A 57,671-nucleotide genomic window follows, 5' to 3' on the forward strand; every position below is an offset into this window, starting at 1 on the left:
GCGTAGGTGCAACAAAAATAGCATTATGCGTTGCGCCAAACGCTTTCATCAGCGCAGCGTCATCAAACTCACCGAGAATTTCGACATTCAATCCTTGTGAGTTGATCCAGTTCAGCAGCTTACGTCCGAGCATCGAACGGCGCCCTGGGATCAGCAACCGACGCTCTTCAAGACAGGCCGGGAATGGTTTCTCAGGCAGCGGTTTGGTGCACCAAAAACTCACGCTGCATTCGCCTATCCGCACTGAGAACAACCCTTCCTGCTGCGTAGAATCAATCGGACAGTCGGAGATAATCATATCCAGCTTATGCTGGCTGAGTTGATCCAACAGCATCTCGTGCGTTGACTCAAAACAACGCAGATGGATTTGTTCATCTTCAACCACAGCGGCATCCAGTACGCTGCTGACCAACTGCTTCGATAGCGCATCCGCCACGCCGACATCGAACAGCAAATTAGACTCTTTGCGGTAGTTCACGATATCCAGCATTTCCTGGCTTAACGTGAACATTTTGTCCGCATAGCGAAAAACTAATTCACCTAACTCACTTGGCTCCAGTCCACGCCCCTTGCGCTTGAACAGCTTTCCCTGCAAGCGTTCCTCAAGCGCTTTAATCTGCCCGGTAATGGTCTGCGGTGTCAGATAAAGCGCTTCTGCTGCACCAACCACCGAACCTTCTTTATAGACATGCCAAAAGTAGTACAGATGGTTGTAATTTATATGAGACATACTCTCTCCCTGAAAATTGTCACGAAAGGGTTATCCCGTCAGGCTGACGCGTTCAACCGGGTGCGTAACCAGCTGTAACCAATAACCGCCGACAGTAAGGAGCCAATCAGGATCCCCAGTTTCGCCCAGTTAATCAGCTCAGGATCGACGTTGCCAAACGCCAGGCTGGCAATAAAAATCGACATCGTAAAGCCAATACCGCAAAGAATACCGACCGCCATAATCTGCTGGAAATTCGTTCCTTCCGGCAATTGCGCCACCTTGAGGCGTAACGCCAACCAGCAAAATAGACTGATACCCAACGGCTTACCGATCAACAAACCCGCAATGATCCCCAGCGGTAATATCGAGGTCAGTCCATCAATAGTGACGCCCTGCAGCGAAACGCCCGCATTGGCGAAGGCAAACAGCGGCAGGATAAGATATGCCACCCATGGATGCAGAACATGCTCCAGTCGCTTCGCCGGTGAACGTCCGTGTTTTTCCTTCAACGGAATGAAGAAGCCCACGATCACGCCCGCCAGAGTTGCATGCACGCCAGACTTCAGTACGGCAGTCCACAGCACTACGCCGACCAGAATATAAATACCGGTGCGTCTCACTCCGCACAGATTCAATCCTGCCAAAACAAGGATTGCGCACGCGGCAACGCCCAGCGACAGCAGCGAGAGGTCGCTGGTATAGAACAGTGCGATGATGACGATAGCGCCGAGGTCATCAATAATCGCCAGCGCCATCAGGAAGATTTTCAACGCCAGTGGTACACGACTGCCCAACAACGCCAGCACACCTAACGCAAAAGCGATATCCGTTGCCGCCGGGATCGCCCACCCTTCACGGGTGATGGGATCGGCATAGTTGAATGCCAGGTACAGCAGCGCCGGGACAATCATGCCCCCGATAGCAGCAATGATCGGGAACGCCGCCTGACGCAGACTGGCCAGCGAACCTTGCATTAACTCGCGCTTTACTTCCAGACCAATCAACAGGAAGAACACCGCCATCAACGCGTCGTTGATCCACAGCAGCATATTTTTGTTGATCTCAAGCGCGCCAACCCGCAGTTGAACGGGCGTTTCCAAAAAGGCGTGGTACCATCCACTGGTAACCCCGATATTTGCCATCAGCATAGCGACCACGGCTGCGATGATCAGAATGATGCCCCCCGAGGCGTCACTACTAAAAAAACGATGCAGATGTTTCACTTTTATTCTCTCTATTGGGTGAATACTTCGTAAATACTATCTTACACCCTCAAAAAGCTCGTTAAAATTAGATTATTTGTGATTGATAGATCGGTTTTTACGATCTATACAGAGAAAGCCGATGAAGATTTTCCGAGCGGAAAACAGAAATAAAAAAGCCTGAGACTTTTCAGTCCCAGGCTTTTTATTCGAGATAAAACTGCGAATTAGCGCGTCAGATCGTCAAAAAACTTCTTCACACCGTCGAAGAAACTTTTGGAGCGCGGACTGTTTTGTTCGCCGGTCGGGCCGCCAAAGCTGTCCTGCAAATCTTTCAGCAGTTGCTTCTGTTTGTCGTTCAGGCCAACTGGGGTTTCAACCACCACGCGGCACAGCAGGTCGCCCTGAGCGCCACCGCGTACAGACTTGACGCCCTTTCCACGCATGCGGAAAAGTTTGCCAGTTTGCGTTTCGCCCGGAATTTTTAGCTTCACGCGACCATCCAGCGTCGGGACTTCAATCTCGCCGCCCAGCGCAGCCATCGCAAAGTTAATCGGTACTTCGCAGTACAGGTTATTGCCTTCACGTTCGAAAATTGGGTGCTGTTTTACCTGCACCTGAACGTACAAATCACCTGCTGGCGCACCATGTTCACCGGCTTCACCTTCGCCCGCTAAACGAATGCGGTCGCCGGTATCAACCCCTGCAGGGATCTTAACGGACAGCGTTTTGCTTTTCTCAACGCGACCATGACCGTGGCATTTGTTGCACGGATCTTTGATCAGCGTACCGCGGCCCTGACAGTGTGGACAGGTCTGCTGTACGGCAAAAAAGCCCTGACGCATCTGTACCTGACCAGAACCGTGACAGGTTGGACAGGTCTGTGGCTGAGTACCTGCCTTCGCACCGCTACCGTGGCAGACGTCACACTCTTCCAGAGTCGGAATACGGATCTCTTTGGTGACGCCACGCACGGCTTCTTCCAGAGTGAGATCCATGTTGTAACGTAAATCAGCACCACGTGAGGCGCGCTGACGACCACGACCGCCGCCAAAGATATCGCCAAACACGTCACCAAAGATATCGCTGAAGTCAGCCCCGCCGCCAAAACCGCCGCCGCCGCCCATGCCGCCTTGCTCAAACGCAGCATGACCGTACTGATCGTAAGCCGCACGTTTTTGCGCATCGGTCAGGATTTCGTACGCTTCTTTGATCTCTTTAAACTTGGCTTCGGCCTCTTTATCACCCTGGTTGCGGTCCGGGTGATATTTCATGGCCAGGCGCTTGTAGGCCTTTTTGATTTCACGCTCTTCCGCTGATTTGGAAACGCCTAAAATCTCGTAATAGTCTTGCTTAGCCATCTCTTTTTATCTGCCCCTAACATGCGTGCACGGGCGGAGAGGAAACCTCTTCGCCCGTGCCAGTAATTACCCGTTCAAAGGGCGATTATTTTTTGTCTTTCACTTCTTCAAACTCGGCGTCGACAACGTCGTCATCTTTCGCGTTGTTTGCAGAAGCATCAGCGCCTGCTGCACCAGCCTGCTGCTGTGCGTGCTGCTGCTGAGCGATTTCCATCAGTTTCTGGGAAACCTGTGCCAGCGCCTGCATTTTCGCTTCGATATCCGCTTTGTCTTCGCCTTTCAGAGAAGTTTCCAGCGCGGTCAGTGCAGACTCGATGGCAGTTTTGTCGTCAGCCGGCAGTTTGTCGCCTGCTTCTTCAACCTGCTTACGAGTGCTGTGCAACAGATGGTCACCCTGGTTACGAGTCTGAACCAGCTCTTCAAACTTACGGTCAGATTCTGCGTTCGCTTCTGCTTCGCGAACCATTTTCTGAATTTCTTCTTCGTTCAGACCAGAAGAAGCCTTGATGGTGATCTTCTGCTCTTTACCGCTGTTTTTGTCTTTCGCGGAAACGTGCAGGATACCGTCGGCATCGATGTCAAAAGTAACTTCGATCTGCGGCATACCGCGCGGAGCCGGGCTGATACCATCCAGGTTAAATTGACCCAGATCTTTGTTATCAGCGGCGCGTTTACGTTCACCCTGCAGCACGTGGATGGTTACCGCAGACTGGTTGTCTTCAGCGGTAGAGAACACCTGGCTGTGCTTGGTCGGGATAGTGGTGTTTTTCGCGATCAGTGGAGTCATCACGCCACCCATGGTTTCGATACCCAGAGACAGCGGGGTAACGTCCAGCAGCAGCACGTCTTTCACATCACCGGTCAATACACCACCCTGAACGGCAGCACCGATTGCCACTGCTTCGTCCGGGTTAACGTCTTTACGCGGCTCTTTACCGAAGAACTCAGCAACTTTCTTCTGTACCATCGGCATACGAGTCTGACCACCGACCAGGATAACGTCCTGAACGTCGGAAACAGACAGACCAGCATCCTGCAGAGCAACTTTCAGCGGCTCGATAGAACGGTTAACCAGGTCTTCAACCAGGCTTTCCAGTTTCGCACGGGTCACTTTGATGTTCATGTGTTTCGGACCAGTCGCGTCTGCAGTAATGTACGGCAGGTTCACGTCGGTCTGCTGAGCGGAAGACAGTTCGATCTTCGCTTTCTCAGCGGCTTCTTTCAGACGCTGCATCGCCAGCGGGTCATTACGCAGATCGATACCCTGATCTTTCTTAAATTCGTCAACCAGGTAGTTGATCATACGGCTGTCGAAGTCTTCACCACCCAGGTGGGTATCACCGTTGGTTGCCAGAACTTCGAAAGTTTTTTCGCCGTCAACTTCGTCGATTTCGATAATAGAGATATCGAAAGTACCACCACCGAGGTCATAAACCGCGATAGTACGGTTGCCGACTTCTTTATCCAGACCGTAAGCCAGTGCCGCTGCGGTCGGTTCGTTGATGATACGTTTTACTTCCAGACCTGCGATACGGCCAGCATCTTTGGTTGCCTGACGCTGAGCATCGTTGAAGTATGCAGGTACGGTGATAACCGCTTCAGTTACCGGTTCGCCCAGGTAATCTTCAGCCGTTTTCTTCATTTTTTTCAGCACTTCAGCAGAAATCTGCGGCGGTGCCATTTTCTGACCTTTTACGTCAATCCATGCATCACCGTTGTCAGCACCGATGATTTTGTACGGCATGATGGCTTCATCACGCTGTACTTCTTCGTCCTGGAAGCGGCGGCCAATCAGGCGTTTAATCGCAAACAGGGTGTTTTGCGGGTTTGTCACTGCCTGACGTTTAGCCGGCTGACCAACCAGAGTTTCACCATCCTGGGTATAAGCAATGATAGAAGGCGTGGTGCGATCGCCCTCGGCGTTCTCCAGCACACGTGCAGTAGTGCCATCCATAATCGCTACACAAGAGTTGGTAGTACCCAGGTCGATACCAATAATTTTACCCATCTAAACGTCTCCACTAAAAATTCGGTCATCATGTGGTTGTGAATCTGTAATAAGGGCGAAACGTGCGGTTTCAACTACCCTGAATCGTTTTTTTTCAGACTCACCACTGCGGTTGTCTACAAGATGGGGTCGTAACCCACGTCATCAAGGGGGGCATGAAAATTTTTTTTAGCACAGTGGCGATAAAATTAAGGTAACAAGGCAGAAAGGCAAAAAAACGAATAGTTTCCAATCAAAATCAATTCACAAAACAAATCAAAACAAGCACGGCCATTCATGTGAAAATTGTAATAAAAAGAAAAGATTACGACCATGAAACGGTTTCCCGTCGGCGGTAAGATGGTCTGATGTCACACACTTTTACAGCCGTCAAAGAGAAATTCCATGAAATCCGTGTTAACCCTTTCCACCAGCCTGCTTATGGGCCTGCTGCTGAGCAGCGCCGCGCACGCTAACGATCATAAAGTTCTGGGTATGATTGCGATGCCCCGCAATGCAACCAACGACCTTACGCTGAGAATTCCCGTTTGCCGGGTGGTGAAGCGCATTCAGCTCACCGCCGATCGCGGTGATATTAAACTTAACGGCGCATCCGTCTACTTCAAAGCAGTACGCACTTCCAGCCAAAGCCTGAACGTCCCGTCATCCATTAAAGAGGGACAAACGACCAACTGGATCTCTATTAATAGCGACAACGACAATAAACGCTGCGTGTCTAAAATCACCTTCTCAGGCCAGTCAGTAAACTCCTCTGACATGGCAACGCTGAAAGTTATTGGCGACGATTAATTCTGCACATTTTGATTCAGAAGCCATAGAAAACATGCGGGGCAGACACGCGGTTGATGTGAAAGCCATTGAACTGGAATAACCACTGCCGCGCCCATGACGCAGCGCCATCTGGCGATGGGTATTTCTCACCAGATCGTCCACCAAATCCCTCAGTTCCCGGTGGTACTTCAAATCGTCTGTCTTAGCAAAATGCTCAACCATGCGTAAGCGTGATGCCCATCACAGGGAAAATAATTCATTTTCCCTTCGTTAGATCATAGACAGTGCCCTCTCCCCTGATTATCATGCCGCGCCCCGAAGACAGTGATCGTTATTTGGGGAAACTATTTCACCATTCAATCAATGATGATTTTGAGGAATTATGGGCAACACTAAGTTGGCTAATCCGGCACCGCTGGGCCTGATGGGCTTTGGCATGACCACCATTCTGCTTAACCTGCACAACGCGGGTTTCTTCGCCTTTGACGTTATTATTCTGGCGATGGGCATTTTCTACGGCGGTATCGCGCAAATATTTGCCGGTCTGCTGGAGTATAAAAAGGGCAATACCTTCGGTTTAACCGCCTTTACCTCCTACGGTTCGTTCTGGCTGACGCTGGTTGCAATCCTAATCATGCCGAAAATGGGCCTGGCGGATGCAACCAATGGTCAGTTCCTGGGCGTATACCTGGGTCTGTGGGGCGTGTTCACACTGTTCATGTTCTTCGGCACGCTGAAAGCTAACCGCGCGTTGCAGTTTGTCTTCCTGAGCCTGACAGTGCTGTTCGCACTGCTGGCGGTCGGCAACATTGCAGGTAACGAAGCGATCATTCACGTTGCTGGCTGGATTGGCTTAGTGTGTGGCGCAAGCGCCATTTACCTGGCGATGGGTGAAGTGCTGAACGAACAGTTTGGCCGTACCATCCTGCCGATCGGTGAAGCGCACTAATCTGACGCTATCCCCCCGGACGGGGGGATATTCCTTACAAGCGCTGTAACTCGCCCTGCACGCTCGTATCGCGATGATAAATATCCTGTCGCAGCCAAATCCCCAGACCTAACCCCACCAGCGATAACGCCAGCACATACCAGGCCGGAGCCATTGGCGACACGCTCATTAACATCGTCACGGCGATTGGCGTCAGACCACCAAAAATGGCATACGACACGTTGTAAGAAAAGGAGATTCCGGTAAAGCGGACCTCCGCCGGAAACGCCCGCACCATCACATAAGGCACAGCCCCCACCACGCCAACGCACAACCCTACCAGCCCGTATAACAAGAACAAGTGCTGAGGATGGCTACCGGTCAGATGATAGAAAAACCAGCTTGAACAGGCCAGCAGCAGGCTGCCGACAATAAAGGTTTTGCTGGCGCCGACCCGATCGACAATAAACCCTGCCAGCAGACAGCCGACGCACAGCATAATGGTCGCGACACTGTTGGCTTGTAACGTCAACGCCGGTGCAAAACCATACTGCTTCTGCAACCAGACTGGCGACATCAGGATCACCACCACAATCCCGGCCGATAACAGCCAGGTCAGCAGCATGGAAATGACCACCGCTTTTTTATGTTTGCTCACCACCGACTTCACCGGTAGCTCTTGCGCCAGCGCTTTACGCTGCTGCATTTCGAGGAAGATGGGCGTTTCCTGCAACCAGCGACGCAGGTACATCGCCACCAGCCCAAACACGCCACCCAGCAGGAACGGGATACGCCAGCCGTAGTCATGCACCGCCTGCTGCGTCAGGCTGGTATTCACCAGCGTCGCAACCACCGATCCCAGCAGAATCCCCACCGTCAGCCCGGCGGTCAGCGTGCCACAGGCAATGCCGATGCGGCGCTCCGGTACGTGCTCCGCAACGAACACCCACGCGCCGGGCACTTCTCCGCCGATGGCAGCGCCTTGCAAAATACGCATCAGCAGTAACAGCAGCGGCGCGAGGATCCCCATTGAGGCGTAGGTAGGCAAAAGACCAATCGCCAGCGTCGGTATCGCCATCAGCAAAATGCTCAGGGTGAACATTTTCTTACGCCCGACCAGATCGCCAAAGTGCGCCATGATGATGCCACCCAGTGGACGCGCCAGATATCCGGCGGCAAAAATGCCGAAGGTTTGCACCTGACGTAGCCATTCAGGAATGTCTGCCGGGAAGAAGAGTTCGCCAACAACAGCGGCAAAGAAGACGAAGATAATGAAATCATAAAACTCAAGCGCACCGCCGAGGGCAGCAAGCGTAAGAGTTTTATAATCCTGGCGATTCAGCGGTCGAGTGTGTTGTGACATAGCAAACCATGAGTCAGTGGAGTTATTGAATCTGTCTGTCGATATATGTAAAGCAAAAATTACTATATCGTAAACAATTCAATACTCCACTGTCATTGGCACTTATGTCACGATCGGGCTACTTTCAGGCGTTTGTATCGCGGATTGCGCTTTTAGGACGAAAAGATGCTACAACAGCCGGTGCAGTTTCCACATACGGCCCATCCAGCAACTGTATACAATACGGTACACTTGCAAATATACCCGGCACGATAACCTTACCGTCGGCATCTTTCACGCCTTCCAGCGTTTCTTTGATCGACTTCGGCTGTCCAGGCAGATTCAGGATCAGCGCCTGCTTGCGAATCACGCCAACCTGGCGGGAGAGAATAGCCGTTGGCACAAAGTGCAGGCTTATCTGGCGCATCTGCTCGCCAAAGCCCGGCATCTGGCGGTCGGCTACGGCCAGCGTGGCATCAGGCGTTACATCGCGGCGGGCCGGCCCCGTTCCGCCGGTAGTCAGCACCAGATGACAGCTCATTTCATCCACCAGCTCGCATAAGGTCTGTTCGATGATCGCCTGTTCATCCGGGATCAGTCGCGTTTGCAGCTCAAAAGGGGTGGTAAGGGCTGATGCCAACCACTCTTCAAGGGCCGGGATACCTTTATCCTGGTAAACACCGCTGGAAGCACGGTCAGAAATGGAAACCAGGCCAATGCGTAAAGTATTCATGATTATTCCGTTTAAACAGTCTCGTTAAACAGAATGATACACTGCGAAGGGAAGGACAGACAGGTTTCAGAAGAGGTAGCGTGACCCATATCAGGGCCACGCGTTAATGATTACAGCAGATCGCCGATCATTTTTTCCAGTTTACCCTGGTCTACAGCAAACTTACGGATACCGTCCGCCAGTTTGTCTACAGCCATCGGATCCTGGTTGTGCTGCCACAGGAACTCAGCTTCAGTGATGCGTGCAGGGCGCGCTTTCACTTCGCCGGAGAAGGACAGTTTACGTTCGATAGCGCCTTCGCTTTCCGCCAGTTCTTTCAGCAGTGCCGGTGCAATCGTCAGACGATCGCAGCCTGCCAGCTCAATGATTTCGCCAATGTTACGGAAGCTCGCACCCATCACCACAGTTTCGTAACCGTGTTGTTTGTAGTACTCGTAGATTTCCGTTACGGAAACCACACCCGGATCTTCTGCCGGTGCATACTCTTTCTTGTCAGTGTTGGCTTTGTACCAGTCCAGAATACGGCCAACAAACGGAGAAATCAGATATACGCCAGCTTCTGCACATGCGCGCGCCTGCGCGAAGGAGAACAGCAGAGTCAGGTTACAGTTGATACCTTCTTTTTCCAGCTGCTCAGCGGCACGGATGCCCTGCCAGGTTGAAGCCAGTTTGATCAGAATGCGATCGTTGCTGATGCCAGCATCGTTGTACATTTTGATCAGACGTTTTGCTTTCGCAATGGACGCGTCGGTGTCGTAGGACAGACGAGCGTCAACTTCAGTGGAGATACGACCCGGGACCAGTTTCAGGATCTCCAGACCGATATTTACTGCCAGTTTGTCGGTCGCGTCAACGATCTGCTGTGCGCGGTCGTTGCTCTGCTGCTTAGCCCAGGCTACAGCGTCATCAATCAGCTTGCGGTATTCTGGGATCTGCGCTGCGTTAAGAATGAGAGAAGGGTTAGTTGTGGCATCCTGAGGCTGATACAGCTTCATTGCCGCGATGTCTCCGGTGTCGGCCACTACTGTGGTGAACTGACGAAGGGAGGTCAATTTGTCCGTCATGATAGCGATTCTCTTTAAACAGCTTGTTAGGGGGATGTAACCGATCTTCCCTGATGATAGCACGACGCACTCTCAGCGCAACCGCCTGGATTGTCCGACCCGCTGCTCAGCCCTGATTACGCATCTCACAGCCCGTGATGCGCAATTAAAGATATACCCATTGTTATGGTAAACTCCCGCAATCAATCACCTTATAAGGTATATACTGGTCGATAATTGGTAGCGCTTACACGGGATTATTCGCGCTTACCGGCATCAACAAGAGGGATGTTAATGCCTGATTTTTTCTCATTTATTAATGAAATACTCTGGGGATCGGTGATGATCTACCTCCTGCTTGGCGCAGGATGTTGGTTCACCTGGCGTACAGGGTTCGTGCAGTTCCGCTATATTCGCCAGTTTGGCAAAAGTCTTAAAAACAGCATCAGCCCGCAGCCGGGCGGTTTAACTTCTTTTCAGGCTCTGTGTACCAGTCTTGCCGCGCGCGTCGGTAGCGGAAATCTGGCGGGTGTGGCGTTGGCGATCGCCGCCGGCGGCGCGGGAGCCATTTTCTGGATGTGGGTCTCGGCGGTCATTGGTATGGCAACCTCATTCGCCGAATGTTCCCTTGCCCAGCTGTATAAAGAGCGCGACAGCAAGGGACAGTTACGCGGCGGTCCTGCATGGTATATGGCCCGTGGACTGGGCATGCGCTGGATGGGCGTGCTGTTTGCCATCTTTTTACTCATTGCCTATGGCCTGATTTTTAACAGCGTGCAGGCAAACTCAGTCTCTCGTGCGTTGACCTTTGCTTTTGACATCCCTCCCCTCTTCTCCGGTATCGCACTGGCAATAGTGTCATTACTGGTCATCGTCGGCGGCATTAAAGGCGTTGCCCGCCTGATGCAATGGTTTGTTCCGATGATGGCGCTGCTGTGGATCGGTTGTAGCCTCGTCATCTGCCTTTGGCATTTCGGACAGCTCCCCGGCATTATCATGACCATCATAAAAAGCGCCTTTGGCTGGCAGGAAGCCGCGGCCGGTGCCGCCGGGTATACGCTAAGCCAGGCCATTGCCAGCGGTTTTCAGCGCGGTATGTTCTCTAATGAAGCCGGAATGGGCTCAACCCCGAACGCAGCTGCCTCGGCAGCATCCTGGCCGCCACACCCTGCCGCACAAGGCATTGTGCAAATGATTGGTGTATTGGGCGATACGCTAATTCTTTGTACGGCCAGCGCAATGATCATTTTACTGGCGGGTAATGGCATCAATTATGTGCCAATGGAAGGCATCCAGTTGCTGCAACGAGCCATGGTCTCGCTGACGGGTGAATGGGGGGCCGGATTCGTTGCCTTAATAGTGATTCTGTTTGCCTTTAGCTCTATCGTCGCCAACTACATTTATGCGGAAAACAACCTCATTTTCCTGAAACTGGACAACATTCGGGTTATCTGGTTATTACGTATTGCCACCGTTTGCACCGTTATTGGCGGTACGTTAATCAGTTTTCCGCTGGTCTGGCAACTTGCGGACATCATCATGGCCTGTATGGCCATTACTAACCTGACGGCGATTCTGCTGCTTTCTCCGGTTGTACATACCATCGCCAGCGACTATCTGCGCCAGCGAAAACTCGGGGTGCGCCCGGAATTCGATCCGCGCCGTTATCCTGATATCAGACAACAGCTTGCACCCGATAGCTGGGATGAAACGCCGCGCGAATAGCGCGGCAATCGCAACCATCGATCAATTCAGTCGTTTTTTTTGCTAAAGTCGCAGTAAATTTCCTGCAAGGACTGGATATGCTGATTCTGATTTCACCTGCAAAAACGCTCGACTACCAAAGCCCGCTGGCAACGACACGTCATACGCTGCCCGAGTTGCTGGATCACTCTCAGCAGCTTATTCACGTGGCACGCCAGCTCTCTGCACCGCAGATTGGCAAGCTGATGGGGATTAGCGACAAGCTGGCGGATCTGAACGCCACCCGTTTCCATGACTGGCAGCCTGACTTCACGCCGGACAATGCACGTCAGGCCATTCTGGCGTTTAAAGGCGACGTCTATACAGGGTTGCAGGCTGAAACCTTCAGCGAGGCGGATTTCGACTTCGCTCAACAGCATTTACGGATGCTGTCCGGGTTGTACGGCGTTTTGCGTCCGCTGGATTTGATGCAGCCTTACCGTCTGGAGATGGGCATTCGTCTGGCCAATGCGAAGGGTAAAGATCTCTACCAGTTCTGGGGAGATACCATCACCGATAAACTCAACGAAGCGCTGGAAGCGCAAGGCGACAGAGTGGTGATCAACCTCGCCTCGGATGAGTATTTTAAATCCGTGAAGCCGAAAAAACTCAACGCTGAGCTTATCAAACCGGTCTTCCTCGACGAGAAGAACGGCAAGTTTAAAGTCATCAGCTTCTATGCCAAAAAAGCGCGCGGACTGATGAGTCGCTACATTATTGAGAACCGCTTAACGCAACCGGAACAGCTGACCGCATTTAACAGCGAAGGCTACTTCTTTGATGAAGAAGCATCAGGAAACGGCGAACTGGTGTTTAAACGCCACGAGCAATAGTAAAAAGGCCGGATGACGGCAAACGCCTTATCCGGCCTACAGGTTTTGTCGTCCCGCTATGCAAAGCGCCAGCGGGCACAACCGTTAACCGCGGGTCATCATTAGCTTACGCAGCGCAGCAAAATCAGCAGGCAGGTGATGAGAAAGCAGCGGCAGGTCCGCGCGTTCCGCCAGTTCTTTTGGCAACGCCAGCGTCAGGTCAAGAATCTCTTCAACGCTTTCTTTAAACTTCGCCGGATGCGCTGTACCAAGGAACAGGCCGTACTCGCCAGGGTTTAGCTGGTCACGCAGCGCGCGGTAAGCCACCGCTGCATGTGGTTCTGAGGTGTAGCCTATCTCATGTAACTCACGCATCGTGTCCTGAGTTGTCGCATCGTCAACAGCGGCATAACCCAGCTCATTCAGACGCCAGATTTTACGGCGGAACAGTTCTTCCACGCGCGGCCAGTTGTTCGGCTGGCTGACATCCATCGCATTCGACAACGTTGCCTGAGTCGCTTTTGGTGCCCACTCACCTTCTGCAAGGAAGCGCGGAACCGTATCATTAACGTTAGTCGCCGCGATAAAACGCTTCACCGGCAAGCCCAGTGATTTCGCCAGCAGCCCGGCGGTCAGATCACCAAAGTTACCGCTGGGAACGGAAATCACCAGTTGATTACGCGCCTCTTGCGGCAGTTGGGCCACAGCCTCAAAATAGTAACAGATTTGCGCCAACAGACGGCTGATGTTAATTGAGTTAGCCGAGTTCAGCCCCAGAGCCACCTTCAGCTCTTCGTCATCAAACGCCTGTTTCACCAGCGCCTGGCAGGCATCAAAATCGCCATCAATCGCCACAGTTTCAATGTTACCGCCCAGCGTACAGAACAGTTTTTCCTGTAATGGGCTGATCTTGCCGTTCGGGTAGAGGATCACCACGCGCACATTTTTCAGGCCATAAAAGGCATGCGCAACCGCCGCCCCGGTGTCTCCGGAGGTCGCCGTCAGAATCGTTACCGGTTTGTCGCCACTGATGTGCGTCAGCATCTGCGCCATAAAGCGCCCACCAAAGTCTTTAAATGCAAGCGTAGGGCCGTGGAACAGTTCCAGACAGCCGACATCCTCGGCAACCTGGGCAACCGGAGCCGGAAAGGCAAATGCCGCACGCACGCGCTCTTCCAGAATTTCCTGAGGGATCTCATCCCCAATAAATGCGGACAGGATCTTCGCGCTGCGGCTAACGAAGTCCTGGTTCAGCATCTCATCCACTTCTGTCAGATTGAATTCCGGTAGATCGTGCGGAAAAAACAATCCCTGATTCTTGCCCAGTCCTTGCGTAACAGCCTGCGCAAAGCTGACCTGTTCGTTGTGATCTTTCAGATTATACAGTTTCATTGATTATCCCAGTACCCGTGCGCCCGCCGTGTCCAGCCGGCAAATATGAACAAAGCCTTCCTGATTTTGTAGGTAATTTTTACCCAGCCAATCTGCTACGCGCTGTGCCGTATCCGGCTTATCGCACAAGGCGAACAGCGTCGGCCCAGACCCAGATATACCGCTGGCCAGAGCGCCAATTTCTGCGACCGCCTGACGCGCCTGGCTAAAGCCTGGCAGCAAGCGGGTACGATACGGCTCAGCAATGACATCTTTCATCAGCTTCGCGGCCAGAAGAGGTTGACGGGAATAGCAGGCATGGATGAATCCAGCCAGATGCCGCCCATGAGCGATACAGTCCTGACGGCGATACTGGGCTGGGAGAATCGCCCGCGCTTCTGCCGTCGACACTTTTATCCCCGGATACGCCAGTACCCACAGCCACTCATCAAAGCCTGGCACCTGCTGGCTAATAATGCCGTTTTCTTCAATCATTAACTGCATGCCGCCCAAAAAGCACGGGGCGACGTTATCGTAATGAATACTGCCGGAGATACGCCCTTCCAGCTCGCCCATTATCGCTAACAGGCGCGTATCGTTGAGCGGCTTGCCGCAGTGTTCGTTCATAGCGACCAGCGCCGCCACGACGGAACAGGCGCTGGAGCCTAACCCGGAGCCAATCGGCATATTTTTTTCCAGCGTCATCGCCACCGGAACGCTTTTACCCAGCTCCTGACAGAATCGCTCCCAGCACTGGTAGACAATGTTTTCTCGCGGCTCAGGCGGCAGTTTGTTGGCAAAGCGCCCAAGGTTGTTCAGGCTGAACTGGTCAGCCGCCTCAACGGACACCACATCACCCAACAGCGAACCGTCCACCGGCGTTACCGCTGCACCGAGCACATCAAACCCGACGCTCATATTGGCACTGGAAGCCGGGGCATAAACTCTCACCATGTCAGACTCCTAACTTCCATGAAAGGGTGCGTAGCAGGTCGGCAAAGACGCCCGCTGCCGTCACATCGTTACCCGCGCCATATCCGCGCAGAACCAACGGTAACGGCTGATAGTAGTGGCTATAGAACGCCAGCGCGTTTTCACCGTTTTTCACTTTAAACAGCGGATCGTTGCCGTCTACTGCATCAATTTTCACGCGACAAACGCCGTCCTCTTCGATATTGCCAACATAGCGCAATACTTTTCCCTCATCACGGGCTTTCGCCACACGCGCGGCAAAGACGTCATCCAGCTGCGACAATTTCGCCATAAACGCGGAAACATCACCGGAGTCATCAAACTCTTTTGGCAGGACCGGCTCAATGACAATGTCAGAAAGCTCCAGCTCACGACCGGTTTCACGGGCCAGGATCAGCAGCTTACGCGCCACGTCCGTACCGGAAAGATCGTCACGCGGATCGGGTTCGGTATAGCCCATCTCACGCGCCAGGGTGGTGGCCTGCGAGAAGCTCATGCCTTCATCCAGCTTGCCGAAAATAAACGACAGTGAGCCAGAAAGGATGCCTGAAAAACGTTGCAGTTCATCACCTGCGCTGAGCAGATTTTGCAGGTTTTCAATAACCGGCAAGCCCGCGCCCACGTTGGTGTCGTACAGGAATTTACGACGAGACTTCGCGGCGGCAAAACGCAGCTGATGATAGTAATCCATCGACGACGTGTTGGCCTTTTTGTTCGGCGTAACCACGTGGAAGCCTTCACGCAAGAAGTCGGCATATTGATCCGCTACCGCCTGGCTTGACGTACAGTCGACAATCACCGGATTGAGCAGATGGTATTCTTTCACCAGACGAATTAAGCGCCCAAGGTTGAAAGGCTCTTTCGCGCTCTCCAGCTCCGACTGCCAGTTTTCCAGATTCAGACCGTGGACGTTGGTCAGCAGAGCCTTCGAGTTCGCCACGCCGCACACGCGCAGATCGATATGCTTCTTTTTGAGCCAGGTTTGCTGACGTTTAAGCTGCTCCAGCAGCGCACCGCCCACGCCGCCTACGCCAATCACAAACACTTCAATCACCTGGTCGGTGTTGAACAGCATCTGATGGGTCACGCGTACGCCGGTGGTCGCGTCATCGTTATTCACCACCACCGAAATAGAACGCTCAGACGAGCCCTGGGCGATCGCTACAATATTGATGTTCGCCCGAGCCAGCGCGGCAAAGAACTTCGCCGAGATGCCGCGCAGGGTGCGCATACCATCGCCAACAACAGAGATGATGGCCAGACGCTCAGTCACCGCCAACGGCTCCAGAAGGCCTTCTTTCAGCTCGAGGTAGAATTCATCCTGCATGGCGCGTTGCGCACGCGCGCAGTCGCCCTGCGGGACGCAGAAGCTGATGCTGTATTCAGAAGAGGATTGAGTGATCAGCACCACCGAGATGCCCGCACGCGACATGGCGGCAAAAACGCGCGCCGCCATGCCCACCATGCCTTTCATTCCAGGGCCGGAAACGCTAAACATCGCCATGTTATTGAGGTTAGAAATACCTTTTACCGGCAAATCATCGTCATCACTGCTGGCACCGATCAGCGTACCGGGCGCTTGCGGATTGCCGGTATTTTTAATCAGGCACGGGATCTGGAACTGGGCAATAGGGGTAATGGTGCGCGGATGCAGCACTTTGGCGCCGAAGTAAGAAAGCTCCATCGCTTCCTGATAAGACATCGACTTAAGTAGTCGGGCATCGGGTACCTGACGCGGATCGCAAGTATATACGCCGTCGACATCGGTCCAGATTTCACAACAATCGGCACGCAAACAGGCGGCCAGTACGGCGGCAGAGTAGTCAGAGCCATTACGTCCCAACACCACTAACTCACCTTTTTCATTTCCGGCGGTAAACCCTGCCATCAGAATCATGTGATCCGCAGGAATACGGCTGGCGGCGATGCGGCGCGTAGATTCGGCGATATCAACGGTAGATTCGAGGTAATGGCCGACAGCCAGCAATTTCTCCACCGGGTCGATGACCGTTACGTTATGCCCGCGTGCTTCCAGCAGGCCGGCCATGATAGCAATCGACATTTTTTCACCACGGCAGATAAGCGCGGCATTGATGCTGTCCGGGCACTGTCCCAGCAGGCTGATGCCGTGCAGGACGTGCTTAATCTGAGCAAATTCTTGTTCAACAAAGGCTTTGAGCTGCGCCAGCGGAAAACCTGGTTGCTCGGCGGCAAGACCCACCAGCAGCTCGGAGAAAATGCGTTCGGCGTCGCTGATATTAGCTAAAGCATCCTGACCACCGATGGTCTTCTCAATCATTGCCACCAGATGGTTGGTAATTTTTGCGGGGGCAGAGAGAACGGTCGCGACCTGCCCCTGTCTGGCATTGCTTTCCAGAATATCGGCAACCCGCAGAAAGCGCTCTGCATTTGCCACTGATGTACCGCCGAACTTCAACACTCGCATGGTTTACCTCATTGCCTTTGGTCGAAAAAAAAGCCCGCACTGTTTAGGTGCGGGCTTTTTCTTGTGTTTCCTGTACGCGTCAGCCCGCACCGTTACCTGTGGTAATGGTGATGGTTGTAGTAATGGTGATGCTGATGCGTTTCATGATGTTGTGTGCTCTGTAATTATTTATTATCTGTCCTGTATTCTTTTAGGGTTAAAGTATCTGCTGACCTAAGTCAATAAATTTTTAAATTGATCACATTCCGAAACTTGTTCATGAGCAACTGCTTGCCCTTTTACTTTCAACCAATACAGCATGTCGAGCCCACTTGAACCAAGAACAAAACACTACACAACAAAAATTGTTCAACATTTTATTTTGTGATGTTTTTTTCAATATCATGTAAAAAACGGTGCAACATTGCCGTGTCTCGCTGCCCCAACAGACCCATTCGCTGTTGCAACCAGTCCGTCAGCTTGATGTCGTCAGAAACGTTCAGCGTGGCTAATAAACGCAAAACGCGTGCGCGCAATGCCTGCAGTTGAAGCTCATCCGTCACCTCAACGTTTTTGGCCGGTTGTTGTATTAAACCTGCTAATTGATAGCAATACACCATCACCGCCTGCCCCAAATTGAGTGAAGGATAGTCAGCGACCATCGGTACACCAGTGAGTACATCTGCCAGCGCTAATTCTTCATTGGTCAGCCCCGAATCTTCACGACCAAAAACCAGTGCGGCGTGTTCCATCCACGTTGATTTTTCCTGCAACAGGGGAACCAGTTCGACCGGCGTGGCGTAATAATGAAACTTCGCCCGGCTGCGCGCGGTGGTCGCGACGGTAAAATCCACGTCGTGGAGCGCCTCCGCTAACGTTGGAAAAACGTTAATATTATCAATAATGTCGCCCGATCCATGCGCGACCCATCGCGTGGCGGGTTCCAGGTGCGCCTCGCTGTCAACGATACGTAATTGAGTGAATCCCATGGTCTTCATCGCACGGGCAGCCGCACCAATATTTTCCGCTCTGGCAGGGGCAACCAGAATAATTGTTAAACGCATTTCGATACTCTTTTTGGTCAGTCTGCAAGTAATAATGTGACGCACGTCAACATATTACGCAGCGCAAATTTACATTTTTTTAACAGAAGTCACTGAAAAAGGATTTCGCATCCGGTAAAAAATGCTAAACTATTTCCAAACTGTACTATTGCTTTTTATGTTAACAAAAGTTGTATATCCCTCTGTTTATCCATGATAATTTATTTTAAAATGGATCGCATTGGTTGGATTCATTACATTTATTAATTAGCTCGTGCAACTAGTTGTAATATTGCAATTTTGTGATGAAAGCAAACATTTGGATACGTTGATTTCATCAAACTGTTAACGTGCTACAATTGAACTTGATATATGTCAACGAAGCGTAGTTTTATTGGGTGTCCGGCATGTCTTAGCCTGTTATGTTGCTGTTAAAATGGTTAGGATGACAGCCGTTTTTGACACTGTCGGGTCCAGAGGGAAACTACCCACGACCAAGCTAATGATGTTGTTGACGTTGATGGAAAGTGCATCAAGAACGCAATTACGTACTTTAGTCATGTTACGCCGATCATGTTAATTTACGGCATGCATCAGGCAGGTCAGGGACTTTTGTACTTCCTGTTTCGATTTAGTTGGCAATTTAGGTAGCAAACATGCAGACCCCGCACATTCTTATCGTTGAAGACGAGTTAGTAACACGCAACACGTTGAAAAGCATTTTCGAAGCAGAAGGCTATGATGTATTCGAAGCGACAGATGGCGCGGAAATGCATCAGATTCTCTCTGAATATGACATCAACCTTGTGATTATGGATATCAATCTGCCTGGGAAAAATGGCCTACTGTTAGCGCGCGAACTTCGCGAACAAGCTAACGTTGCGCTGATGTTCCTGACGGGCCGTGATAACGAAGTCGATAAAATTCTCGGCCTCGAAATCGGCGCAGACGATTACATCACCAAGCCGTTTAACCCGCGCGAACTGACTATCCGTGCTCGTAACCTGCTGTCCCGTACCATGAACCTGGGTACTGTCAGCGAAGAACGCCGTAGCGTCGAAAGCTACAAGTTCAACGGCTGGGAGCTGGACATCAACAGCCGCTCTCTGATTGGTCCTGACGGCGAGCAGTATAAACTGCCACGCAGCGAATTCCGTGCAATGCTTCACTTCTGTGAGAATCCGGGCAAAATCCAGTCTCGCGCAGAACTGCTGAAAAAAATGACCGGTCGCGAACTGAAGCCGCATGACCGTACCGTTGACGTGACTATCCGCCGCATTCGTAAACATTTCGAATCTACGCCGGATACGCCAGAAATCATCGCCACCATTCACGGTGAAGGCTACCGTTTCTGCGGCGATCTGCAGGATTAATTCAATCCTTACAGGTAAAAAACGGCGCAATATGCGCCGTTTTTCATTTCCCCACCGCCCTATTTCCATAAGCGAAACTCGTCACTCTGCGCAGGCAGAGGCTCCGGAATTTCTGTCGGCTTTGGTTTTGGCTGTGCCAGCGAGTGCCAGTCAAGATGACGCGTCAGGAACATCACGCCACACAACGCGACCAACAGCACGCCGGTTCCCAGCAGTAAAGAGCTGTCCTGTGAACGTAGCAGCACCCACATCACCCCATCCAACCCCAGCAGCGCCACGGTGAATAAAATACTGTTCCGCCAACTCTGTAATATCGCCTGCAGATACACCCCGTTCATTAACGCGCCTACCAGGCTTGCTGTAATCCACGCCGCCGTAAACCCAATGTGCTCAGACAATGCCAGCAGCAGCAGATAAAACATCACCAGCGATAGCCCCACCAGCAGATACTGCATCGGGTGCAGACGCAGGCTGGTCATACTTTCAAGCACGAAGAAAGACATAAAGGTCAGTACAATCAGCAGGATGGCATACTTGGTAGCCCTGTCCGTTAACTGATACTGATCCGCTGGCGTGGCGACGGCAACGCTAAATGCAGGCATTCCCTTCCAGCCAATCTTTTCGCCATCAAAGCGTTCGCCGAGGTTATTCGCGAACCAGCTGCTTTGCCACTGGGCCTTAAATCCTGACTCGCTGATTTCGCGCTTCGCCGGGAGGAAATCCCCCAGAAAGTTGGGATGTGGCCAGTTGCTGGTTAAAGTCATTTCACTGTTACGGCCAACCGGAACAACGGAGAAATCTCCGGTTCCGCTCAAATTCAACGACAGCACCATGCTCAGGTTTTGCTCCGCCCAGCTCGCGTCAGGTAGCGGAATGTGGATCCCTTGAGCTCCTCCATCCAGCCCCGTCCCTGGCTCAACGGCCAGCGATTCCCCATTGACCTGCAGCGCTTGCACCACGCCGATCCCGCGCGCATCCCCCACGCCAACCACGATAAACGGTTTGCCGACGCTGACGTTGGGATGGTTTAAATCACGCAAGCGTTCAGCGTTAAACTCGGCCTTCACCGAGAGATCATTGTGCCAGACCTGGCCTTCGTAAATACCGATTTTACGCGCTTCAACGTTCTGATTCCCCTCAACCACCATCGACTCCGGGAGCCAGAAATGGATATAGCTGCGCTTACGCTGGATCTGTTTGTCGCCTTCCAGCTCGATATACAGTTCCGTCACCGGGACGGCAATCAGCGGCCCGACCATCTTTTGCGGCCCGCTGGTGCTCTGACGAATAGCATCTTCGACTTCATCACGATAATCCGATCGCTCAACGATTATCTGCCTGACCATCGTCAGTGGAATTAACAGCAGTAATATTGCGCCGCCTAAGGTGACGATTTTCCAAAACAGGGGTGATTTAAACATAGCGTTCTCCTTTGCAATATCAGCAAGGTAGAACAGCTATGTGCGGAGAATTTGAAGTTATGTGAAGTGACGGTGAAGCGTAAACGAGGCCTGTGCACCGCCCTCTGGTCGGTTAGATAATGTCACCGTACCTTCATGCAGTCGTGCAACTTCACTGACAAACGCCAGCCCCAAACCGCTGCTCTTGTGTCCATTCTCGCGGGGCAGCGAGTAGAAGCGCTCAAAAATACGCGGCAACGCAAAATCAGGGATCCCGCTACCGCTGTCGGTAACCTGCAATGTGACCAGATCCTCCTGCTGATGCGCGCTCAACGTAATCGTTCCGCCCTGTGGCGTGAAGTCGATAGCGTTGTCGAGCAAGTTCCCCAATGCCTGCTCCAGTAACGCGGGATCGGCAGCGACGCTAAGCGATGAAGGCAGAATGGTCAGCGTAATGTTTTTTGCCGCCAGCTGCACGCTACGCGCCTCTTTGAGCTGAGCAAAAAGCGTATCTACCTCCACCGCCGTCAACGTAATGTCCTGTCGATTCTCCAGTCGCGCCTGGCGCAGCAAAGTTTCGACCAGCGCCTGCATGCGCGCATTTTGCGTCAGAATATTATCGGTAAAACGCGCTACCACGTTTGGCGGCGGGCCTTCGCGCAATATCTCTGCCGCGCCACGAATGGCCGCCAGCGGACTTTTCAGCTCATGCGTTAACGCGTAGACATACTGCTCAATGTAGTTCTTGCCTTCGAGCTTCAGACGCATACTTTCCAGCGCCTGCGCCAGTTTACGTAACTCGCTGCTGCCTAAATCAGGCAGTGGGACGGGGCGATTCTCGGTAACGGAGTCGGCATAACGCGCCAGCCGGGCAATGGATCGGTTTATCCACCATACCATCCCGAAGCCAATCACCAGGGCAATGCCCAGCAATACGGCGCTGGCCCACAGCATTCGCCGTTCACTGCGTTTAATCACCGGTGCCATCGCCGCATTTGGTTTACCGACACTGAGCACGCCGATAATACGCCCACCGTCTACGATCGGCGCAGCAACGTACATCACCGAGCTTTCCGGATCGTTCGGGTTTTGCGGCGTGCTTCGGGCGCCATACTGCCCACGCAGCGTTAACCACACATCGTTCCAGCGGGAGTAGTCCTGACCGACGGCCTGGTTAGCTGAATCAAACAACACCTTGCCCTGCGCGTCCGTCATATAGACATGGTATTCATTACGCACTTTGTTAATGCCGCTGATGTTGGCGTTAAATGGGCGGTTATGCAGCTGCGCAAATGCCTGCGCCAGCTTGCCGTTAGCCGGTGAGTCAGAGAGCACGTCATCACGCGCCAGTGCAGCCAGCAGCGTGGCGGTATCAATTAAAGTACCTTCGGTCGCCCGACGAACGCCTGGCTTAATTTCCTGCACAAAGATCGACAGAACAAACCAGGCGGCGACCGCGACAATCAGAAAATAGCCGAGCAGCAAACGCATGCCAATGCGCATCAGCAATTCCTCAGGCTGTATCCCATACCGCGATGAGTATTGATGGGGGAAAGCTCCGGATTGATAGCCCGCAGCTTGGCGCGCAGCGTTTTGATGTGAGTATCAACCGTTCTGTCAAAGGTATCCTGCGCGTCTGCCCAGACTAAATCCATCAGCTGCTGGCGAGAGTAAATACGTCCCGGCGACATCAGCAATGTTTTCAGCAGCAGGAATTCATAACGCGTCAGGTTCAACGGCATGCTGAACCAGGTAATTTGCGCGGCCAGCTCATTAAGTTCAAAATCCCCACAGCGCGTCGTCGATGAAGGCGTGGAGAATTTTTGCACCCGCCGCAGCAGCGTACGCACACGAGCGCACACCTCACGCGGCGAGAAAGGCTTGGCAACATAGTCATCTGCGCCAATTTCCAGCCCCAACAGGCGATCCACTTCATCGCTGCGCGCGGTCAGAAAGAGGATCGGCAACGCCGGGTGGCGTTCCAGTAAACGTCGGCACAGTTCAAAACCGCTGATATCCGGTAGCCCGACATCCAGAATGATGGCATCAGGACATTGCTGGCGAGATTTCTCCAGCACGGGAAATCCGCGCTCAAACGCCTCTACGCTAAACCCTTCCTGTTGCAGCATGTAGATAAGCGTATCAGCGATTCCCTGCTCATCCTCAACCAACCAGATCAACGGCTGTTGCATTGTGCTTCCTTGTTATTGCCGCCACGGCATGATGGGTACCGCACTGATGGCATTTTTGGGCGATCCATCGACCACTTTATCTGAATAGGCCAGATAGGCCAGCGCATTACGTTTCGCATCGTAAAAACGCACAACCTGTAAAGATTTAAACACCAGCGAGGTACGTTTCTTAAATACCACTTCGCCCTGAGCTTTACCGTTCTTGATTCTGTCGCTCAGTTCTACCGGCCCAACCTGCTGGCAAGAGATGGCGGCATCGGAGGTATCTTCCGCCAGCCCCAGTCCACCTTTGATGCCGCCGGTCTTCGCACGACTCACGTAGCAGGTCACATTGGTAACATCCGGATCGTCAAACGCTTCGACCACAATTTTATGATCCGGCCCAAACATTTTGAACACCGTATCGACAGATCCAATCTGCTCCGCATGGGCGACCTGCGCCAACATCAGCAGAATTGAGGAAATGACTAAGCTCTTATATTTCATATTGTTACCATTCTTAAAAGTTGTTCTGCGTAATTATTAAACATTCTAAGATAAAATGTATACAGATCACAGGATTACAATAATCACGCTTTCGTATGTCCGAAAAAAGCACTTATGAGCAAAAAAAACACTGAATGCTAAAACAGCAAAAAATGCTATTATCCTCATACCTGACGTCAGGTACTCGTTGTTGAAAGGATGAGGATATTTTATGGATCAGGCTGGCATTATTCGCGACCTATTAATCTGGCTGGAAGGTCATCTGGATCAGCCTTTGTCGCTTGACAATGTGGCGGCAAAAGCGGGCTATTCCAAGTGGCACCTGCAGAGAATGTTTAAGGACGTGACGGGCCATGCTATTGGCGCCTATATCCGCGCCCGTCGTTTATCGAAATCCGCAGTGGCGCTGCGCCTGACTGCGCGTCCAATTTTGGATATTGCGCTGCAATATCGCTTCGACTCTCAACAAACTTTTACTCGCGCATTCAAGAAACAATTTTCGCAGACACCAGCGCTGTATCGCCGTTCACCGGAATGGAGCGCATTCGGTATTCGCCCGCCAATGCGACTGGGTGAATTTACGATGCCTGCGCACGAGTTTGTCACCCTGGAAGATACGCAACTGCTCGGCACCACGCAAAGCTATTCCTGCTCGCTGGAACAGATTTCAGATTTCCGTCATGAAATGCGTATTCAGTTCTGGCGCGACTTCCTTGCTCAGGCTCCGGCGATCCCGCCAGTGCTGTACGGGCTTAACGAAACGCGTCCGAGCATTGAAAAAGATGACGAACAGGAAGTGTTTTACACCACAGCACTGACGCCGGAACAGGCCAATGGCTATGTGCCGTCGGCGCAGCCTATCCTGTTACAGGGTGGCGAGTACGTGATGTTTACCTACGAAGGGCTGGGAACCGGCGTGCAAGAGTTTATCCTGACGGTTTACGGCACATGCATGCCGATGCTGAACCTGACGCGCCGTAAAGGACAGGATATCGAGCGATACTACCCGGCAGAAGATGCCAAAGCGGGAGATCGCCCGATCAACCTGCGCTGCGAATTCCTGATTCCGATTCGCCGCTAGCGCTGTAGTTCATCCAACGCAGGGGCGTCCAGATGTGAGATGTCCCCTGCCGTTTCAACGACCCATCCCGGCGCCAGCCATAAGCTTTCCTGGTAATCAACGCGAGAAATTGAACAGTTGCGCAGACGCAAGCGACGTTCAGCCCATGCCGGTAATCCCAGAATTGTGCTCACCAGGCAACCCAGCGCGATACCGTGGCTGACCAGCAGTGGACGACTTCCCGGCGGCAGCTCCAGACAGGATGCCAGCGCCGCGTTGACGCGATCGCTCAGCTCCTGCATCGATTCCCCTTCCGGAATACGACCATCCACCGTGCCGTTCACCAACTGGCGACGCCAGCCCTCTTCCTCTGGCGTCAGCGTATCGATGTGACGTTTTTCCAGCACCCCCATATTCAACTCACGCAGACGAGAATCATAGGTGATGTCACAGCCGCAGGCCTGGGCGATGATTTCTGCGGTGCGTCGTGTACGACCAAGATCGCTACTGATGACATGCGTAATACCAAACGAGCGGGCGCGTTCTCCCACCTGCATGGCTTGTTGTTCACCTTTAGCGGTTAGTGGGCTATCTGACTGGCCTTGAATACGTCGCTCGGCGTTCCACTGCGTTTCGCCATGGCGAACAAGGTATACCTGTAACATGCTTTTTTTCCGTTATACTGCGATGCGATGAATTTTCAAACTGAGCTTAATTATGCACAAGGTTATCTCTGCGACCACCAATCCTGCCAAAATTCAGGCAATTCTGCGGGCATTTGAAGAGATTTTCGGGGAAGGATCCTGCCATATTGAACCCGTCGCCGTCGAGAGTGGCGTGCCGGAACAACCTTTCGGAAACCAGGAAACGCGCACTGGCGCACGAAATCGCGTTGATAACGCTCGCCGCCTGCACCCGCAGGCTGATTTCTGGGTCGCCATTGAAGCAGGAATTGACGATGACGCCACCTTTAGTTGGGTGGTGATTGATAACGGCATTCAGCGTGGTGAAGCCCGTTCAGCCACGCTGCCATTGCCTACTGTCATTCTCGACAGAGTCCGTAAAGGTGAAGCACTCGGCCCGGTGATGTCGGACTATACAGGTATTGATGAGATTGGCCGTAAAGAAGGCGCAATCGGCGTTTTTACCGCGGGCAAGCTGACGCGCTCAAGCGTCTATCACCAGGCGGTGATTCTGGCGCTCAGCCCGTTTCATAACGCGGTGTATTTATAGCATTGTGCCGGATGTTCAATCGTAGGCCGGATAAGGCAAAGCCGCATCCGGCGGATCAATGTTTCCCGAGCAACACCTGCTCCAGCCACTGACGCAAATCCACCGGTGCGGATTTGAGGCTGTTCGACCCTCGCGTAATAGTGGCAATCCCCGCCCCGAGCTCGTTTTTAAGCTCACGCTGGCTCATCTCGCCGCGCAGCAGCTCTTCAATGATACGCACACGCGTGCCCAACGCTTCACGCTCATCCGGCGTTAACATTAAATTGAGCAGCGGCAGGTGTAAATCTTGTTCGTAGGCGTGTTTAAGCAGATCGACAAAACGTAACCACTCCTGGTGACGTTGTTCTGCCATCTCTGCTGAATAGGGTGATTGCTGAGTCATAAGATATCGCCATCGTTGCGGGGGAAGCGTGCTTGCTTCCCCCTTTTGTACTCTTTAACGAGTACGATAGCATAACACAATCGACACGATCAGTAACGACGTTGCCATTCTGCGTCGCTCATCAACTCCGGTTTATCGCCGAGGAAATAGCGATAGTACGCATCATAAGCCAGCACATTCTTCACGTAACCACGCGTCTCTGAGAATGGAATACTTTCGACAAACGCCACAGCATCAATGCGGCCAGCGCTATTGCCAAGCCAGGTGCGAACGCGTCCCGGACCGGCGTTATAGGCTGCCGACGCAAAGATGCGGTTATTGCCGAATTGCTGATATACGTACTGCAAATAGCTGGTACCAATGTTGATGTTGGTATCAGGATCCAGTAGCTGGCTCGGACTGCTGTAACCTGGAATCGAGAACATTTTCACCGTATGCGTCGCCGTGCCTGGCATAATCTGCATCAGCCCGCTGGCGCCGACCGGTGATTTCACTTTCGGGTTCCAGGCGCTTTCCTGACGCGCTATCGCCATCGCATAACTTGGCTGAATATCCTTGCCGCTGGTGTAACGGGTAAACAGATCTTTATAGGCCAATGGGAAGCGCTCTTCCAGATGATCCCACAGCTTACCGGCGATCGTCGCCTGAACGCTCAGATCCCACCAGTGATTGTTGAACGCGTAACGTGCCAACTGAGCCTGCTCGGACTTGGTACGGCTGGTAACCAGATTCGCCCATTCACTGCGCGCGGTATTATCCATGTTCCAGTACATTAGCTCGCGTACGCGTGCCATTTCTGGCCCCTGAGTCAGCGCAGAATCAACGTTCGCTGGCGCTTTATCCACTTTCAGCTCGTACTCTTCGCCCAGCCGCTGTGCCGCCACCATCGGATAGAAACCACGCTGCTGCATGAGCTGGTGCAGTATCTCTTTGGCTTCCGCATCACGTCCGCGCTCCAGCAGCAGATCAGCCTGCCAGTAGCGCCACTCGTCTTTTTCTTTTGCTTCCATTGGCAGACGCGCCAGCCACGTATTCAGGCCACGACGATCGCCGGTTCCCAGCGCCATGCGCACGCGACGCTCCACAAGCGAGGTGGAATTGGAGCGCATAATCGCATCATCACGCCATTTGGCCTGCTCGTCGGTGACGTCATTGCCCATCAGACGCCAGGCAACAATATCGCGTAGCTCCTGGGTTTGCTCGTCATTAAGCTGTTGCGCCTGTACCAGGGACGGGATCATCAGGCGGGCGTTTTCCACATCCTGACGCGCCACGCTGGCAAAGGCGACCGCCGCCATCTGTCGGGTGAAATCCGTGGCACCAGTGGTGCGAGCAAAAGTCATCACCGAATTCGGATCGTTGGCCAGCGAGATGATCGCAGAGGCAATGGTTTGGTATTGTGCGGGCATCTGTCCGGCCAGCGCCGTCACCAGACCGGTATTCCCGGCTTTCATCGCCAGACGAATACGCTCCAGATACGCCAGCGGATCCTGAGTGCCTGAGGCGCGCCATACGCCAAATAATTTGTCACAGGCGTTCGGCTGACTTTTCCCGGTCAGCCACAGATCTTTCGCGCCCCGCCAGGCCTCTTCGGTTTGCCCGGTACTCCATTTCGCGAAGTAATAGTTGCATTGCGCTTCCGTGGTACCCGGTTTTTCCGGGCTAAACGCCAGCAGTCCACGCCAGTCTTCGCGGCGCGCCAGTTCATTCACAAAACGCGATTGCAGAGTACGCGCCGGGGGCAGCGTCGGGTTGGCGCGCACAAAATTGGTGACGGTAATGGTCGGCTGATTCATCAGATCGTCAGTAATCTGACGATATTCCAGATAGGGATACAGAGGATAGTTCTTCAGGCCGGGCATCATCTGCTCTACGACATCCATCTGTCGGTTATCCCAGGCCTGCTTAATTTGCGCATAGCGATTGCGCTGCTCATCCAGGGAATCGGCTCGCGCCACTTGACTGACCGTCAGCAGACATACGCTGGCTGCCAGCAGGCGCCAGGTAAATTGATTGGCTTTGTCCACAAGCTCTTCCTCTTCTCATGTTACGTCTGTGCAGCATCATGCCGCTTAATTAATTCATGCTAACCAGACATTGCAGAATGCGCCACGTCACGGACACTTTTTTACTTTTGTTGCGAGTGGGATCTGCTGGCTGGGATTGGGCAATGAAAAAGGCTACACTTCGCCTTTGATAACTATTTACCAATAATTAGCCCTAAATAATTCAAGTTGCAGCAAGGCGGCGAGGAAGTGAATCCCCTGAGCGTACAAAAGTACGTGACTGGGGTGAACGACACAGCCAACGCATCTGCGGCTTGAAGTATGACGGGATAAACATAGAGGCGAGTCCAACGTGGCCCAATTCGTTTATACCATGCATCGTGTCGGCAAGGTCGTTCCGCCGAAACGTCATATTCTTAAAAACATCTCACTGAGCTTCTTCCCTGGCGCCAAAATCGGTGTTCTCGGTCTGAACGGTGCGGGTAAATCTACCCTGCTGCGCATCATGGCCGGTATTGATACCGATATCGAAGGTGAAGCTCGCCCACAGCCAGGCATTAAAATCGGTTACCTGCCGCAGGAACCAAAACTGAACCCGGAACATACCGTTCGTGAATCCGTTGAAGAAGCGGTTGCCGAAGTGGTTAGTGCACTGAAAGGTCTGGATGAAGTTTACGCCAAGTACGCCGAGCCGGACGCCGACTTCGATAAACTGGCCGCACAACAGGGCAAGTTTGAAGAAATTATCCAGGCGCACGACGGCCATAACCTGAACGTGCAGCTTGAGCGTGCCGCTGACGCCCTGCGTCTGCCGGATTGGGACGCTAAAATTGAGAATCTCTCCGGTGGTGAACGCCGCCGCGTTGCGCTATGCCGCCTGCTGCTGGAAAAACCAGACATGCTGCTGCTCGACGAACCGACCAACCACCTGGATGCGGAATCCGTCGCGTGGCTGGAACGCTTCCTGCACGACTTCGAAGGCACCGTAGTGGCGATTACCCACGACCGTTACTTCCTCGACAACGTTGCGGGCTGGATCCTGGAGCTGGACCGTGGTGAAGGTATTCCGTGGGAAGGTAACTACTCTTCCTGGCTGGAGCAGAAAGATCAGCGTCTGGCCCAGGAAGCCTCTCAGGAAGCGGCTCGCCGTAAATCCATTGAGAAAGAGCTGGAGTGGGTTCGTCAGGGCGCTAAAGGCCGTCAGTCTAAGGGTAAAGCCCGTCTGGCACGCTTTGAAGAGTTGAACAACACCGAATACCAGAAACGTAACGAAACCAACGAACTGTTTATTCCTCCTGGAGCACGTCTGGGCGATAAAGTCGTTGAAGTCACCAATCTGCGTAAATCCTACGGCGATCGCGTTCTGATCGACGATCTGAGTTTCTCCGTACCGAAAGGCGCAATTGTCGGCATCATCGGTCCGAACGGCGCGGGTAAATCTACCCTGTTCCGTATGATGTCCGGTCAGGAACAGCCTGACAGCGGCACCATCACGCTGGGTGAAACCGTCAAACTGGCCTCCGTTGACCAGTTCCGTGACGCCATGGACAACAGCAAAACCGTGTGGGAAGAAGTTTCCGGCGGGCTGGATATCATGCGAATCGGCAACACCGAGATGCCAAGCCGTGCCTACGTGGGCCGCTTCAACTTCAAAGGTGTGGATCAGGGCAAACGCGTCGGCGAGCTGTCCGGTGGTGAGCGTGGTCGTCTGCACCTGGCGAAGCTGCTGCAGGTTGGCGGCAACATGCTGCTGCTCGATGAACCAACCAACGACCTGGATATCGAAACCCTGCGCGCGCTAGAAAACGCCCTGCTGGAATTCCCGGGCTGCGCGATGGTTATCTCGCACGACCGTTGGTTCCTCGACCGTATCGCCACCCACATTCTGGATTACCAGGATGAAGGTAAGGTTGAGTTCTTCGAAGGTAACTTTACCGAATACGAAGAGTACAAGAAACGTACGCTGGGCGCCGATGCGCTGGAGCCGAAACGTATTAAGTACAAGCGTATTTCTAAGTAATTAGCGTTAAGTGCCGGATGGCGGCGTTACGCCTTATCCGGCCTACGAGGTTAGTGCGACTTGTAGGTCGGATAAGCACAGCGCCATCCTGTCTACGAGGTTAGTGCGACTTGTAGGTCGGATAAGCACAGCGCCATCCTGTCTATGAGGTTAGTGCGACTTGTAGGCCGGATAAGCGCAGCGCATCCGGCATTAAAATCTAACGCTGCTCGCCCATCAACTCTTTCACCAACTCCACGCAGCGCAGGAAGCGGCCGTCGTAGTCAGGCTCCTGAACGTGCACAAAATTGATATTGTTTTCCTGCAGCATCTCGACCAGCAGCGTCTGAAACGCTTTTCTGTCAACTGAGCTTCCAAGGCTGCGTAAGCCATCCGCCACCCATGGGGTGTTATTTTCCAGCAGGATCACCAGGTCGAAGCGATACTCGTCAATCAGCGCTTGCACAAACGGATGTTCACGCCCTTCATACTTTTTACAGAAGGCCTGAGTGGTCACGAAATCGGTGTCGATGAATGCCACTTTATTGGCGTACTTAACAGCAAAATCGATGTATTGCGCTTGTCCCAGGGCGATTTTATCGTAGTCAGAATACTGCAACGCCATCTCATCGCCGCCCAAATGGGAGAAGACATAATCACGCCCGTATTCCCACGCACTGGTGGTGTTAAAGATATTGGCGAGCTTGTTCACCAGCGTCGATTTACCGCTCGACTCCCCGCCGAGGATCGCCACGGTGCGCACGAAAAACGGCTTCACTTCAGTCGGAATATACTCCCAGTAGCGAAACGGGTTTTCACGGATTTGCCCACCGCTAATGCTCATAAACGTTCGCTTGGGATCCACCAGCACAGTTTCGATCCCCAGATGTTCGAGATACTGCGGGGCATCTGATTCTTCAGAGGTGTAGATCCAGTTTGGCTGGATCCCTTTCTCCTGCATAAACGTTTTGATCCCGTTGCTCCACACGTCCCAGCCGTGCGGATACGGCTCCATGCCTTCTTCGTTGAAGGCATGAATACGGATATTTTTCTGATACTTAAAGGTTTGCAGCAGCCAGCGTAAACGATCGGGTACCGTAGGCTGTTGCGACATGGCACTGTCTTCAAACAGGCTGCGATCGCGCGTGTCGTCATAGCCCATGATGATATGCAGTTCATCGACCTGGCTACAGGCGCGCTGGATAAGATAGATATGGCCGGTGTGCAGCGGATAAAACTTGCCGAATACCACACCGATATTTTTCTGCTGGCGCGGAAACTCCAGACCGAGAAAGCGGTGCAACGCCTCCAGCTTCTGCGCGCTGGGGCTTTTGATTTTGGCATTCAGCAGTTGGCTTAGGTATCCCTTGGTCATGCCACTGGCATCCGCCACCTGTTGCAGGGTACAGCCCTTTTGCTTTATGGCGGTTTTCAGATATTCAAATGACACAAGAGCCTCCTGCTGGAAAAATCGCGTAACACTGCCTGATGGCGCTTCGCTTATCAGGCCTACAAAATCGGTACGTACAGGTATTTGATTATAGGTCGTCAAACACGCTTAACGCATCCGCAAGCTTCTTAACGCCAAAGACCTGCATGCCTTCCGGTACTTTTTTCGGTACGTTAGCGGCAGGGACAATCGCCCGGCGAAAGCCGTGCTTCGCCGCTTCCGAAATACGCTCCTGCCCGCTGGGTACCGGACGGATTTCGCCCGCCAACCCCACTTCGCCAAAGACCACTAAATCCTGTGGCAGCGGTCTGTCACGCAGGCTGGAGACCATTGCCAGCAGCAACGCCAGGTCGGCGCTGGTTTCAGTGACTTTTACGCCGCCGACTACGTTAACAAACACGTCCTGATCCGCCATCTGCAAGCCACCGTGACGATGCAGCACCGCCAGCAGAATCGCCAGACGGTTCTGTTCCAGACCGACCGCCACGCGACGCGGGTTCGCCATCATTGAGTGATCGACCAGCGCCTGAATCTCTACCAGCAGCGGGCGCGTACCTTCCCAGACCACCATCACCGAACTGCCGGAGGTGACCTCATCGCCACGGCTTAAGAAGATAGCGGAAGGGTTGCTGACTTCACGCAGGCCCTGTTCAGTCATGGCAAAGACGCCCAGCTCATTCACCGCACCAAAACGGTTTTTATGGCTACGCAGAGTACGGAAACGAGAATCGGCGTCACCGTCGAGCAGTACCGAACAGTCAATACAGTGCTCCAGCACCTTCGGCCCGGCCAGCGAGCCGTCTTTGGTGACGTGGCCGACCATCACAATCGCCACGCCGCGCGTTTTGGCAAAACGCGTCAGGTAAGCCGCCGTTTCACGCACCTGCGCCACGCTGCCCGGCGAAGACTGGATATCCGCCATGTGCATTACCTGAATGGAGTCGATCACCATCAGCTTCGGCTGTTCTTCTTCGGCAATCAGGCAAATTTGTTCGATACTGGTTTCCGACAGCATATTCAGATTCGCTGTCGGCAAACCGAGCCGGTGCGCTCGCATCGCCACCTGCTGCAGTGACTCTTCACCGGTGACGTACAGAGTTTTCATCTGCTCAGCGAGCTTGCACAGCGTTTGCAGCAGCAGCGTTGATTTCCCCGCGCCGGGGTTACCGCCAATCAGAATAGCGCTGCCGGGTACCACACCGCCGCCCAGTACGCGGTCAAATTCTTTAAATCCAGTGGAAAAACGCGGCAGTTCTTCAAGGCTGATGTCAGACAGCTTCTGCACTTTTGCCACGCCCGCATTCCCGGCATAGCCACTGAGCCGCTCGTTACGCGCCACCGTTGGCGATGCGGCAAGGCGCACCTCGGTAATGGTATTCCAGGCCTGACAGGCGCTGCATTGCCCCTGCCAGCGCGGGTAATCGGCCCCGCATTCATTACAAACAAAGGCGCGTTTTGGAGCTTTGGCCACGTTTTACCTCTTTCGTTAACGCTTTTGCCGGATGGCGCAGGCGCTTATCCGGCCTACGGACACCTTGCCATCGGGCAATTTAATCATTTCTGGTTCATGCTGCCGGAGAGAATGCAGAACACGCCCATCAGGTCAGCGTGGCGGATAGTAATCTCCGTCTTTTCATTCACTTTCGGTTTGGCATGATACGCAATGCCCAACCCTGCGGTTTTGATCATCGGCAGATCGTTAGCACCGTCGCCGATCGCCACCGTCTGCGCCATCGGGATCTCATATTCTTGTGCCAGGCGGGTCAGGGTATTGGCTTTGTACTGGGCATCGACGATATCGCCGATCACGTTGCCGGTAAATTTACCGTCCATGATCTCCAGCTCGTTTGCCACAGCCGCCGTCAGACGCAGTTTATTACGCAGGTAATCGGCAAAGAAGGTAAAGCCGCCAGAGGCAATAGCCACTTTCCAGCCGAGCGTTTCCAGTTTTAACACCAACTGTGTCAGGCCTGGCATCAGCGGTAGCGTTTCGCGCACCTGGTGCAGAATATTGGCATCAGCGCCCTTCAGCGTCGCCACGCGACTGCGCAGGCTGGCGGTAAAGTCCAGTTCGCCGCGCATTGCGCGTTCCGTGACTTCCGCAACCATCTCACCGGTTCCAGCCAGTTTAGCAATTTCATCAATGCATTCGATCTGGATTGCCGTTGAGTCCATGTCCATCACCAGTAAACCCGGTGTGCGCAGATGCGGAATTTTACCTAGTGGCGCAACATCCAGTTTGGCATCATGCGCCAGTTTTGCCGCGCGCGGCGTTAAAGAACCCGCCAGGCGAATCACCTGATAATCCTCGACGCACCAGGCAGCAACAATCACCATCGCCGCACCCAGTTTGCTCTGGTATTGCGTTAAACGTTGTTTATCCAGCCCACGACCGTACAGCAGCCAGCCACTGCGGCCCGCGTGGTAGTCCAGCGGCATGACTTCATCGCCACTTAAAGAGAGAGGCAGACCTGGCCACAGAGAAACATCTTCAGGTAGATCGCACCAGGTTATGTTAGGCATTAAAGCTCCTGTAAAATCGTTCGGGTCGGAATCATCAGGGGAAAATAACGCATGAGGCTACCCTGTAACCAGCGCTTCTGGCAACATTAAGTCTCAAATTTTCAGCAGGTGGAATATGGCTCGCGCAAAACTGAAATTCCGACTTCATCGTGCAGTGATTGTATTGTTCTGTCTTGCGCTGCTTGTCGCCCTGATGCAGGGCGCATCCTGGTTTAGTCAAAGTCACCAGCAGCAGCGTAATCCGCAGCTCGAAGAGCTGGCCCGTACGCTGGCCCGCCAGGTGGCGCTAAATGTTGCTCCGCTAATGCGTACCGAAACGCCGGATGAAAAACGCATCAAAGCGGTACTCACACAGCTGACCGAAAGTAGCCGTATTCTGGACGCTGGCGTGTACGATGAACAGGGAGACCTGATTACGCGCACCGGCGAGAGCGTCAACGTTCGTGACCGACTGGCGCTCGACGGCAAAAAAGCCGGGGGTTATTTTAACCAGCAGATTGTCGAACCCATTCAGGGGAAAAATGGTCCGCTGGGCTATTTGCGTCTGACGCTGGATACCCACACCCTCGCCACCGAGGCGAAGCAGGTAGATAACACCACCAATATCTTACGCCTGATGCTGCTGCTGGCGCTGGCGATTGGCGTCGTGCTCACCCGTACCTTATTGCAAGGCAAGCGTACCCGCTGGCAGCAATCCCCTTTCCTGCTGACCGCCAACAAACCGGTGCAGGAAGAAGACAACGAGAAAAAAGAGTAAAAGCAGTAAAAACTGTAAAACAGAAGGGAAATCAACCATGACTACACTACGCCTGCTTATCTCAGACTCTTACGATCCGTGGTTTAACCTCGCGGTCGAAGAGTGCATTTTTCGCCAGATGCCCGCCACGCAGCGCGTCCTGTTCTTGTGGCGTAACGCCGATACGGTGGTGATTGGCCGGGCGCAAAACCCGTGGAAAGAGTGTAATACCCGCCGTATGGAGGAAGACAACGTGCGGCTCGCCCGCCGTAGCAGCGGCGGCGGCGCGGTGTTCCATGACTTAGGCAATACCTGCTTTACCTTTATGGCCGGTAAACCGGAATACGACAAAACCATTTCCACCGCGATTGTCCTCAACGCATTGAATTCTCTGGGTGTGACGGCAGATGCCTCCGGGCGTAACGATTTGGTTGTGAAAACGCCAGACGGCGATCGCAAGGTTTCAGGCTCTGCTTATCGGGAAACGAAAGATCGCGGATTCCACCACGGCACGCTGCTGCTAAATGCCGATCTCAGCCGCCTGGCAAATTATCTCAATCCCGACAAAAAGAAACTCGCAGCAAAGGGGATCACCTCTGTCCGCTCACGGGTGGCGAATTTGACGGAGCTGTTACCGGGCATCACCCATGAACAGGTCTGTCAGGCCATCACGGAAGCCTTTTTTGCTCATTATGGCGAACGCGTTGAAGCGGAAGTGATCTCACCAGATAAAACGCCGGACCTGCCAAATTTTGCCGAAACCTTTGCCCGCCAGAGCAGTTGGGAATGGAATTTTGGTCAGGCACCTGCTTTCTCGCATCTGCTGGACGAGCGTTTCACCTGGGGTGGCGTTGAGCTGCATTTCGACGTCGAAAAAGGTCATATCACGCGCTCACAGGTGTTTACCGACAGTCTCAATCCCGCGCCGTTAGAAGCGCTGGCGGAGCAGCTACAGGGCTGCCAGTATCGCGCCGATGTTTTACAGCAGACTTGCGAAGCGCTGGTTACGGAATATCCGGATCAGGAAAGCGAGCTGCGTGAACTGGCGGCGTGGGTGGCGAAGGCCGTGCGTTAAGCGATTAGTGGCGAATTGCCGGATGGCGGCTGCGCCTTATCCGGCCTACAAGACCGCTCCTGTAGGCCTGATAAGCGAATCGCCATCAGGCATTAATAGCGGCATTCCCGTAGGCCCGGTAAGCGAAGCGCCGCCGGGCCATAACAACCCTTACTCTTTATCGCCCAGCAGAACGGATTCCAGCGCGATTTTGATCATGTCGTTGAAGGTCGTCTGACGTTCAGCGGCAGTGGTCTGCTCGTGAGTACGGATATGGTCGGAAACGGTGCAGATGGTCAGCGCTTTTGCACCAAATTCCGCAGCAACACCGTAGATGCCCGCAGCTTCCATTTCCACGCCCAGCACGCCGTATTTTTCCATCACGTCGAACATTTCACCGTCCGGAGAGTAGAACAGGTCAGCAGAGAACAGGTTGCCCACGCGTGCGTCTACACCCAGTGCTTTTGCCGCATCAACCGCGTTACGCACCATGTCAAAGTCAGCGATAGCAGCGAAGTCATGATCTTTAAAACGGATACGGTTAACTTTGGAGTCGGTGCAAGCGCCCATACCGATAACCACGTCACGCAGTTTAACGTCCATACGCACAGCGCCGCAGGAGCCTACGCGAATGATTTTCTTCACGCCGAAATCGGTGATCAGCTCTTTGGTGTAGATGGAGCAGGACGGGATACCCATACCGTGACCCATAACGGAGATCTTACGGCCTTTGTAAGTACCGGTGAAACCTAACATGCCGCGAACGTTGTTCACTTCACGAACATCTTCGAGGAAAGTTTCAGCAATATGCTTTGCACGCAGCGGGTCGCCCGGCATCAATACGACGTCAGCGAAATCACCCATTTCTGCATTAATATGTGGAGTTGCCATTTTTTGTCCTTATTTCGTTGTTATTGCCTGATGGCGGCTACGCCTTATCAGGCCTACAAAACGTATGCAAAACAGTGAAATACCCTAAGGATTTCGCGTTGTAGGAAGGCGACGAATTCGTGAATCCCCGGGAGCATAGATTCACTATGTGGCCGGGGTGAGCGAATGAAGTCAACGCATCTACAGCGCGAAAGACAACGGGTATTACAGCATGTTTTTACCGTAGTCCATCGGTGACGTACCAAAGTAGCTCGCCAGCGTCTGACCGATATCTGCGAAGGTTTCACGGTGACCTAAAGAACCTGGTTTCACTTTCGGGCCGTAGACCAGTACCGGGATGTGTTCACGGGTGTGGTCAGTGCCGGTCCAGCTTGGGTCGCAGCCGTGGTCAGCGGTCAGGATCAGAATGTCATCTTCACCCACCAGCTCCATCAGCTCAGGCAGACGGCGGTCGAACAGTTCCAGGCCCGCAGCATAACCGGCGATATCGCGACGATGTCCCCAGGAAGAGTCGAAATCAACGAAGTTGGTGAAGACGATGGTCTTATCACCTGCTTCTTTCATCTCTTTGATGGTGGCGTCGAACAGCGCGTCCAGACCGGTGGCTTTCACTTTTTTGGTGATGCCGCAGTTAGCGTAGATATCCGCGATTTTACCGACGGAAACCACGTGACCGTCTTTTTCGTCGACCAGTTTCTGCAGCACGGTCGGTGCTGGCGGCTCAACGGCCAGGTCGTGACGGTTACCGGTACGCTGGAAGTTACCGGCTTTATCACCGATAAACGGACGTGCGATAACACGACCGATGTTGTAACCACCTTCGGTCAGCTCTTCACGTGCGATTTCGCACAGCTCGTAAAGTTTATCCAGGCCAAACGTCTCTTCGTGGCAGGCAATCTGGAACACGGAGTCAGCGGAGGTATAGAAAATCGGCTTGCCGGTTTTCATATGCTCTTCACCCAGCTGATCCAGGATCACGGTACCGGAAGAGTGGCAGTTGCCGAGGTAGCCTGGCAGGTTGGCACGTTTTACCAGTTTATCCAGCAGTTCCTGCGGGAAGCTGTTTTCATGATCGGAGAAATAACCCCAATCAAAAAGAACCGGGACACCCGCGATTTCCCAGTGGCCAGACGGCGTGTCTTTCCCGGAAGAAAGTTCATGCGCCCATGCGTAGGCACCAATCACTTCCGCGTTACCGTCCATACCAGCAGCAATTTTACCGGTAGAACCTTCGTGAGCTTTCACCAGGCCCAGACGGGTCAGGTTAGGCAGATTCAGTGGACCTTTGCGACCATTGTCAGCTTCACCTTTCGCACAGGCTTCTGCAATGTGTCCCATAGTGTCTGAACCTACGTCGCCAAAGCGATCCGCATCTTCAGTCGCACCAATACCAAAGGAGTCCAGCACCATAATAAATGCACGTTTCATCTTGTTCTCCATACATCTGCGCCGCAAAAAAGCGATCAGATCAGTATACAGTTATTCGGTAATACGACGATAGACTGTCGGTGTAATTTCTGGCGCTTTATCGTCAAGGCTAATTGCCGCTTTGACCGCTTTCGCCGCTTCCTGCCAGCTGGCTTCGTCTTTCGCGTGGATCACCGCCAGCGGGCGTTGTCCGTCTACGCTGTCGCCCAGACGCGCCATATCGCTAAAGCCAACGCTGTAATCAATGGTGTCCGAAGCCTGACGACGACCGCCGCCCATGGAAACGACCGCCATCCCCAGCGCGCGGGTATCCATCGCGCTGACAAAACCTTCGGTATCAGCATATACCGCTTTGCTGAGCATTGCCGTCGGCAGGTACTTCGCATAATTTTCCACAAAATCGGTCGGGCCTTTTTGCGCCGCAACCATGCGACCAAAAATCTCTGCCGCTTTACCGTTGTCCAGCACGGTCTGCAATTTCGCACGGGCTTCGGCGTCATCTTTCGCCAGATTACCGGAGATCAGCATTTCCACGCACAGCGCCATGGTGACGTCTAACAGACGTGGATTGCGGTATTCACCGGTCAGGAACTGCACCGCTTCGCGAACTTCGACCGCGTTACCTGCGCTGGAGGCCAGCACCTGGTTCATATCGGTTAGCAGCGCGGTGGTACGTACACCCGCGCCGTTTGCCACACCGACAATCGCTTCAGCAAGAGCTTCAGAAAGCTCGTAGGTCGGCATAAAGGCACCGCTGCCCACTTTCACATCCATCACCAACGCATCCAGCCCTTCCGCCAGTTTTTTCGCCAGAATGGAACCGGTAATCAGCGGGATGGAATCCACCGTCGCGGTAATATCGCGGGTGGCATAAAAACGTTTATCCGCCGGTGCGAGCGAGCTGGTTTGCCCAATAATCGCCACACCCACGTCTTTAATAATTTCACGGAAGCGCGCGTCGTCCGGGAAGATGTCAAATCCAGGAATCGCTTCCAGTTTATCGAGTGTACCGCCGGTATGCCCCAGGCCACGCCCGGAGATCATCGGAATATAGCCGCCGCACGCTGCGACCATCGGGCCTAACATCAGTGACGTTACGTCACCTACACCGCCGGTAGAGTGTTTATCCACAATCGGGCCGTTCAGCTGCAGGCTTTTCCAGTCCAGCACGGTTCCTGAATCACGCATTGCCATGGTCAGCGAAACTCGCTCAGGCATTGTCATATCGTGGAAGAAAATGGTCATCGCCAGGGCGGCGATTTGCCCTTCAGAGATGGTGTTGTCGCGAATACCATTGATAAAGAAACGAATTTCTTCATCGCTCAGCGCATGACCATCACGTTTTTTACGAATAATTTCTTGTGCGAGAAACACGGTAACCCCCAGGGGAAAAGAGTAGAAGGCCGTTGTAGGCCGGGTAAGCAACGCGCCACCCGGCAGTCGTCTTAATGCCGGATGGCGGCTACGCCTTATCCGGCCTACGTCGCTACAGCTCCGGCAATATAAGGCTTAGTAGCTGCTTGCGCTCTTGCCGTCGCCGTGACCCAGCGCTTTCAGCAGACTCGCCAGCAGGCTGGATGCGCCAAAACGGTAGTGACGAGAATCAGCCCAGTCAGCGCCAAACAGTTCATCGGCAATCGCCAGGAACTGCTGTGCATCTTCTGCAGTGCGCACGCCACCAGCCGGTTTGAAACCTACAGTTTTAGAAACACCCATGTCGCGGATCACTTCCATCATGATGCGTGCGCTTTCCGGCGTCGCATTGACCGGCACTTTACCGGTAGAAGTTTTGATGAAATCAGCACCGGCTTTGATGGAGATTTCAGACGCTTTGCGAATCAGTGCTTCTTCTTTCAGCTCACCGGTTTCGATGATGACTTTCAGCAGCACGTTTGCCGCCGCACACGCGTCTTTACAGGCTTTAACCAGATCGAAACCAATCTGCTCGTTACCGGCGATCAGCGCACGGTACGGGAACACCACGTCAACTTCATCTGCGCCGTAAGCAATCGCCGCGCGGGTTTCAGCCAGCGCAATCTCGATGTCGTCGTTGCCATGCGGGAAGTTGGTTACGGTTGCAATGCGGATGTCCGGCGTGCCCTGCTCTTTCAGGGTCTTACGCGCAATAGGGATGAAACGCGGATAGATACAGATTGCGGCAGTGTTGCCAACCGGGGTCTTCGCCTGATGACACAGCGCGATCACTTTTTCATTGGTGTCGTCATCATTCAGGGTAGTCAGGTCCATCAGTTTCAGTGCACGCAGGCTGCTTGCTGTTAAATCGGTCATAACATTCTCCAACGGCATCGCCGTATAAAATTTCACCTTGCGAGTTTGTTAGTATTCTAACATCCGCTCGCTATTACACTTCGATATACATCACAGTTAATGAAAACCACATACAGATTTGCATTACTCTAATGAGATCTACTTCAAATAAATCACCTTTTCTAAAGGGATGCGGTGGCATCAGGCGCATCCGGATCAAAGGTTGCGGCGGCGTTGCTTTCTACAATGGCGTTACACCTTCGGGATAAAAAGGAATCAACGATGCCCACTTCAAGCGAACTCGCGCTGCAACAGCGTTGCCAACAAATCGTGACCAGCCCAGTGCTCAGCCCTGAGCAGAAACGCCACTTTCTGGCGCTGGAAGCTGAGAACGCGCTGCCTTACCCGCAACTGCCTGCACAGGCACGTCAGGCGCTGGATGATGGGGTAATCTGCGATATGTACGAAGGTCATGCCCCGTTCAAACCGCGCTATGTTTTACCCGATTACGCGCGTTTTCTGGCCAATGGCTCATCGTGGCTGGAGCTGGAAGGCGCCAGGGATCTTGATGACGCGTTATCCTTACTCACTATTCTTTACCACCATGTTCCGTCAGTGACGTCTATGCCGGTTTATCTCGGTCAGCTCGATGCCCTGCTGCAACCGTATGTTAGAATTCTAACACAAGACGAGATCGATATTCGAATAAAACGTTTCTGGCGTTATCTCGACAGAACCCTGCCAGACGCGTTTATGCATGCCAATATCGGCCCCGCCGATACACCAGTTACTCGTGCAATTTTACGCGCAGATGCAGAGTTAAAGCAGGTATCGCCTAATCTGACATTCATTTATGACCCGCAAATCACACCTGACGATCTGCTGCTCAACGTGGCGCAAAATATCTGCGAGTGCAGTAAGCCGCATATTTCTAACGGCCCTGAAAATGATAAAATTTTCACAAAAGGTCAGTACGGTGTCGTCAGTTGTTACAACTCTTTGCCGCTCGCCGGGGGTGGAAGCACGCTGGTCAGGCTTAATCTGAAAGCCATCGCAGAGCGCAGCACCTCTGTCGATGACTTCTTTACGCGCACCCTACCGCACTACTGCCAGCAGCAAATCGCCATCATTGATTCACGATGTGAATTCCTCTATGAGAAATCACATTTCTTTGAGAATAGCTTCCTCGTGCAGGAAGGGTTGATTGATCCCGAACGTTTTGTGCCTATGTTCGGGATGTATGGTCTGGCGGAGGCGGTTAACCTGCTGTGCGATAAGGCGGGACAGAATGCGCGCTATGGGAAAGATGAGTTCGCCAATCAGCTCGGCTATCGTATTAGCGCCTACCTGGCGGAGTTTGTCGAAAACACCCCGGTGAAATATGGCTGGAAGCAGCGCGCGATGCTGCATGCACAGTCGGGCATCAGTTCTGACATCGGCACCACGCCAGGGGCACGCCTGCCTTACGGCGATGAGCCGGACCCGATCACCCATCTGCAAACCGTCGCGCCACATCACGCGTTTTATCACGCCGGGATCAGCGACATTCTCACGCTGGATGAAACCATCAAGCGTAATCCTCAGGCGCTGGTGCAGTTGTGCCTCGGGGCGTTTAAAGCCGGAATGCGCGAGTTTACCGCCAACGTGAGCGGCAACGATCTGGTTCGCGTTACGGGTTACATGGTGCGCCTGTCAGATCTGGAAAAGTATCGCGCCGAAGGGTCACGAACCAACACCACCTGGCTTGGCGAAGAAGCCGCGCGCAATACGCGCATTCTGGAACGACAACCTCGCGTGATTAGCCATGAACAGCAGATGCGCTTTAGTCAGTAGGCTGATTCCTTTCTCCTGCGTCGATGGGCCGGGCAGTCGTCTGGCTCTCTTTCTGCAAGGATGTAATCTGCGCTGTAAAAATTGCCACAATCCGTGGACGATGGGACGCTGCAACGACTGCGGGGAGTGTGTGCTGCATTGCCCGCATGAGGCGCTGAACCTGAGCGCGGGGAAAGTGTGGTGGCAGTCCGATGTGTGTCAGCAGTGTGACACCTGCCTGCACATGTGCCCCCAGCAGGCCACGCCGATGGCGCAGAGTATGAGCGTTGATGAAGTGCTGCAACATATTCGTAAAGCGTCACTGTTTATCGAAGGGATAACCGTTAGTGGCGGTGAAGCGACTACCCAGCTCCCCTTTATTGTGGCGCTATTTACCGCGATAAAAACCGATCCGCAGTTGCAACACCTGACCTGCATGGTCGACAGCAACGGCATGCTGAGCGAAACCGGCTGGCAGAAGCTGCTGCCTGTGTGCGACGGAGTAATGCTGGATTTAAAAGCCTGGGACAGCACGTGTCATCGGCAGCTTACCGGCCGCGATAACACGCTGATTAAACAAAGTATTACCTTTTTGTCCAGGCAGAGAAAACTGGCGGAACTCCGCCTGCTGGTTATTCCTGGTCAGGAAGATTATCTACAGCATATCGATGCGCTGGCGACGTTTATCAAACGCACCGGTGACGTACCGGTACGGCTGAATGCCTTTCATGCGCACGGGGTGTATGGCGAAGCGAAGGACTGGCCGAGCGCCACGCCGAAGGATGTGGAACACCTGGCGCAAAGATTGCGCGAGCGCGGGGTGGATAATTTGATCTTCCCGGCGCTGTACCTGTGATTGCCGGATGCGGCTACATCATTTGCAGGCCGGAGAAAACACAGCCGCCATCCGACGAAGTTTTGCCTGATGCGCTTCGCTTATCAGGCCTACGGAGCGCACACTTTTGTAGGCCGGATAAGGCGCAGCCGCCATCCGGCGAAGTTATGCCTGATGCGCTTCGCTTATCAGGCCTACGGAGCGCATACTTTTGTAGGCCGGATAAGGCGCAGCCCCCATCCGGCAAAAAATATGCCTGATGCGCTTTGCTTATCAGGCCTACGAAGCACACACTTTTGTAGGCCGGATAAGACGCAGCCGCGATCCGGCGAAGTTATGCCTGATGCGCTTTGCTTATCAGGCCTACAAAGCGCACACTTTTGTAGGCCGGATTAGGCGCAACTGCCATCCGGCAAAAATATGCCTGATGCGCTTTGCTTATCAGGCCTACGAAGCAGACACTTTTGTAGGCTGGGTACGCCATCCAATCACATGTTAAACAACGCCGTGGTATTACGATACAGCGCGTCAGCGATCACGTCCGCAGGTTCCGGGCGCAGTTCGCATAAGACGTCGAAGACTCTGACTACCTGCTCCGGGCGGTTAGGCTGCCCCTGAAAGCCGTTGAGCGGCATATCCGGCGCGTCGGTTTCCAGCAACAGCGATTCCAGCGGCAGTTGCGCTATTACCTCGCGGGTTTTACTGGCGCGCGGATAGGTAATGGTGCCTCCCACGCCAATTTTGTATCCCAGTTGCACAAAGCGCTCTGCCTGCTGCACGCTCCCGGAAAAACCATGCACCACGCCAGTTCGTGGCAAAGTATGACGTTTCAGGTGCATCGCCAGCTTGTCATGGGTACGCCGCGAATGCAGGATCACCGGCAATTCATACCGCTTCGCCAGCTTTAGCTGCGCTTCCAGCACCCGCTCTTGCTTATCGAATTGCGGATCGTCCCGATACAGATCCAATCCAATCTCGCCTAGCGCCACCAGCTTTTGTGGGCGCTTATCCAGCTCCTGTTGCAACTGGTCCAGGCAGTCATCGCTATGTTGTTCAATAACAATGGGATGCAGACCAAGCGCGGCAAACAATGGAGGATAATTTTCCGCTAACGCCAGTACGCGGGGAAAATTCGCCGCCTGGGTGGCCGGAACGATAATGCTCTGTACACCAACCTCCACCGCGCGCTGAATGCTGGCAGATTCATCTCCGGTAAACGGCGGGAAATCAAAGTGACAATGCGTATCGATAAAACGATAACTCACGCCAAATCCTCATTATCAAACGTCGTGTCGTTCGCCTGAGGCGCATTGGTCACCACTGGCACATGGGCATCGTTGGCCACCGGCGCGGGAGGAACTACCACCGGCCCCGGCACCACAATCTTCGGCGTCTGACGAGGCAGCGGCGCATTTTTCGCCAGCAGCTTGCCGACTGTCGCCAGAAAGTAACGACCGCACAGGCGTCCGGTTTTGTAATCTTCCCGCAGCGCCGGAATACGGCTGCCCAACGCCATGCTATGGAGTGGTTTTGGCGGATAGATCTCAAAAATACGCAGCTTGCCCGGCGGCTTCTCAATAAAACTCTGGATAGCACGATAGCTGGTCTCATGATGCTGCACCAGATTCAGAAACGGTTGCAGGCTACTTTCACCCAACCAGCGCTCCATACGTTTGAACCACTGCGGGGTGTAGTACATTTGCGAAGGCACAGTGCGAATCACTACCAACGTTTTTGCCCCCTGCTTCGCTGCCTCCTGCACAGGTATGGCATCACTAACTCCTCCATCCAGATAGTTCACGCCGTCCAATACAACCCCTGTGCGGTAGAACCCGGGAATCGCGCTGGAGGCTCGAATGAGGTCGAGCCAGTTTTGCCGGTTCGGCGAAAAATAGCCGGGCGTGTAATCATCGCCCCGACAGGCGCACATATAAAACGCTTTCCCTGCGGCAAACAAACGCTCGGCGTTATCCATCGCCAGCGGCATCTGGGATGCGGTCGAATCCACGAGCCAGTCGAGATCGATTAAGTTTCCCCCGCGCACAAAGCGTACCGGGTCAAAAAACTCACGGCGGGTGGTGTAACGCATAATGACTTTACGGCCATAACCAGGCTGGTTACACAGATAGGCTGAAAGGTTTTGCGCGCCGGCGGACGTCCCATAGTAGAGATCAAAGGGATTGAACTGCGCACGCATGAATTCATCGAGTACGCCAGCGGTGAAAATGCCTCTTTGTCCCCCGCCCTCGCACACCAGCGCCACACTGCCTGGTTGAAATGGACGTAACGATAACGGCGCAATATTACCGAGCGTGACGGGTATTCTCTGCCCCACCTCTGCCTTCCTGTTGTTTTGTAATAGAACAACAAAGTAACGCAAATTGCCTGACGCTAAAACCGTAAAAGCCAGTCCACTGGACTGGCTTGGTAGCAAGTTATCTTTACGGTTTACTTACTAGGGTCGTTTACGCCCTGTAAACAGGCTGACCAGAAACAGAATGATCCCCACCACGAAAACAATTTTCGCTGCGCCTGCAGCGGTACCAGCCAGTCCACCAAAACCCAGTGCGGCGGCAATTAACGCGATAACCAGAAATATGATGCCCCATCGAAACATGCGCTTCTCCTTTACCATAGTTAATGTCACCGCTTGATATGAGCGCTCAGGCTGCTCATCGGCGATATTTTTAGTGTGGTGCACAACACGCCTCCCGACAAACGTCAGGAGGACGAATTAAGTCTAATTACTGAGTTTTGAGATCGTTTTTGACGCTTTTCACGCCATCAATCGCTTTGGCGATGCTCTCAGCACGATCGCTTTGAGCCTGTGAATCGACGGTGCCTGAAAGTTGCACTACGCCCTCGGTGGTCTCAACTTTCACCTTGCGGGAAGGGACGATATCATCGGCCAGCAGCTTGGCTTTTACCTCACTGGTGATTGCCGTATCGCCCGCATAGCCTTTAACGGAGGTTTCTTTACTATCACGCACGTGCAGTTTGTCGCTAACGGAGGTCACACCCTCAACGCCTTTCGCCACTTTCACCGCTTCTTCGGCCTGTGCCTGGCTTTCAACAAACCCGCTTAGTGTCACCACCTTTTGATCTGTTTTGACGGAAATATCGGTGCTCTTAATGCTTTCGTGGTCCACCAGCGCGGCTTTTACTTTCGCGGTGATGGTGCTGTCATCCATGAAATTACCGACTTTGTTCATAGAGCTATCGACTTTCTGCCCCGCACTTTCGACGCCGGATTGCGCTTTATCCATCGTGGCGTTTTCTGCATAAGCAGAACCCGTTGCAACAGCGGAGGTCAGCATCACGGCCAGCAGCGTTTTAGAAATCTTAAGTCCTGTCATTGTCATCGATGTATTCCTGTATGTTTTGCCAAACGCTATGCTCTGCCGTTAAACGGCTTGAGCCAGCAACTAATCTTGTAAGTGGAATAAATATCAGCAATAGACGCTGCAACAGGCAGCCTAAAAAGCATTAAACGCCGATATTTATGTCATCACATTGTTAAATATAGTTCACGATTTCGTGATCGCAGTCAGAATTGATTAAAAAACAGGCAAACAAAAGAAAAACGCGAGGTTTTAAGAACATTCCGCAAGGGATTTAAAAGACAGGAAAAGTTGCAGGGCACGGCGGATACCGTGCCCTGGGAGGTCGATTAGTGTTCGCGTGTTTTACGGAACTGAACGTCCGGGTAACGTTCCTGGGTGAGATTCAGGTTAACCATGGTTGGTGCGATATAGGTGAGGTTATCGCCGCCATCCAGCGCTAGCTGAATTTCGTTCTTACGCTTAAATTCTTCGAATTTCTTCACGTCAGAACATTCTACCCAGCGCGCAGTCGCCACGTTGACGGATTCATAAATCGCTTCAACGTTGTACTCGCTCTTCAGACGTGAGACCACCACGTCAAACTGCAGCACACCGACAGCGCCCACGATCAAATCGTTATTGGCGATCGGACGGAATACCTGCACTGCGCCCTCTTCTGACAACTGAACCAGCCCTTTCAGCAGCTGTTTCTGCTTCAATGGATCCTTCAGACGAATACGACGGAACAGCTCCGGTGCGAAGTTCGGAATACCGGTGAACTTCATCATTTCGCCCTGGGTAAAGGTATCGCCGATCTGGATAGTGCCGTGGTTATGCAGACCGAGAATATCGCCCGGATACGCTTCTTCCACATGAGAACGGTCACCGGCCATAAAGGTGAGTGCGTCGGAGATCACCACGTCTTTACCAATGCGCACCTGGCGCATTTTCATGCCTTTCTCATACTTGCCGGATACCACACGCATGAACGCCACGCGGTCACGGTGTTTCGGGTCCATGTTGGCCTGAATTTTAAACACGAAACCGGTGAACTTCTCTTCTGAGGCTTCGACGACGCGGGTGTCGGTTTTACGCGGCATCGGCGCAGGCGCCCACTCCACTAGGCCGTCCAGCATATGGTCAACGCCGAAGTTACCCAGCGCGGTACCGAAGAAGACCGGGGTGATTTCGCCCGCGAGGAACAGCTCATGGTCGAACTCGTTGGACGCGCCCTGCACCAGCTCCAGCTCGTCACGCAGCTGCTGCGCCAGGTCTTCACCCACGGCAGCATCAAGTTCCGGGTTGTTCAGACCTTTAACAACACGCACTTCCTGAATGGTGTGGCCTTTACCGGTCTGATACAGGTAAGTTTCATCTTTATAAAGGTGATAGACACCTTTGAACAACTTACCGCAGCCAATCGGCCAGGTGATTGGCGCACAGCCGATTTTCAGTTCGTTCTCGACTTCATCCAGCAGCTCCATCGGATCGCGGATGTCACGGTCGAGTTTGTTCATAAAGGTCAGGATCGGCGTATCGCGCAGACGGGTAACTTCCATCAGCTTACGGGTACGATCTTCGACGCCTTTTGCAGCATCGATAACCATCAGGCAGCAGTCCACCGCCGTCAGAGTACGATAGGTATCTTCGGAGAAGTCTTCGTGCCCCGGGGTGTCCAGCAGGTTCACCAGGCAGTCATGATACGGAAACTGCATCACAGAGGTGGTAATGGAGATACCACGCTGCTTTTCCATTTCCATCCAGTCAGATTTTGCATGCTGGCTGGAGCCACGGCCTTTTACCGTACCGGCGGTCTGAATGGCCTGTCCGAATAACAGTACCTTTTCAGTAATTGTCGTTTTACCGGCATCCGGGTGAGAAATAATGGCAAAAGTGCGGCGTTTGGCCACCTCTTGCAAATAAGGAGACAACGTCATAGTCAAATCTTCTTAGGTAAGCACGGCAACGGGCCGGGCAAGTTGAATACGAAAAATTGCGGCTATTTTACCCATCAACGGGGGGGAGGCAATCAGTGTTTACACAGGAGCTGCTCCAGTTCGCTTAATGACGCTACGGTCCAGGTCGGCTGAATGCCCGCTGGCTGCTCGCGGTGGTGCGTATTTAGCCAACAGGTGGATAGCCCGGCGTTAATGCCGCCAAGAATATCGGACTCTGCGGTGTCACCCACCATCAGCACGCGAGAACGGTCCGGATTACCCGCCTGCTCCAGCGCATGGTCAAAAATACGGGGGTCGGGTTTTGCCACCCCAACCTGCTCAGAAATCACCAGCAGGTCGAAATAGTCGCGCAGCCCCGTCCGCTCAAGGCGGATTTGCTGCAACGCGGTAAAACCGTTAGTAATGATGCCGATTTTCGTTTTATCACGAATCGCATTGAGCAGAGAAACTGCCCCCGGCAACGGTGAGCAGATCTCCGCCATCGCATTGATGAATGCGTCATTAAGCTGGCCCGGTTCAACCTTCAGGCGTTCGGCCCAGCTCTGAAAACGGGCATGCTGCAGTTGTAATGAGGTAATCGCGCCGTTTTGGTAATCCACCCACAGCGGTTTATTCACGGCCTGGTAGTCCTGAAAATCTTCAGCGGTAAAGGTAATGCTATAGTCGAGAAACATCCGCTGTAAGCCGGTAAACGAGTCAAACGTAAACAGCGTTTCGTCGGCATCAAAGAAAATCCAGTCCCACTTCTTCATCATTACACCTTATCTTACATGCTGATTGGCAACGCCATGATGATGGCGTCTTCGTGTCCATCGGCCGTTGGATAGTAGTTGCGACGGATCGTCGCCTCGTTAAAGCCTAAGCTTTCGTACAGCGCGATAGCGGCCGCATTCGAGGCGCGCACTTCAAGCCACAGGGTCAAAATGCCACGCTTTTCCAGCTCATCGATCAGATGCTCCAGCAGCTCACGTCCCAGGCCCCGGCGCTGAAAGTCAGGATCGACGGCGATATTGAACAACGTCGCTTCATCCAGTACGACCTGCGTGATTGCAAAGGCGGCCATCACGTCGTCAACCCTCAACTGAAAATTGAGGTAGCGATCGCCCTGGTTGCTGGCAAATGTTTTTTCACTCCACGGAAAAGCGTGGGCGCGTTTTTCAATCTGAAATGCTGCGGGTAAATCAGTCGGCTCGAGGGAAGAAATCGTGTTCATATGCGCAGATTTGTTGCCATAACGCGGCGCGTGCCGCTGGGTTTTCCCGTAATTCATTAAACGCAGGACTCTCGACCTGAGCGCCCTCCAGCAGCAGCGGCTCTTCGGTTCCCAGCCGCCAGCTATTACAGCGACTGCCTTGCGGCAGCATGGCGACACGGTCAGGCGTCAGTTGTAAAACCTGATCCGGGCTAACGGTTAATGCGCGTAAAATATCGCTGATCAACGGTTCGGTTAGCGCGGGTAACTGTGCAGCAACCATCACCAAACGGACATGCGCAGGAATGGAAATCGCGATCTCGCCCTGCAGTGCGCCAGGACGACGCAACGACCACTGCGTAATGCCCAGTTGCTGTAACTGCCAGTCTCGTCGGGATGTCATAGCGAAACACTCCTGTCTATCAGGGGCGCAAATATAGCAAATTTGTCGAATCCGTGCCATCAAACAACTATAATCCCCCGCTGTACAATTTAAGGAGCATTCCATGTCTGCTTTTACCCCGGCAAGTGAAGTCTTGCTGCGCCACAGTGATGATTTCGAACAAAGCCGTATTCTGTTTGCCGGTGATTTGCAGGATGACCTGCCTGCCCATTTTGAAAGCGCCGCCAGCCGTGCGCACACCCAGCAACTTCACCACTGGCAGGTGCTTAACCGCCAGATGGGCGACAACGTCCGCTTCAGCCTCGTCGCGCAGGCCGATGACGTTGCCGATAGCGATACGCTGATCTACTACTGGCCGAAGAATAAGCCGGAAGCCCAGTTCCAGTTGATGAACATTCTGTCGCTGTTACCGGTGGGCACCGATATTTTTGTTGTCGGCGAGAATCGCAGCGGCGTACGTAGCGCAGAGCAGATGCTTGCCGAATACGCACCGTTAAACAAAGTCGACAGCGCACGTCGCTGTGGCCTGTACCACGGTCGTCTGGAAAAACAGCCGGTCTTTGATGCAGAAAAATACTGGGATGAATACCAGACAGAAAATCTGACCATCAAAACGCTGCCGGGCGTCTTCAGCCGTGACGGTCTGGATATTGGCAGCCAACTGCTGCTCTCCACGCTGACGCCGCACACCAAAGGCAAAGTGCTGGATGTCGGCTGTGGCGCAGGCGTTCTCTCCGTCGCCTTAGCCAGCCACTCGCCGAAAGTGCGCTTAACCCTGTGCGATGTTAGCGCCGCCGCCGTTGAAGCCAGCCGCGCAACGCTTGCAGCCAACGGCATTGAAGGTGACGTCATCGCCAGTAACGTCTTTTCTGACGTGACGGGTCGTTTTGATATGATCATCTCCAACCCGCCGTTCCACGACGGTATGCAGACCAGCCTTGATGCCGCACAAACGCTGATTCGTGGCGCAGTGCGTCATCTCAACAGCGGTGGTGAACTGCGTATTGTGGCGAACGCCTTCCTGCCTTATCCGAAGGTTCTGGATGAAGTGTTTGGCTTCCATGAAGTTATCGCGCAGACCGGGCGTTTCAAGGTCTATCGCACTGTGATGACGCGCCAGGCGAAAAAAGCCTAACGGCTGTAGGCCAGATAAGGCGTTTACGCCGCCATCCGGCGTGACACCGAGCAACGCCGGATGGCGCTATCGCTTATCCGGCCTGCATAAAACGCCAAAAACCGAAGAAACGCCTTTTTTTTCGGCAATCACGTTAAGTTCGAAAATTAACTGTTGACGCCCTGCATAAAATCTCTAGAATTCGCCCCCGTGGTAACGATACTTTTTGAGTGTCGATGGTATGCGAAGGTGGCGGAATTGGTAGACGCGCTAGCTTCAGGTGTTAGTGTCCTTTCGGACGTGGGGGTTCAAGTCCCCCCCCTCGCACCATAATCCACGTTGATATTGCTCGCACTGGGCGAAGGTGGCGGAATTGGTAGACGCGCTAGCTTCAGGTGTTAGTGTCCTTAGGATGTGGGGGTTCGAGTCCCCCCCCTCGCACCAACGAGGCGATATCAAAAAAATAAGATGACTGTGCGAAGGTGGCGGAATTGGTAGACGCGCTAGCTTCAGGTGTTAGTGTCCTTAGGATGTGGGGGTTCGAGTCCCCCCCCTCGCACCAATTATCTTATTTCCCTCTCGATTTCCTTCTCTGTTTTGTTCATCCCTGATTCCAGTTCATCATTACCAAAACAATGCCACCAATCAGTGCCGCGCATGAAGGTAACAAAACAAAGTGCCGTAAACGTTTGTGGTACAGCATGAGCGAAGTCAGCAGTAATCCTAATACAATCATCACCTTCCATACGTAGACCGACAGATCGCTATATGCCATCCCGGCAATCAGCATTCCCGGCAGCAGAACACCCCATCCACTGCCCAGCGTACGTTGCAACATGATTTCACCTATGAAATTGATAATGATAACCAATATCATATGATAAAATTTCTCATTTGTCAGCCGTGAAGCACTATCAATTATATGAGTTTTACTTAACGATTGATGACATGAATAATCCAAGGTGATAAATTGCTCACCGGTTAGCTCTTCAACTAAAAACAATAAAAACCTCTGCGAATGATACCCCGTTCGTTATTTGTTTTATTTACCAACACACCTTCGTACATTGCAGATAACTAACAATATTTACCTATGACAGTACAATCCTGGCGAACTCTGCGCACAAAAAAATACCAACTCTCTTTACGACTGTTTCTGCTGCTCAACGCAGTCTCCGCGCTGTTTACGCTTTTTTTCCCACTGTTTACGGTCAAAGCCTTATCAGTACCTACGTTGCTGATGCTGGTGATGAGTACACTGCTGCTGGTATGGCATGGGAAATACGCGGATAAAAGAATTAATCTCCCTTTTATTTCAATCGTTTTTGGCTTGTTATGGGCGTTACATATATTCTTGAAATATAATGCTCTAGGTCAGAATGATTATTATTTCCTGTTAATAGCGCTGCTCAGCGTACTGTTTATTGGCTCTATCGCTTTTGCCAATAATATCATCGCGTTTACGCTCCACTCACTCCCCTCCGTCGCCGTTTGTTTATGGCTTAACGGCAGCGAACATGGTTTGCGGATTTTCTATTTTATGGCGCTGCCTATGGCCGGTATCGCCATCCAGCATGTGATACAAAAGCGCTACGATGGATTCGCTCAGCAACTGATGTACAAACTGCTGGAGGAAAGGGAAACCCTGAACGGGCTCAGCATGCTCGACCCGCTAACCGGTTTGTATAATCGCCGGGGGCTGCAACACCGGCTCGATACGCTGTTGGCTCTGAGTAATTCGAGGCACTTCGTTCTGCTGCTGGATATCGACCATTTCAAATCCTATAACGATCATTACGGACATATGATGGGCGACCAGGCGTTGATCCGTGTTTCTGCCGCCATCCGAGACTCCGTACGCTCCCGGGATGTGGTGGCGCGTTTTGGCGGTGAAGAGTTTATGATTTTGCTGACCGCGGTCGATCCACAGCAGGCCCAGGCTGCCGCCGAACGTATCCGCCAGAAAGTGTACGATCTTAAAATCCCTCACATGTTTAATGAGAGCGTGGCAACCAACGTAACCGTCAGTATCGGCATTGCACCTCTGGTAGAACAGGATATTGATGCTGCTATCGCCAAAGCGGATAAAGCCCTTTATGAGGCCAAGAATCTTGGACGTAACAATACGCTGGTCAGCGATGAGCTGCGGGTAAACTGCCCCTCTACCTGAGCTTTCTGTGCGCTGCCGCTCGGGATGGCGACAAAGATCTTGCCATCGCTCAATGTCAATTATAGGATTAGCAATCATTATCATTAAGATTAACATCCTTATATCGACATGGCTTATCGTTCCGCACCGATCGTTGAAGATGTCATCTGGCGTAGCCATCTCCCCTCAGAGATGCCCTCGCTGGCTGCTGCCGTACGCGCAACGATAGCCAAAACTCGCGAGCACCTGCTGGACTTCATTCGTCTTGACGAAACGCCTGTGCCAGGTGCAATGACGCTGCATGAATGGACGCAACCGGCGACGCTTAGCTCGCTGCTGGCCGTTTATTCAGACCATATCTATCGCAACCAACCCACGCTACCCCGCGAAAATAAGCCCCTGATTTCTCTTTGGGCGCAATGGTATATCGGCCTGATGATGCCTCCGTTAATGGTGGCCCTACTGACGCAAAAAGAGGCTATCGACGTCTCTCCTGAACATATGCGCGTAGAGTTTCACGAAACGGGCCGTGCGGCCTGCTTCTGGATCGACGTCCATCAGGATCACCAGGCAACAGCTCTGTCCCCTCAACAACGCATGGAAACGCTGATTCTCTCAGCGCTGACGCCGGTTGTGCAGGCGCTGGAAGCGACGGGCGAGATCAACGCGAAGCTTATCTGGAGCAACACCGGATATTTAATTCACTGGTATTTAACGGAAATGAAGCCGTTGCTAGGTGAGGAACTGCTGACCACGCTGCGCCAGACCTGCTTTTTTGAGAAACAACTCTCCTGCGGTCAGGATAACCCTCTGTGGCGAACCGTTGTTCCGCGCGAGGGGCTGTTAGTACGCAGAACCTGCTGCCAACGCTATCGCCTGCCTGACGTTCAGCAATGCGGAGACTGCACGCTGAAGTAAGCGAGGAGCCGTAGCCCCTCGCCAGATATTTATGCAACCTGCTGGTTTTCCTCTTCCATACGCTGCGCTTCTTCTTTTTCCTGCGCCAATAGCTGCTTTTCGTAGACCTTAAAGAATGGGAAGTAGATAACGGCCGACACCAGCGCCAACAGCACCACCAGAATAGCCGCACGATAATCCCAGCCTAATGCCCATGCCGCGCCAACCGGTGCCGGTGCTGTCCAGGGAACCACTGAAATGACCCGCCCAATTAAATCCAGTTTCATCGCCGCCCAGGCCAGTACCGCATTCACCATTGGGGCCATCAGGAAGGGGATAAAAAACACCGGGTTCATGACAATCGGCGTACCAAAAATCACCGGTTCGTTAATATTAAAAATGCTGGGGACTACGCTCAGACGCCCAATCGAGCGTAGATGAGCCGAACGACTACGCAGATAGCAAATCACCAACCCCATCGTTGCACCTGACCCTCCGACCACAATAAAGAACGTCCAGAACGCTTCCATAAAGATATGCGGTAACGGCGCGCCCTGCGCCAGCGCCGACTGGTTCATCCCAAGATTAGTTAGCCAGAACATTTGCAGCATTCCCGACACAATTGCCGCGCCGTGAATACCCGCAAACCACAATAGATGTCCAATCAATACCGCCAGAAGTATCGCCGGGAGAGAATCTGCAGCCGACACCAGTGGTTTAAAGATGGCCATAATGGCCTGAGGGATCAGCATGTCAAACTGCGACTGTATCACCAGACTCAGCGGGTACAGCGTCAGTACTACCACCAGCACCGGGATCAGCAGATCGAAAGAGTTTTTGATCATCGGCGGCACCTGATCGGGTAAACGGATGCCGATGTTGTGCGCCTTCAGGAAGCGCATCATTTCAACACAGTAAATGGCCACCAGGATGGCGGTGAAAATCCCCGTTCCTCCCAGGCTATCAACCGGCATTGTGCCTTTGGTTTTTGGCGCGGCAATCAGCAAAAAAGCCATGATTGATAGCATCGCACACATAAACGGATCTAACTGATGGGACTTCACATAGTGCTTGCCCAGGTTATAAGCAATAGCCGCACATATGTAGACCGACATAATCCCCATCGTCATATCAAACGGTGTGAGGATTTGGCCTTCAAACTGTTTTGCCAGATCCAGCCACGCGCGAGCAAATCCCCAGGTGGTATCCGGAGAAAAAGGCGGATAGGCAAAAACCAGCAGAAAAGAGCCTACAATCATAAAAGGCATCGCCGAAATAAAACCGTCGCGAATGGCCATTACATGTCGTTGTGAAGAGATGCGCCCGGCAACAGGGCTGACGTAATTTTCAACAAAGCGGAAAATCACGTTAAACACAGCATGGTTAGTAGACATAGCCGTTCTCCCGTTGTGCAAAACCCTGCAACCGTGCTGGAATCAACACCACCACGTAAAGCCCATTACTACTTTTCGCAACCGTGCCGGGAGGAACAACAGCACTACCGCTTTTCGAGTTAAGTTTCATAGATGGCTCTTATTATGTGATACAGAGGAAGTGACAACTTCAGTATTAATCGTCATTTCAGCATTCTGCAACCGGTTACTGTAACCGGTTTCTTTGATTGTGAAGACGATCGAAAAACTGCCAATGTTGCTATGTTGTTACAATAAAATATTTACAGTGTGGTTGCCCCTATGACAAATTACATCCTGAAGTTTTCTGCTGTGCAGGGCTATCTGTAAGCGATAGGGAGAGAAGAATGAGTTTGCAATCAGTACGCCAATTCCTGGCGCAACATGCACCAGATATCGAGATCATCGAATTAAACCAGAGCACAGCAACCGTTGATCTGGCAGCAAAAGCCCATAACGTTGAACCTGGCCAAATAGCGAAAACACTTTCGCTAAAGGTGAAGAACGATATCATCCTGGTCGTGGCAAAAGGCGATGCCCGACTGGATAATAAAAAGCTAAAGAGTACGTTCGGTGCCAAAGCCCGAATGTTAAGTAGTGATGAGGTCGTGAACGCGACGGGGCACCCCGTTGGCGGCGTTTGCCCCTTCGGATTAGAAACACCGATATCAGTGTACTGTGATGTTTCTCTGAAGCACTACGCTGAAGTGCTGCCTGCCGCAGGTGCCATCCACAGCGCAGTTCGCATCACGCCTGAAAGGATGGCTGAACTGACTTCTGCCACCTGGGTTGACGTGTGTCAGTAATGTTTCACACGCTAAACCTGCGACCAAGCCCGGCAAGAAACACGTCAATGTTGTCCGTCATGAAACCGCCTGCATAAAAGGCGCTGGCTCGCCAGCACGCAGATACAACAGGATGTCAGCGGCATCCAATAACCCGGCATCCGAGCTGACCCCCAGTTTGGACATCACATTAAATTTGTGTGCCCGAATGGTTTTGATGTTCCGTTCAAGCTGAACAGCAATCTGTGGCATCGAATAGCCATTCGACATAAAGCGCAGTATTTCTCGTTCTGTCGGACTGAGCATACGGCTTTGATTAATATACCAATGGTTTTTCGTGCCTTCGGTTCCCCGACCAGGGCTGCTTAACGCCGTAAATAACGCGTCCTGCAACACCGTTAACGAAGAAGCTTTACTCACAACGCCATCTAACGGCAAGGGGGACAGGGAACCAATTAAACGCGCTTCAGCATCATCATCGGCAATCACCACACGGCGAATCCGCGGATAATTTATCGCCAGCTCCGTTAAATAGGCCAACCCTGCCCTACGATCGGTTCTGATTGCAGAGAGGGAAAAAATAACTGCCGAAAACGACATCTTTAACATTGCCTGGCTAAAAGCGGGCTGGTTTGAAAAGAGATGAAGTTTATATTGGTCATCCGGCATGGTATTAAATAAACTCTTAATACCCACGCTGCTCATCGTGCACTTTTCTACCAGTGCAACGTTTCTTTTGATGATTCTGCTTTCCATTCCGTGGTTTCTCCATAAACTGAAGGTAAATTAAGTTCTCGCGATCCTTGAGAACTATTTATCCAGGCATACATTTCTGCATTGCTAT

General features: G+C 52.9%; 55 protein-coding genes, 3 tRNA genes and 1 other annotated feature (2 of these 59 only partly in view). Of the genes, 19 read left to right on the forward strand and 39 right to left on the reverse strand.

The features are described 5' to 3' along the window. The 4 genes from nhaR to dnaK all read right to left on the reverse strand — a co-directional run. Positions 1 to 730: the 5' portion of a transcriptional activator NhaR gene (gene nhaR / locus OGY33_RS23100; RefSeq protein ID WP_032942332.1), read on the reverse strand. The gene continues 164 nt to the left of window position 1, outside the view; only the first 730 of its 894 coding nucleotides appear in the window; the start codon lies at positions 728 to 730; its stop codon lies off the left edge, out of view. 38 nt (positions 731 to 768) lie between these two features. Then, positions 769 to 1,935 (reverse strand): Na+/H+ antiporter NhaA, encoded by a 1,167-nt coding sequence (nhaA, locus tag OGY33_RS23105; protein WP_191238873.1) that lies wholly within the window; start codon positions 1,933 to 1,935, stop codon positions 769 to 771. A gap of 206 nt (positions 1,936 to 2,141) precedes the next feature. Then, positions 2,142 to 3,275, reverse strand: a complete 1,134-nt coding sequence (gene dnaJ, locus OGY33_RS23110; protein WP_008786151.1) for a molecular chaperone DnaJ — start codon at positions 3,273 to 3,275, stop codon at positions 2,142 to 2,144. An 85-nt stretch (positions 3,276 to 3,360) separates the two neighbouring features. Next, the gene (gene dnaK / locus OGY33_RS23115; protein WP_003829739.1) at positions 3,361 to 5,283 is read right to left on the reverse strand and encodes a molecular chaperone DnaK; all 1,923 of its coding nucleotides are present in this window, start codon (positions 5,281 to 5,283) and stop codon (positions 3,361 to 3,363) included. A gap of 384 nt (positions 5,284 to 5,667) precedes the next feature. On the opposite strand from dnaK, the gene OGY33_RS23120 reads away from it, so the two are divergent. Then, a complete protein-coding gene (locus OGY33_RS23120) occupies positions 5,668 to 6,072 on the forward strand; it encodes a DUF2541 family protein (RefSeq protein ID WP_008786150.1) in 405 nt (134 codons plus the stop codon). A gap of 364 nt (positions 6,073 to 6,436) precedes the next feature. Beyond that, positions 6,437 to 7,003 carry an acetate uptake transporter gene (gene satP, locus OGY33_RS23125; protein WP_003829744.1) on the forward strand — a complete coding sequence of 189 codons (567 nt, stop codon included), beginning with the start codon at positions 6,437 to 6,439 and terminating at the stop codon, positions 7,001 to 7,003. Between the two features lie 34 nt (positions 7,004 to 7,037). On the opposite strand, the gene OGY33_RS23130 is transcribed toward satP, so the two are convergent. From OGY33_RS23130 to tal, 3 genes are all read right to left on the reverse strand, one after another. After that, entirely contained in the window at positions 7,038 to 8,345 is a 1,308-nt protein-coding gene (locus tag OGY33_RS23130; RefSeq protein ID WP_003829746.1) for an MFS transporter, read from the reverse strand. A 124-nt stretch (positions 8,346 to 8,469) separates the two neighbouring features. After that, positions 8,470 to 9,057 (reverse strand): molybdopterin adenylyltransferase, encoded by a 588-nt coding sequence (gene mog / locus OGY33_RS23135; RefSeq protein ID WP_003018973.1) that lies wholly within the window; start codon positions 9,055 to 9,057, stop codon positions 8,470 to 8,472. A 110-nt stretch (positions 9,058 to 9,167) separates the two neighbouring features. Continuing rightward, positions 9,168 to 10,121 carry a transaldolase gene (gene tal / locus OGY33_RS23140; RefSeq protein ID WP_003018974.1) on the reverse strand — a complete coding sequence of 318 codons (954 nt, stop codon included), beginning with the start codon at positions 10,119 to 10,121 and terminating at the stop codon, positions 9,168 to 9,170. Positions 10,122 to 10,394: 273 nt separating this feature from the next. Here tal and OGY33_RS23145 point away from each other — a divergent pair, with 273 nt between their 5' ends. Both OGY33_RS23145 and yaaA read left to right on the forward strand, forming a co-directional pair. After that, positions 10,395 to 11,825, forward strand: a complete 1,431-nt coding sequence (locus tag OGY33_RS23145; RefSeq protein ID WP_191238874.1) for an alanine/glycine:cation symporter family protein — start codon at positions 10,395 to 10,397, stop codon at positions 11,823 to 11,825. 77 nt (positions 11,826 to 11,902) lie between these two features. After that, entirely contained in the window at positions 11,903 to 12,676 is a 774-nt protein-coding gene (yaaA, locus tag OGY33_RS23150) for a peroxide stress protein YaaA (RefSeq protein WP_048214979.1), read from the forward strand. 84 nt (positions 12,677 to 12,760) lie between these two features. Here yaaA and thrC read toward each other — a convergent pair whose 3' ends face one another. From thrC to yjjY, 6 genes are all read right to left on the reverse strand, one after another. After that, on the reverse strand, positions 12,761 to 14,047 hold the full coding sequence (gene thrC / locus OGY33_RS23155) for a threonine synthase (protein ID WP_128316499.1): 1,287 nt from the start codon (positions 14,045 to 14,047) through the stop codon (positions 12,761 to 12,763). A 3-nt stretch (positions 14,048 to 14,050) separates the two neighbouring features. Beyond that, positions 14,051 to 14,980 carry a homoserine kinase gene (gene thrB / locus OGY33_RS23160; protein ID WP_128611311.1) on the reverse strand — a complete coding sequence of 310 codons (930 nt, stop codon included), beginning with the start codon at positions 14,978 to 14,980 and terminating at the stop codon, positions 14,051 to 14,053. A 1-nt stretch (position 14,981) separates the two neighbouring features. Continuing rightward, complete coding sequence (gene thrA / locus OGY33_RS23165) at positions 14,982 to 17,444, reverse strand: bifunctional aspartate kinase/homoserine dehydrogenase I (protein WP_003829761.1); 2,463 nt, start codon at positions 17,442 to 17,444, stop codon at positions 14,982 to 14,984. A gap of 23 nt (positions 17,445 to 17,467) precedes the next feature. Further along, positions 17,468 to 17,594: a sequence feature (Thr leader region), on the reverse strand. Then, positions 17,524 to 17,589 (reverse strand): thr operon leader peptide, encoded by a 66-nt coding sequence (thrL, locus tag OGY33_RS23170; RefSeq protein WP_032337689.1) that lies wholly within the window; start codon positions 17,587 to 17,589, stop codon positions 17,524 to 17,526. It overlaps the preceding feature by 66 nt. 206 nt (positions 17,595 to 17,800) lie before the next feature. Further along, the gene (locus OGY33_RS23175; protein WP_191215184.1) at positions 17,801 to 18,487 is read right to left on the reverse strand and encodes a tRNA/rRNA methyltransferase; all 687 of its coding nucleotides are present in this window, start codon (positions 18,485 to 18,487) and stop codon (positions 17,801 to 17,803) included. Between the two features lie 399 nt (positions 18,488 to 18,886). Then, positions 18,887 to 19,027: a YjjY family protein gene (gene yjjY, locus OGY33_RS23180; RefSeq protein WP_042998021.1), complete on the reverse strand. Its 141-nt coding sequence runs from the start codon at positions 19,025 to 19,027 to the stop codon at positions 18,887 to 18,889. A 95-nt stretch (positions 19,028 to 19,122) separates the two neighbouring features. On the opposite strand from yjjY, the gene arcA reads away from it, so the two are divergent. Further along, positions 19,123 to 19,839, forward strand: coding sequence for a two-component system response regulator ArcA (gene arcA, locus OGY33_RS23185; protein ID WP_001194359.1), 717 nt, complete (start codon positions 19,123 to 19,125; stop codon positions 19,837 to 19,839). Positions 19,840 to 19,898: 59 nt separating this feature from the next. Here arcA and creD read toward each other — a convergent pair whose 3' ends face one another. The 4 genes from creD to creA are packed head-to-tail and all read right to left on the reverse strand — an operon-like array spanning position 19,899 to position 23,917. Next, on the reverse strand, positions 19,899 to 21,260 hold the full coding sequence (creD, locus tag OGY33_RS23190; RefSeq protein WP_079934410.1) for a cell envelope integrity protein CreD: 1,362 nt from the start codon (positions 21,258 to 21,260) through the stop codon (positions 19,899 to 19,901). A gap of 57 nt (positions 21,261 to 21,317) precedes the next feature. Then, positions 21,318 to 22,742: a two-component system sensor histidine kinase CreC gene (creC, locus tag OGY33_RS23195; RefSeq protein ID WP_079934411.1), complete on the reverse strand. Its 1,425-nt coding sequence runs from the start codon at positions 22,740 to 22,742 to the stop codon at positions 21,318 to 21,320. After that, positions 22,742 to 23,431, reverse strand: a complete 690-nt coding sequence (gene creB / locus OGY33_RS23200) for a two-component system response regulator CreB (RefSeq protein WP_048214984.1) — start codon at positions 23,429 to 23,431, stop codon at positions 22,742 to 22,744. Before creB ends, creC begins: the two co-directional genes overlap by 1 nt. A 12-nt stretch (positions 23,432 to 23,443) precedes the next feature. Continuing rightward, positions 23,444 to 23,917 (reverse strand): protein CreA, encoded by a 474-nt coding sequence (creA, locus tag OGY33_RS23205; protein ID WP_003018998.1) that lies wholly within the window; start codon positions 23,915 to 23,917, stop codon positions 23,444 to 23,446. Between the two features lie 211 nt (positions 23,918 to 24,128). Here creA and robA point away from each other — a divergent pair, with 211 nt between their 5' ends. Next, positions 24,129 to 24,998, forward strand: coding sequence for an MDR efflux pump AcrAB transcriptional activator RobA (gene robA, locus OGY33_RS23210; RefSeq protein ID WP_003829933.1), 870 nt, complete (start codon positions 24,129 to 24,131; stop codon positions 24,996 to 24,998). On the opposite strand, the gene gpmB is transcribed toward robA, so the two are convergent. After that, a complete protein-coding gene (gene gpmB / locus OGY33_RS23215) occupies positions 24,995 to 25,642 on the reverse strand; it encodes a 2,3-diphosphoglycerate-dependent phosphoglycerate mutase GpmB (protein WP_003019006.1) in 648 nt (215 codons plus the stop codon). The genes robA and gpmB overlap by 4 nt on opposite strands. Before the next feature lie 52 nt (positions 25,643 to 25,694). Here gpmB and yjjX point away from each other — a divergent pair, with 52 nt between their 5' ends. Then, the gene (yjjX, locus tag OGY33_RS23220; protein WP_008786139.1) at positions 25,695 to 26,210 is read left to right on the forward strand and encodes an inosine/xanthosine triphosphatase; all 516 of its coding nucleotides are present in this window, start codon (positions 25,695 to 25,697) and stop codon (positions 26,208 to 26,210) included. A 55-nt stretch (positions 26,211 to 26,265) separates the two neighbouring features. On the opposite strand, the gene trpR is transcribed toward yjjX, so the two are convergent. Both trpR and sltY read right to left on the reverse strand, forming a co-directional pair. Beyond that, positions 26,266 to 26,592, reverse strand: a complete 327-nt coding sequence (gene trpR, locus OGY33_RS23225; RefSeq protein ID WP_008786138.1) for a trp operon repressor — start codon at positions 26,590 to 26,592, stop codon at positions 26,266 to 26,268. 89 nt (positions 26,593 to 26,681) lie between these two features. Then, positions 26,682 to 28,619, reverse strand: a complete 1,938-nt coding sequence (gene sltY / locus OGY33_RS23230; RefSeq protein WP_191238876.1) for a murein transglycosylase — start codon at positions 28,617 to 28,619, stop codon at positions 26,682 to 26,684. A gap of 331 nt (positions 28,620 to 28,950) precedes the next feature. Between sltY and ettA the strand changes: the two genes are divergently transcribed. Then, the gene (ettA, locus tag OGY33_RS23235) at positions 28,951 to 30,618 is read left to right on the forward strand and encodes an energy-dependent translational throttle protein EttA (protein ID WP_003829940.1); all 1,668 of its coding nucleotides are present in this window, start codon (positions 28,951 to 28,953) and stop codon (positions 30,616 to 30,618) included. 199 nt (positions 30,619 to 30,817) lie between these two features. Here ettA and nadR read toward each other — a convergent pair whose 3' ends face one another. The 3 genes from nadR to serB all read right to left on the reverse strand — a co-directional run bounded on the left by nadR (position 30,818) and on the right by serB (position 34,570). After that, the gene (gene nadR / locus OGY33_RS23240; protein ID WP_003829942.1) at positions 30,818 to 32,047 is read right to left on the reverse strand and encodes a multifunctional transcriptional regulator/nicotinamide-nucleotide adenylyltransferase/ribosylnicotinamide kinase NadR; all 1,230 of its coding nucleotides are present in this window, start codon (positions 32,045 to 32,047) and stop codon (positions 30,818 to 30,820) included. An 88-nt stretch (positions 32,048 to 32,135) separates the two neighbouring features. Beyond that, on the reverse strand, positions 32,136 to 33,518 hold the full coding sequence (gene radA / locus OGY33_RS23245) for a DNA repair protein RadA (RefSeq protein WP_003829944.1): 1,383 nt from the start codon (positions 33,516 to 33,518) through the stop codon (positions 32,136 to 32,138). 83 nt (positions 33,519 to 33,601) lie between these two features. Continuing rightward, the gene (gene serB / locus OGY33_RS23250) at positions 33,602 to 34,570 is read right to left on the reverse strand and encodes a phosphoserine phosphatase (protein WP_003829946.1); all 969 of its coding nucleotides are present in this window, start codon (positions 34,568 to 34,570) and stop codon (positions 33,602 to 33,604) included. Positions 34,571 to 34,685: 115 nt separating this feature from the next. Here serB and OGY33_RS23255 point away from each other — a divergent pair, with 115 nt between their 5' ends. Together OGY33_RS23255 and lplA are read left to right on the forward strand one after the other, a co-directional pair. Continuing rightward, positions 34,686 to 35,327 carry a YtjB family periplasmic protein gene (locus OGY33_RS23255; RefSeq protein ID WP_003829948.1) on the forward strand — a complete coding sequence of 214 codons (642 nt, stop codon included), beginning with the start codon at positions 34,686 to 34,688 and terminating at the stop codon, positions 35,325 to 35,327. Between the two features lie 37 nt (positions 35,328 to 35,364). Next, on the forward strand, positions 35,365 to 36,381 hold the full coding sequence (gene lplA, locus OGY33_RS23260; protein ID WP_191238877.1) for a lipoate--protein ligase: 1,017 nt from the start codon (positions 35,365 to 35,367) through the stop codon (positions 36,379 to 36,381). Positions 36,382 to 36,531: 150 nt separating this feature from the next. On the opposite strand, the gene deoD is transcribed toward lplA, so the two are convergent. The 4 genes from deoD to deoC all read right to left on the reverse strand — a co-directional run bounded on the left by deoD (position 36,532) and on the right by deoC (position 40,968). Next, a complete protein-coding gene (gene deoD, locus OGY33_RS23265; RefSeq protein WP_000224864.1) occupies positions 36,532 to 37,251 on the reverse strand; it encodes a purine-nucleoside phosphorylase in 720 nt (239 codons plus the stop codon). 204 nt (positions 37,252 to 37,455) lie between these two features. Beyond that, positions 37,456 to 38,679 (reverse strand): phosphopentomutase, encoded by a 1,224-nt coding sequence (deoB, locus tag OGY33_RS23270; protein WP_003019037.1) that lies wholly within the window; start codon positions 38,677 to 38,679, stop codon positions 37,456 to 37,458. A gap of 51 nt (positions 38,680 to 38,730) precedes the next feature. Continuing rightward, positions 38,731 to 40,053 carry a thymidine phosphorylase gene (gene deoA / locus OGY33_RS23275; protein ID WP_003845626.1) on the reverse strand — a complete coding sequence of 441 codons (1,323 nt, stop codon included), beginning with the start codon at positions 40,051 to 40,053 and terminating at the stop codon, positions 38,731 to 38,733. A gap of 135 nt (positions 40,054 to 40,188) precedes the next feature. Then, entirely contained in the window at positions 40,189 to 40,968 is a 780-nt protein-coding gene (deoC, locus tag OGY33_RS23280) for a deoxyribose-phosphate aldolase (RefSeq protein ID WP_003019042.1), read from the reverse strand. A 261-nt stretch (positions 40,969 to 41,229) separates the two neighbouring features. Between deoC and OGY33_RS23285 the strand changes: the two genes are divergently transcribed. Continuing rightward, on the forward strand, positions 41,230 to 42,780 hold the full coding sequence (locus OGY33_RS23285) for a YjjI family glycine radical enzyme (protein ID WP_111466148.1): 1,551 nt from the start codon (positions 41,230 to 41,232) through the stop codon (positions 42,778 to 42,780). Beyond that, positions 42,752 to 43,615 (forward strand): YjjW family glycine radical enzyme activase, encoded by an 864-nt coding sequence (locus tag OGY33_RS23290; RefSeq protein WP_103014415.1) that lies wholly within the window; start codon positions 42,752 to 42,754, stop codon positions 43,613 to 43,615. Before OGY33_RS23285 ends, OGY33_RS23290 begins: the two co-directional genes overlap by 29 nt. A gap of 467 nt (positions 43,616 to 44,082) precedes the next feature. On the opposite strand, the gene OGY33_RS23295 is transcribed toward OGY33_RS23290, so the two are convergent. The 8 genes from OGY33_RS23295 to holD form a co-directional block, all read right to left on the reverse strand. Continuing rightward, positions 44,083 to 44,859, reverse strand: a complete 777-nt coding sequence (locus OGY33_RS23295; RefSeq protein WP_048214992.1) for a metal-dependent hydrolase — start codon at positions 44,857 to 44,859, stop codon at positions 44,083 to 44,085. Further along, entirely contained in the window at positions 44,856 to 45,929 is a 1,074-nt protein-coding gene (locus OGY33_RS23300; protein ID WP_048214993.1) for a patatin-like phospholipase family protein, read from the reverse strand. The genes OGY33_RS23295 and OGY33_RS23300 overlap by 4 nt, the downstream gene beginning before the upstream one ends. A 120-nt stretch (positions 45,930 to 46,049) precedes the next feature. After that, entirely contained in the window at positions 46,050 to 46,211 is a 162-nt protein-coding gene (locus OGY33_RS23305; protein ID WP_003019081.1) for a DUF1328 domain-containing protein, read from the reverse strand. A gap of 127 nt (positions 46,212 to 46,338) precedes the next feature. After that, entirely contained in the window at positions 46,339 to 46,956 is a 618-nt protein-coding gene (gene osmY, locus OGY33_RS23310) for a molecular chaperone OsmY (protein ID WP_048214994.1), read from the reverse strand. A gap of 308 nt (positions 46,957 to 47,264) precedes the next feature. Continuing rightward, positions 47,265 to 48,854 carry a peptide chain release factor 3 gene (gene prfC / locus OGY33_RS23315; RefSeq protein WP_003829982.1) on the reverse strand — a complete coding sequence of 530 codons (1,590 nt, stop codon included), beginning with the start codon at positions 48,852 to 48,854 and terminating at the stop codon, positions 47,265 to 47,267. Positions 48,855 to 48,946: 92 nt separating this feature from the next. Next, complete coding sequence (yjjG, locus tag OGY33_RS23320; RefSeq protein WP_008786125.1) at positions 48,947 to 49,627, reverse strand: pyrimidine 5'-nucleotidase; 681 nt, start codon at positions 49,625 to 49,627, stop codon at positions 48,947 to 48,949. Positions 49,628 to 49,641: 14 nt separating this feature from the next. Further along, positions 49,642 to 50,088: a ribosomal protein S18-alanine N-acetyltransferase gene (gene rimI / locus OGY33_RS23325; protein ID WP_003829985.1), complete on the reverse strand. Its 447-nt coding sequence runs from the start codon at positions 50,086 to 50,088 to the stop codon at positions 49,642 to 49,644. Beyond that, the gene (gene holD, locus OGY33_RS23330) at positions 50,057 to 50,470 is read right to left on the reverse strand and encodes a DNA polymerase III subunit psi (protein ID WP_003829988.1); all 414 of its coding nucleotides are present in this window, start codon (positions 50,468 to 50,470) and stop codon (positions 50,057 to 50,059) included. The genes rimI and holD overlap by 32 nt, the downstream gene beginning before the upstream one ends. Positions 50,471 to 50,573: 103 nt before the next feature. On the opposite strand from holD, the gene rsmC reads away from it, so the two are divergent. The 4 genes from rsmC (at position 50,574) to OGY33_RS23350 (ending at position 52,146) form a co-directional block, all read left to right on the forward strand. Then, positions 50,574 to 51,605 carry a 16S rRNA (guanine(1207)-N(2))-methyltransferase RsmC gene (gene rsmC / locus OGY33_RS23335; protein ID WP_048214995.1) on the forward strand — a complete coding sequence of 344 codons (1,032 nt, stop codon included), beginning with the start codon at positions 50,574 to 50,576 and terminating at the stop codon, positions 51,603 to 51,605. Positions 51,606 to 51,827: 222 nt separating this feature from the next. After that, positions 51,828 to 51,914: transfer RNA gene (locus tag OGY33_RS23340), tRNA-Leu, on the forward strand. 28 nt (positions 51,915 to 51,942) lie between these two features. Then, a tRNA-Leu gene (locus tag OGY33_RS23345) sits at positions 51,943 to 52,028 on the forward strand. A 32-nt stretch (positions 52,029 to 52,060) separates the two neighbouring features. Further along, positions 52,061 to 52,146 (forward strand) — tRNA-Leu (locus tag OGY33_RS23350). Positions 52,147 to 52,185: 39 nt separating this feature from the next. On the opposite strand, the gene OGY33_RS23355 is transcribed toward OGY33_RS23350, so the two are convergent. Beyond that, positions 52,186 to 52,422: a DUF1435 domain-containing protein gene (locus tag OGY33_RS23355; protein WP_003019100.1), complete on the reverse strand. Its 237-nt coding sequence runs from the start codon at positions 52,420 to 52,422 to the stop codon at positions 52,186 to 52,188. Positions 52,423 to 52,677: 255 nt separating this feature from the next. Here OGY33_RS23355 and OGY33_RS23360 point away from each other — a divergent pair, with 255 nt between their 5' ends. Together OGY33_RS23360 and fhuF are read left to right on the forward strand one after the other, a co-directional pair. Then, positions 52,678 to 53,754 carry a diguanylate cyclase gene (locus OGY33_RS23360; RefSeq protein WP_048214997.1) on the forward strand — a complete coding sequence of 359 codons (1,077 nt, stop codon included), beginning with the start codon at positions 52,678 to 52,680 and terminating at the stop codon, positions 53,752 to 53,754. A 108-nt stretch (positions 53,755 to 53,862) separates the two neighbouring features. Beyond that, the gene (gene fhuF / locus OGY33_RS23365; protein WP_032942310.1) at positions 53,863 to 54,651 is read left to right on the forward strand and encodes a siderophore-iron reductase FhuF; all 789 of its coding nucleotides are present in this window, start codon (positions 53,863 to 53,865) and stop codon (positions 54,649 to 54,651) included. Between the two features lie 29 nt (positions 54,652 to 54,680). Here the strand turns inward: fhuF and OGY33_RS23370 are convergent, their stop codons facing one another. Continuing rightward, entirely contained in the window at positions 54,681 to 56,024 is a 1,344-nt protein-coding gene (locus tag OGY33_RS23370; protein ID WP_149607592.1) for a PTS sugar transporter subunit IIC, read from the reverse strand. A gap of 365 nt (positions 56,025 to 56,389) precedes the next feature. Between OGY33_RS23370 and OGY33_RS23375 the strand changes: the two genes are divergently transcribed. Beyond that, positions 56,390 to 56,848, forward strand: coding sequence for a YbaK/EbsC family protein (locus OGY33_RS23375; RefSeq protein ID WP_003830001.1), 459 nt, complete (start codon positions 56,390 to 56,392; stop codon positions 56,846 to 56,848). 57 nt (positions 56,849 to 56,905) lie between these two features. On the opposite strand, the gene bglJ is transcribed toward OGY33_RS23375, so the two are convergent. Further along, positions 56,906 to 57,583 carry a DNA-binding transcriptional activator BglJ gene (gene bglJ / locus OGY33_RS23380; RefSeq protein ID WP_048214999.1) on the reverse strand — a complete coding sequence of 226 codons (678 nt, stop codon included), beginning with the start codon at positions 57,581 to 57,583 and terminating at the stop codon, positions 56,906 to 56,908. After that, positions 57,544 to 57,671: the end of a helix-turn-helix transcriptional regulator gene (locus tag OGY33_RS23385; RefSeq protein WP_048215000.1), read on the reverse strand. Its footprint extends 598 nt past the window's final position; the window shows 128 of its 726 coding nt (coding positions 599–726); its start codon lies off the right edge, out of view; its stop codon occupies positions 57,544 to 57,546. Before OGY33_RS23385 ends, bglJ begins: the two co-directional genes overlap by 40 nt.

The organism is Citrobacter sp. Cpo032 (assembly GCF_030332975.1).
GTDB lineage: Bacteria > Pseudomonadota > Gammaproteobacteria > Enterobacterales > Enterobacteriaceae > Citrobacter > Citrobacter portucalensis.

Coding starts and splice junctions, on each gene's coding strand:
- lplA (WP_191238877.1), top strand. CDS start 35,365: ATGACTACACTACGCCTGCTTATCTCAGACTCTTACGATCCGTGGTTT.
- creD (WP_079934410.1), bottom strand. CDS start 21,260: ATGTTTAAATCACCCCTGTTTTGGAAAATCGTCACCTTAGGCGGCGCA.
- deoC (WP_003019042.1), bottom strand. CDS start 40,968: ATGACCGATTTAACAGCAAGCAGCCTGCGTGCACTGAAACTGATGGAC.
- yjjX (WP_008786139.1), top strand. CDS start 25,695: ATGCACAAGGTTATCTCTGCGACCACCAATCCTGCCAAAATTCAGGCA.
- bglJ (WP_048214999.1), bottom strand. CDS start 57,583: ATGGAAAGCAGAATCATCAAAAGAAACGTTGCACTGGTAGAAAAGTGC.
- OGY33_RS23355 (WP_003019100.1), bottom strand. CDS start 52,422: ATGTTGCAACGTACGCTGGGCAGTGGATGGGGTGTTCTGCTGCCGGGA.
- deoB (WP_003019037.1), bottom strand. CDS start 38,679: ATGAAACGTGCATTTATTATGGTGCTGGACTCCTTTGGTATTGGTGCG.
- yjjG (WP_008786125.1), bottom strand. CDS start 49,627: ATGAAGAAGTGGGACTGGATTTTCTTTGATGCCGACGAAACGCTGTTT.
- serB (WP_003829946.1), bottom strand. CDS start 34,570: ATGCCTAACATAACCTGGTGCGATCTACCTGAAGATGTTTCTCTGTGG.
- prfC (WP_003829982.1), bottom strand. CDS start 48,854: ATGACGTTGTCTCCTTATTTGCAAGAGGTGGCCAAACGCCGCACTTTT.
- creC (WP_079934411.1), bottom strand. CDS start 22,742: ATGCGCATTGGCATGCGTTTGCTGCTCGGCTATTTTCTGATTGTCGCG.
- OGY33_RS23175 (WP_191215184.1), bottom strand. CDS start 18,487: ATGCGTTTAACAATTATTCTGGTTGCCCCTGCCAGAGCGGAAAATATT.
- creA (WP_003018998.1), bottom strand. CDS start 23,917: ATGAAATATAAGAGCTTAGTCATTTCCTCAATTCTGCTGATGTTGGCG.
- robA (WP_003829933.1), top strand. CDS start 24,129: ATGGATCAGGCTGGCATTATTCGCGACCTATTAATCTGGCTGGAAGGT.
- OGY33_RS23130 (WP_003829746.1), bottom strand. CDS start 8,345: ATGTCACAACACACTCGACCGCTGAATCGCCAGGATTATAAAACTCTT.
- OGY33_RS23360 (WP_048214997.1), top strand. CDS start 52,678: ATGACAGTACAATCCTGGCGAACTCTGCGCACAAAAAAATACCAACTC.
- OGY33_RS23120 (WP_008786150.1), top strand. CDS start 5,668: ATGAAATCCGTGTTAACCCTTTCCACCAGCCTGCTTATGGGCCTGCTG.
- arcA (WP_001194359.1), top strand. CDS start 19,123: ATGCAGACCCCGCACATTCTTATCGTTGAAGACGAGTTAGTAACACGC.
- OGY33_RS23145 (WP_191238874.1), top strand. CDS start 10,395: ATGCCTGATTTTTTCTCATTTATTAATGAAATACTCTGGGGATCGGTG.
- gpmB (WP_003019006.1), bottom strand. CDS start 25,642: ATGTTACAGGTATACCTTGTTCGCCATGGCGAAACGCAGTGGAACGCC.
- deoD (WP_000224864.1), bottom strand. CDS start 37,251: ATGGCAACTCCACATATTAATGCAGAAATGGGTGATTTCGCTGACGTC.
- rimI (WP_003829985.1), bottom strand. CDS start 50,088: ATGAACACGATTTCTTCCCTCGAGCCGACTGATTTACCCGCAGCATTT.
- yaaA (WP_048214979.1), top strand. CDS start 11,903: ATGCTGATTCTGATTTCACCTGCAAAAACGCTCGACTACCAAAGCCCG.
- OGY33_RS23290 (WP_103014415.1), top strand. CDS start 42,752: ATGAACAGCAGATGCGCTTTAGTCAGTAGGCTGATTCCTTTCTCCTGC.
- fhuF (WP_032942310.1), top strand. CDS start 53,863: ATGGCTTATCGTTCCGCACCGATCGTTGAAGATGTCATCTGGCGTAGC.
- thrA (WP_003829761.1), bottom strand. CDS start 17,444: ATGCGAGTGTTGAAGTTCGGCGGTACATCAGTGGCAAATGCAGAGCGC.
- dnaK (WP_003829739.1), bottom strand. CDS start 5,283: ATGGGTAAAATTATTGGTATCGACCTGGGTACTACCAACTCTTGTGTA.
- dnaJ (WP_008786151.1), bottom strand. CDS start 3,275: ATGGCTAAGCAAGACTATTACGAGATTTTAGGCGTTTCCAAATCAGCG.
- holD (WP_003829988.1), bottom strand. CDS start 50,470: ATGACATCCCGACGAGACTGGCAGTTACAGCAACTGGGCATTACGCAG.
- OGY33_RS23370 (WP_149607592.1), bottom strand. CDS start 56,024: ATGTCTACTAACCATGCTGTGTTTAACGTGATTTTCCGCTTTGTTGAA.
- osmY (WP_048214994.1), bottom strand. CDS start 46,956: ATGACAATGACAGGACTTAAGATTTCTAAAACGCTGCTGGCCGTGATG.
- OGY33_RS23375 (WP_003830001.1), top strand. CDS start 56,390: ATGAGTTTGCAATCAGTACGCCAATTCCTGGCGCAACATGCACCAGAT.
- creB (WP_048214984.1), bottom strand. CDS start 23,431: ATGCAACAGCCGTTGATCTGGTTGGTTGAGGATGAGCAGGGAATCGCT.
- tal (WP_003018974.1), bottom strand. CDS start 10,121: ATGACGGACAAATTGACCTCCCTTCGTCAGTTCACCACAGTAGTGGCC.
- OGY33_RS23305 (WP_003019081.1), bottom strand. CDS start 46,211: ATGTTTCGATGGGGCATCATATTTCTGGTTATCGCGTTAATTGCCGCC.
- yjjY (WP_042998021.1), bottom strand. CDS start 19,027: ATGACTAAAGTACGTAATTGCGTTCTTGATGCACTTTCCATCAACGTC.
- OGY33_RS23255 (WP_003829948.1), top strand. CDS start 34,686: ATGGCTCGCGCAAAACTGAAATTCCGACTTCATCGTGCAGTGATTGTA.
- OGY33_RS23285 (WP_111466148.1), top strand. CDS start 41,230: ATGCCCACTTCAAGCGAACTCGCGCTGCAACAGCGTTGCCAACAAATC.
- thrB (WP_128611311.1), bottom strand. CDS start 14,980: ATGGTGAGAGTTTATGCCCCGGCTTCCAGTGCCAATATGAGCGTCGGG.
- thrC (WP_128316499.1), bottom strand. CDS start 14,047: ATGAAACTGTATAATCTGAAAGATCACAACGAACAGGTCAGCTTTGCG.
- mog (WP_003018973.1), bottom strand. CDS start 9,057: ATGAATACTTTACGCATTGGCCTGGTTTCCATTTCTGACCGTGCTTCC.
- satP (WP_003829744.1), top strand. CDS start 6,437: ATGGGCAACACTAAGTTGGCTAATCCGGCACCGCTGGGCCTGATGGGC.
- rsmC (WP_048214995.1), top strand. CDS start 50,574: ATGTCTGCTTTTACCCCGGCAAGTGAAGTCTTGCTGCGCCACAGTGAT.
- trpR (WP_008786138.1), bottom strand. CDS start 26,592: ATGACTCAGCAATCACCCTATTCAGCAGAGATGGCAGAACAACGTCAC.